45 protein-coding genes, 2 tRNA genes and 3 pseudogenes are annotated in these 57,671 nt (G+C 42.6%); 38 read left to right on the forward strand and 12 right to left on the reverse strand.

All coding sequences use genetic code 11. The features are described from left to right. From DW205_RS11005 to hutH, 28 genes and pseudogenes are all read left to right on the forward strand, one after another. The coding region (locus DW205_RS11005; RefSeq protein ID WP_147326764.1) for a UDP-N-acetylglucosamine 4,6-dehydratase family protein at nucleotides 1–1,044 on the forward strand (1,044 nt) is incomplete at its 5' end. 418 nt (nucleotides 1,045–1,462) lie between these two features. After that, nucleotides 1,463–1,945: pseudogene (locus tag DW205_RS11015) on the forward strand (PD-(D/E)XK nuclease domain-containing protein); the annotation flags it as partial. Nucleotides 1,946–2,137: 192 nt separating this feature from the next. Next, entirely contained in the window at nucleotides 2,138–3,478 is a 1,341-nt protein-coding gene (locus DW205_RS11020) for a UDP binding domain-containing protein (RefSeq protein ID WP_005867682.1), read from the forward strand. 3 nt (nucleotides 3,479–3,481) lie between these two features. Then, entirely contained in the window at nucleotides 3,482–4,549 is a 1,068-nt protein-coding gene (locus DW205_RS11025) for an NAD-dependent epimerase/dehydratase family protein (protein ID WP_005867683.1), read from the forward strand. 146 nt (nucleotides 4,550–4,695) lie between these two features. After that, nucleotides 4,696–5,889, forward strand: a complete 1,194-nt coding sequence (locus DW205_RS11030) for a GDP-L-fucose synthase (RefSeq protein ID WP_005867684.1) — start codon at nucleotides 4,696–4,698, stop codon at nucleotides 5,887–5,889. A gap of 30 nt (nucleotides 5,890–5,919) precedes the next feature. Further along, nucleotides 5,920–7,032, forward strand: coding sequence for a GDP-mannose 4,6-dehydratase (gene gmd, locus DW205_RS11035; protein ID WP_121963090.1), 1,113 nt, complete (start codon nucleotides 5,920–5,922; stop codon nucleotides 7,030–7,032). A gap of 511 nt (nucleotides 7,033–7,543) precedes the next feature. Then, a complete protein-coding gene (locus tag DW205_RS11040; RefSeq protein WP_005867687.1) occupies nucleotides 7,544–9,058 on the forward strand; it encodes a lipid II flippase MurJ in 1,515 nt (504 codons plus the stop codon). 530 nt (nucleotides 9,059–9,588) lie between these two features. Further along, entirely contained in the window at nucleotides 9,589–10,452 is an 864-nt protein-coding gene (locus DW205_RS11045) for a hypothetical protein (protein ID WP_227793931.1), read from the forward strand. Between the two features lie 32 nt (nucleotides 10,453–10,484). After that, nucleotides 10,485–11,066 (forward strand): maltose O-acetyltransferase, encoded by a 582-nt coding sequence (locus DW205_RS11050; protein WP_005867690.1) that lies wholly within the window; start codon nucleotides 10,485–10,487, stop codon nucleotides 11,064–11,066. Nucleotides 11,067–11,079: 13 nt separating this feature from the next. After that, a complete protein-coding gene (locus tag DW205_RS11055; RefSeq protein WP_005867691.1) occupies nucleotides 11,080–12,111 on the forward strand; it encodes a glycosyltransferase in 1,032 nt (343 codons plus the stop codon). Nucleotides 12,112–12,114: 3 nt separating this feature from the next. Beyond that, a complete protein-coding gene (locus DW205_RS11060) occupies nucleotides 12,115–13,020 on the forward strand; it encodes an alpha-1,2-fucosyltransferase (RefSeq protein WP_005867692.1) in 906 nt (301 codons plus the stop codon). Between the two features lie 4 nt (nucleotides 13,021–13,024). Then, nucleotides 13,025–13,912 (forward strand): hypothetical protein, encoded by an 888-nt coding sequence (locus tag DW205_RS11065; RefSeq protein WP_128616951.1) that lies wholly within the window; start codon nucleotides 13,025–13,027, stop codon nucleotides 13,910–13,912. 13 nt (nucleotides 13,913–13,925) lie between these two features. Continuing rightward, a complete protein-coding gene (locus DW205_RS11070) occupies nucleotides 13,926–14,570 on the forward strand; it encodes a hypothetical protein (protein ID WP_008777897.1) in 645 nt (214 codons plus the stop codon). 33 nt (nucleotides 14,571–14,603) lie between these two features. After that, complete coding sequence (locus DW205_RS11075) at nucleotides 14,604–14,828, forward strand: acyl carrier protein (RefSeq protein ID WP_005867792.1); 225 nt, start codon at nucleotides 14,604–14,606, stop codon at nucleotides 14,826–14,828. A 5-nt stretch (nucleotides 14,829–14,833) separates the two neighbouring features. Continuing rightward, on the forward strand, nucleotides 14,834–15,580 hold the full coding sequence (locus DW205_RS11080; RefSeq protein ID WP_005867794.1) for an SDR family NAD(P)-dependent oxidoreductase: 747 nt from the start codon (nucleotides 14,834–14,836) through the stop codon (nucleotides 15,578–15,580). 12 nt (nucleotides 15,581–15,592) lie between these two features. Beyond that, nucleotides 15,593–16,639 carry a 3-oxoacyl-ACP synthase III family protein gene (locus DW205_RS11085; RefSeq protein ID WP_005867795.1) on the forward strand — a complete coding sequence of 349 codons (1,047 nt, stop codon included), beginning with the start codon at nucleotides 15,593–15,595 and terminating at the stop codon, nucleotides 16,637–16,639. 6 nt (nucleotides 16,640–16,645) lie between these two features. Continuing rightward, complete coding sequence (locus tag DW205_RS11090) at nucleotides 16,646–16,867, forward strand: acyl carrier protein (protein WP_005867797.1); 222 nt, start codon at nucleotides 16,646–16,648, stop codon at nucleotides 16,865–16,867. A 5-nt stretch (nucleotides 16,868–16,872) separates the two neighbouring features. Further along, nucleotides 16,873–18,090 carry a fatty acid--CoA ligase family protein gene (locus tag DW205_RS11095; protein WP_005867799.1) on the forward strand — a complete coding sequence of 406 codons (1,218 nt, stop codon included), beginning with the start codon at nucleotides 16,873–16,875 and terminating at the stop codon, nucleotides 18,088–18,090. Continuing rightward, nucleotides 18,087–18,815: an SDR family NAD(P)-dependent oxidoreductase gene (locus DW205_RS11100; RefSeq protein WP_005867801.1), complete on the forward strand. Its 729-nt coding sequence runs from the start codon at nucleotides 18,087–18,089 to the stop codon at nucleotides 18,813–18,815. Before DW205_RS11095 ends, DW205_RS11100 begins: the two co-directional genes overlap by 4 nt. A 230-nt stretch (nucleotides 18,816–19,045) precedes the next feature. Further along, a complete protein-coding gene (locus DW205_RS11105; RefSeq protein ID WP_005867802.1) occupies nucleotides 19,046–19,639 on the forward strand; it encodes a sugar transferase in 594 nt (197 codons plus the stop codon). A 30-nt stretch (nucleotides 19,640–19,669) separates the two neighbouring features. Beyond that, nucleotides 19,670–20,989: a DegT/DnrJ/EryC1/StrS aminotransferase family protein gene (locus DW205_RS11110; protein WP_005867804.1), complete on the forward strand. Its 1,320-nt coding sequence runs from the start codon at nucleotides 19,670–19,672 to the stop codon at nucleotides 20,987–20,989. 95 nt (nucleotides 20,990–21,084) lie between these two features. Further along, nucleotides 21,085–21,762, forward strand: a pseudogene (locus tag DW205_RS11115) (DegT/DnrJ/EryC1/StrS family aminotransferase); the annotation flags it as partial. A gap of 343 nt (nucleotides 21,763–22,105) precedes the next feature. Further along, nucleotides 22,106–23,140 (forward strand): Fic family protein, encoded by a 1,035-nt coding sequence (locus DW205_RS11120; RefSeq protein WP_005867808.1) that lies wholly within the window; start codon nucleotides 22,106–22,108, stop codon nucleotides 23,138–23,140. Between the two features lie 235 nt (nucleotides 23,141–23,375). After that, nucleotides 23,376–25,379, forward strand: a complete 2,004-nt coding sequence (locus tag DW205_RS11125; protein ID WP_005867810.1) for a urocanate hydratase — start codon at nucleotides 23,376–23,378, stop codon at nucleotides 25,377–25,379. Further along, nucleotides 25,376–26,281: a glutamate formimidoyltransferase gene (gene ftcD / locus DW205_RS11130; protein WP_005867812.1), complete on the forward strand. Its 906-nt coding sequence runs from the start codon at nucleotides 25,376–25,378 to the stop codon at nucleotides 26,279–26,281. The genes DW205_RS11125 and ftcD overlap by 4 nt, the downstream gene beginning before the upstream one ends. 3 nt (nucleotides 26,282–26,284) lie before the next feature. Further along, nucleotides 26,285–27,535 carry an imidazolonepropionase gene (gene hutI / locus DW205_RS11135; RefSeq protein ID WP_005867814.1) on the forward strand — a complete coding sequence of 417 codons (1,251 nt, stop codon included), beginning with the start codon at nucleotides 26,285–26,287 and terminating at the stop codon, nucleotides 27,533–27,535. Between the two features lie 35 nt (nucleotides 27,536–27,570). Continuing rightward, nucleotides 27,571–28,194, forward strand: a complete 624-nt coding sequence (locus DW205_RS11140) for a cyclodeaminase/cyclohydrolase family protein (protein ID WP_005867815.1) — start codon at nucleotides 27,571–27,573, stop codon at nucleotides 28,192–28,194. A 3-nt stretch (nucleotides 28,195–28,197) separates the two neighbouring features. Continuing rightward, complete coding sequence (hutH, locus tag DW205_RS11145) at nucleotides 28,198–29,694, forward strand: histidine ammonia-lyase (RefSeq protein ID WP_005867816.1); 1,497 nt, start codon at nucleotides 28,198–28,200, stop codon at nucleotides 29,692–29,694. Between the two features lie 151 nt (nucleotides 29,695–29,845). Here the strand turns inward: hutH and DW205_RS11150 are convergent, their stop codons facing one another. After that, on the reverse strand, nucleotides 29,846–31,015 hold the full coding sequence (locus tag DW205_RS11150; RefSeq protein ID WP_005867817.1) for an ATP-binding protein: 1,170 nt from the start codon (nucleotides 31,013–31,015) through the stop codon (nucleotides 29,846–29,848). A 232-nt stretch (nucleotides 31,016–31,247) separates the two neighbouring features. Here DW205_RS11150 and DW205_RS11155 point away from each other — a divergent pair, with 232 nt between their 5' ends. Continuing rightward, on the forward strand, nucleotides 31,248–32,402 hold the full coding sequence (locus DW205_RS11155) for an acyltransferase (protein WP_005867818.1): 1,155 nt from the start codon (nucleotides 31,248–31,250) through the stop codon (nucleotides 32,400–32,402). A 117-nt stretch (nucleotides 32,403–32,519) separates the two neighbouring features. Here the strand turns inward: DW205_RS11155 and DW205_RS11160 are convergent, their stop codons facing one another. Further along, nucleotides 32,520–33,629, reverse strand: a complete 1,110-nt coding sequence (locus tag DW205_RS11160; RefSeq protein ID WP_005859141.1) for an Mrp/NBP35 family ATP-binding protein — start codon at nucleotides 33,627–33,629, stop codon at nucleotides 32,520–32,522. Between the two features lie 27 nt (nucleotides 33,630–33,656). Next, a complete protein-coding gene (gene trmB, locus DW205_RS11165) occupies nucleotides 33,657–34,415 on the reverse strand; it encodes a tRNA (guanosine(46)-N7)-methyltransferase TrmB (RefSeq protein ID WP_005867819.1) in 759 nt (252 codons plus the stop codon). Nucleotides 34,416–34,560: 145 nt separating this feature from the next. Between trmB and DW205_RS11170 the strand changes: the two genes are divergently transcribed. After that, entirely contained in the window at nucleotides 34,561–36,459 is a 1,899-nt protein-coding gene (locus tag DW205_RS11170; protein WP_005867820.1) for a glycosyltransferase 87 family protein, read from the forward strand. Nucleotides 36,460–36,563: 104 nt separating this feature from the next. Here DW205_RS11170 and DW205_RS11175 read toward each other — a convergent pair. Both DW205_RS11175 and DW205_RS11180 read right to left on the reverse strand, forming a co-directional pair. Continuing rightward, nucleotides 36,564–36,637, reverse strand: a tRNA-Asn gene (locus DW205_RS11175). 43 nt (nucleotides 36,638–36,680) lie between these two features. Then, nucleotides 36,681–36,754, reverse strand: a tRNA-Asn gene (locus DW205_RS11180). A gap of 110 nt (nucleotides 36,755–36,864) precedes the next feature. Here DW205_RS11180 and DW205_RS11185 point away from each other — a divergent pair. Both DW205_RS11185 and DW205_RS11190 read left to right on the forward strand, forming a co-directional pair. Beyond that, nucleotides 36,865–37,842, forward strand: coding sequence for an adenosine kinase (locus tag DW205_RS11185; protein ID WP_005867821.1), 978 nt, complete (start codon nucleotides 36,865–36,867; stop codon nucleotides 37,840–37,842). A 48-nt stretch (nucleotides 37,843–37,890) separates the two neighbouring features. Beyond that, the gene (locus DW205_RS11190; RefSeq protein ID WP_005867822.1) at nucleotides 37,891–39,597 is read left to right on the forward strand and encodes a S41 family peptidase; all 1,707 of its coding nucleotides are present in this window, start codon (nucleotides 37,891–37,893) and stop codon (nucleotides 39,595–39,597) included. Between the two features lie 70 nt (nucleotides 39,598–39,667). On the opposite strand, the gene DW205_RS11195 is transcribed toward DW205_RS11190, so the two are convergent. The 3 genes from DW205_RS11195 to DW205_RS22520 all read right to left on the reverse strand — a co-directional run bounded on the left by DW205_RS11195 (nucleotide 39,668) and on the right by DW205_RS22520 (nucleotide 42,576). Continuing rightward, nucleotides 39,668–40,846, reverse strand: a complete 1,179-nt coding sequence (locus DW205_RS11195) for a metallophosphoesterase (RefSeq protein ID WP_005867824.1) — start codon at nucleotides 40,844–40,846, stop codon at nucleotides 39,668–39,670. A gap of 2 nt (nucleotides 40,847–40,848) precedes the next feature. Then, nucleotides 40,849–41,943 carry a metallophosphoesterase gene (locus DW205_RS11200; protein WP_005867826.1) on the reverse strand — a complete coding sequence of 365 codons (1,095 nt, stop codon included), beginning with the start codon at nucleotides 41,941–41,943 and terminating at the stop codon, nucleotides 40,849–40,851. Nucleotides 41,944–42,327: 384 nt separating this feature from the next. Further along, nucleotides 42,328–42,576 carry a helix-turn-helix domain-containing protein gene (locus DW205_RS22520; RefSeq protein ID WP_227793916.1) on the reverse strand — a complete coding sequence of 83 codons (249 nt, stop codon included), beginning with the start codon at nucleotides 42,574–42,576 and terminating at the stop codon, nucleotides 42,328–42,330. Nucleotides 42,577–42,794: 218 nt separating this feature from the next. On the opposite strand from DW205_RS22520, the pseudogene DW205_RS11210 reads away from it, so the two are divergent. After that, nucleotides 42,795–43,049: pseudogene (locus tag DW205_RS11210) on the forward strand (ATP-binding cassette domain-containing protein); the annotation flags it as partial. Nucleotides 43,050–43,238: 189 nt separating this feature from the next. Here the strand turns inward: DW205_RS11210 and DW205_RS11215 are convergent. Next, complete coding sequence (locus tag DW205_RS11215) at nucleotides 43,239–43,880, reverse strand: SagB/ThcOx family dehydrogenase (RefSeq protein WP_005867829.1); 642 nt, start codon at nucleotides 43,878–43,880, stop codon at nucleotides 43,239–43,241. A 247-nt stretch (nucleotides 43,881–44,127) separates the two neighbouring features. On the opposite strand from DW205_RS11215, the gene DW205_RS11220 reads away from it, so the two are divergent. The 5 genes from DW205_RS11220 to DW205_RS11235 all read left to right on the forward strand — a co-directional run bounded on the left by DW205_RS11220 (nucleotide 44,128) and on the right by DW205_RS11235 (nucleotide 52,072). Further along, on the forward strand, nucleotides 44,128–46,602 hold the full coding sequence (locus DW205_RS11220) for an outer membrane beta-barrel family protein (RefSeq protein ID WP_005867832.1): 2,475 nt from the start codon (nucleotides 44,128–44,130) through the stop codon (nucleotides 46,600–46,602). A gap of 165 nt (nucleotides 46,603–46,767) precedes the next feature. Continuing rightward, complete coding sequence (locus tag DW205_RS11225; protein ID WP_005867833.1) at nucleotides 46,768–48,522, forward strand: DUF6057 family protein; 1,755 nt, start codon at nucleotides 46,768–46,770, stop codon at nucleotides 48,520–48,522. A gap of 3 nt (nucleotides 48,523–48,525) precedes the next feature. Continuing rightward, nucleotides 48,526–49,596 (forward strand): hypothetical protein, encoded by a 1,071-nt coding sequence (locus tag DW205_RS11230; RefSeq protein WP_233523147.1) that lies wholly within the window; start codon nucleotides 48,526–48,528, stop codon nucleotides 49,594–49,596. Further along, entirely contained in the window at nucleotides 49,485–50,033 is a 549-nt protein-coding gene (locus DW205_RS22525) for a hypothetical protein (RefSeq protein WP_233523148.1), read from the forward strand. Before DW205_RS11230 ends, DW205_RS22525 begins: the two co-directional genes overlap by 112 nt. 38 nt (nucleotides 50,034–50,071) lie before the next feature. After that, a complete protein-coding gene (locus tag DW205_RS11235; RefSeq protein WP_005867838.1) occupies nucleotides 50,072–52,072 on the forward strand; it encodes a fructose-bisphosphatase class III in 2,001 nt (666 codons plus the stop codon). A 292-nt stretch (nucleotides 52,073–52,364) separates the two neighbouring features. Here the strand turns inward: DW205_RS11235 and DW205_RS11240 are convergent, their stop codons facing one another. The 3 genes from DW205_RS11240 to DW205_RS11250 form a co-directional block, all read right to left on the reverse strand. Then, complete coding sequence (locus tag DW205_RS11240; RefSeq protein ID WP_005867839.1) at nucleotides 52,365–52,775, reverse strand: hypothetical protein; 411 nt, start codon at nucleotides 52,773–52,775, stop codon at nucleotides 52,365–52,367. A 74-nt stretch (nucleotides 52,776–52,849) separates the two neighbouring features. Continuing rightward, the gene (locus DW205_RS11245; protein ID WP_005867840.1) at nucleotides 52,850–54,406 is read right to left on the reverse strand and encodes a RagB/SusD family nutrient uptake outer membrane protein; all 1,557 of its coding nucleotides are present in this window, start codon (nucleotides 54,404–54,406) and stop codon (nucleotides 52,850–52,852) included. A gap of 18 nt (nucleotides 54,407–54,424) precedes the next feature. Next, nucleotides 54,425–57,400 (reverse strand): TonB-dependent receptor, encoded by a 2,976-nt coding sequence (locus DW205_RS11250; protein WP_121963091.1) that lies wholly within the window; start codon nucleotides 57,398–57,400, stop codon nucleotides 54,425–54,427. Nucleotides 57,401–57,671: the final 271 nt, after the last annotated feature.

The following is a 57,671-nucleotide window of genomic DNA, read 5'->3' on the forward strand; positions in this document are numbered from 1 at the left end:
CTGTTGGAAGGGAAGACCGTGCTTGTCACGGGAGCCGCCGGCAGTATCGGTAGCGAGATCTGTCGCCAGCTGGCTCATTTTCCGATTAAGAAGTTGGTTTGCTTCGACTCCGCTGAGACTCCGATGCATAATCTTCGTTTGGAATTGGAAGAGAAATACAAGGAACTGAACTTTGTTCCGGTGATCGGCGATGTTCGCAGCCCGGACCGTGTGGATTATGTGTTCCGCAACTGGCACCCCCAAGTGGTGTTCCATGCGGCGGCCTACAAGCATGTCCCCTTGATGGAAGAGAACCCCTGCGAGGCGATCCGAACAAACGTGTTCGGTACTCGTGTGATGGCGGATGCCGCTGTAAGCTATGGCGTGGAGAAATTTGTGATGATCAGTACGGATAAGGCGGTGAACCCCACGAACATCATGGGATGTAGCAAACGCTTGGCCGAGATCTACGTACAGAGTCTGAGCCTTGCGATTGAGCGAGGAGAGGTGAAAGGCGAGACGCGTTTCATTACGACCCGCTTTGGCAATGTCTTAGGTAGTAATGGTTCGGTTATCCCCCGTTTCCGGGAACAAATCGCTCAAGGAGGCCCAGTGACGGTCACCCATCCCGATATTATCCGTTACTTCATGACCATCCCGGAGGCTTGTCGTCTGGTATTAGAGGCCGGAACGATGGGTAAGGGCGGTGAGATCTTTATCTTCGACATGGGTGAGCCGGTGAAGATAGCGGATTTGGCGAAGCGCATGATTGAACTGTCCGGGTTGCAGGTAGACAAGGATATCGAGATCAAGTATACTGGTCTTCGCCCCGGCGAGAAATTGTATGAAGAGCTACTGAATAATAAGGAGAACACGAAAGAGACCCCTCACGAGAAGATTCGAGTAGCGGCGGTTCGTGAGTATATCTATAAGGATGTAGTAGAACATATTAATGTATTAACCGAATTGTCTCTCCGTGTCCAAATCCTTTTGATGGTGAAGGAGATGAAAGCCTTCGTCCCTGAGTTCAAGAGCCAGAACTCCCAGTTTGAGGAGTTGGATTGAATTGATTCGCCATCTCATCCTGTCGATTAATTATCCATATAGGATAACGTTTGCCAAACTCGAGTATCTCGGTTTTGGTAATGCACTTACTGAGCCTGCCCAATATGACAAGCATAAGTATGTCTTCAAGTTTATGCTTGAAATTGCCTTTCCCGGTTCTACGGTATTCAGGTACTGAAGTTACGAACTCTCTTAGATGTTTCATGATGCTGCCACTCGGACAGTCGAAATGCTTTTTTAGTATTATTACACCTAAAAACTTCTATATCAATTGAATGAATCGTATTTTTTTCGATAGCAAAAATACAGGCGGAAGACAAAACCGACATCACGTCGCTCTTGAAATCCGCCTATAAAAAATCTTTTATATGATTAAAAAGAAACACCGAAGACGGTGCTTCGGCATCCCCGTTTCAGCGGCCTGTATCAGTTGGATATCCCGAACAAGGAGGTTCGGATCGGCTTGATGCGCAGCTTGTTGCCTAACTATGTGCAACGCCCCGCCGAGTTGAATACGTTGGTGGCGGAGAAGATTTATAATGGCGATATGGACGGCGCTTTAGTTTTGATGCGCACGGTTCTCTCCACGATCCCCTATTGCGAGAATACGCATTACGAGGGACATTACCAACAATTGCTTTATGTGATTTTTACGTTGATAGGCAATTATGTGGACGTAGAGGTCCGTACCCCCAAAGGCCGTGTGGATATGGTGATGCGCACCCCGACCACCCTCTATGTCGTGGAATTAAAGTTGAATAAAACCGCGGATACAGCCCTTGAGCAAATCCATTTGCGCAATTACCCGGAGCGCTTCGCCCTTTGCGGATTACCCATCGTAAAGGTTGGGATCAATTTCGATACGGAGAAGCGAACGTTGGGGGATTGGGTGATTGAATAAAGAAGGTAAACGCAATATTTTTTACTGAACTCGGTTAAGACACTTTTGAAGTGTCTTAATGAGGAGTATGTCCTAAATTGAATACTTACTACCTGTTACTTTTGGTATAAAACAAACAACTTAACTGTGAATCATCTTTTTGAAAATCAGAAAGATGAAAAGTATTTTAGGGCTAACAAAAAAATAATCAATATGAATAAAGAAATCAAGATCGCCGTGGCCGGAACCGGTTACGTGGGATTGAGTATCGCTACCTTGCTGGCACAACATCATCCGGTGACAGCGGTGGACGTGATACCGGAGAAGGTGGATCTTATCAACCGTAAGAAATCACCGATTCAAGATGAGTATATCAAGCGATATCTCGCTGAGAAAGATTTGAACCTGCGAGCTACGCTTGATGGCGAGGCGGCTTATCGTGATGCCGATTTCATTGTCATTGCGGCTCCCACCAATTATGATCCGCTGCGGAATTACTTCGATACACATCATATAGAGGATGTGATCGATTTGGTATTGAACGTCAATCCGGATGCCGTGATGGTCATTAAATCAACCATTCCTGTTGGGTATTGCCGTTCGCTTTATGTGAAGTATGCTCTCAAGTTTATGACAGATCCATCTCTTAAGGGACATTATTTCAATCTTCTATTCTCTCCAGAGTTTCTTCGTGAAAGCAAGGCCTTACTTGATAATTTGGAACCTTCGAGAATTATCGTGGGCTATCCTAAAGTACTCCCCTCTGATCAAGATAGAAACTGGGATGAGGAGAATGCGGCAATTGCAGCTATTGGCAATCCAAATGCGGAAGATTACGCCAAGATCTTTGCGAATCTTCTTCAAGAGGGTGCAATCAAGGAGAACGTTCCGACTCTATTCATGGGTATGAAGGAAGCAGAGGCTGTCAAACTCTTTGCCAACACCTATCTCGCTCTTCGAGTTTCTTATTTCAATGAGCTTGATACCTATGCGGAAGTAAAGGGGCTCGATTCACAGGCAATTATTAATGGCATTGGTCTCGATCCACGTATTGGTACTCACTACAATAACCCGTCATTTGGTTATGGTGGTTATTGTCTCCCAAAGGATACCAAGCAACTTCTTGCCAATTATGAAAACGTGCCACAGGCTATGATGTCTGCGATTGTGGAGTCTAATCGTACCCGAAAGGATTATATTGCCGATGCCGTACTTCGCAAGGCTGGCTATTACAATGAAAATGCTGTATGGGATGCCGCTAAAGAGCATGAATGTGTTATCGGTGTGTACCGCTTGACTATGAAGTCTAACTCTGACAACTTCCGCCAGTCTGCAATCCAGGGTATCATGAAGCGTATCAAGGCCAAAGGCGCAGAGGTCATAATCTATGAGCCAACTCTTGAAAATGGTACTTCATTCTTCGGCTCTCTGGTAATCAACAATCTTGAGGAGTTCAAACAGAAGTCAAAGGCCATCATCGCCAACCGCTATGACTCATGCCTCGATGATGTGATTGAGAAGGTTTATACTCGTGACATATTTAAGCGTGATTAACTCATGGTACAGTATAATGTAAATCTTGAGGGCAAGACCGTTCTCGTTACTGGAGCAGCAGGCTTTATCGGATCTAATCTCGTTAAGCGTTTGTTTAAGGATATAAAGAATATCAAGGTAATCGGTATTGACAGCATCACAGACTACTACGATGTCAACATCAAGTACGAGCGTCTCAAAGAAATAGAGGCTCTTAACCGAGATTGGGAGTTTGTTCATGCAAGCATCTCAGATAAGGTTGCTGTCGAGAAGATATTTACTGACAACAAGATAGCTGTTGTCGTAAATCTCGCAGCTCAGGCAGGAGTTCGTTACTCTATCACCAATCCTGATGCCTACATAGAGAGCAATCTTATCGGTTTCTACAACCTTCTTGAAGCTTGCCGTCATCATGAAGTTGAACATTTGGTATATGCATCATCATCATCAGTCTATGGTTCTAATAAGAAGGTTCCATATTCAACAGATGACAAGGTGGATAATCCAGTCAGCCTGTATGCTGCCACCAAGAAGAGTAACGAACTTATGGCACACGCTTATTCGAAGCTTTACAATATCCCATCAACAGGTCTTCGTTTCTTCACTGTATATGGACCTGCAGGCCGTCCTGATATGGCCTACTTCGGATTCACCAACAAGCTTCGTGATGGCAAGACCATCCAGATCTTTAACTATGGAAACTGCAAGCGTGACTTTACCTATGTCGATGATATCGTCGAGGGTGTAGTTCGCATCATGCAGCACGCTCCCGAGAAGCAGAATGGAGAAGATGGACTTCCAATCCCAGCGTACAAAGTATATAATATCGGTAACAATTCACCTGAAAACCTTCTTGACTTCGTCTCTATCCTACAGGAGGAGCTCATCCGTGCCAAGGTGCTACCGCAGAACTACGATTTTGAGGCTCACAAGGAACTTGTCCCAATGCGGCCTGGTGACGTATCTGTAACATATGCAGATACTACACCTCTTGAACAAGATTTTGGATTTAAGCCATCAACTTCTTTGCGTGATGGTCTTAGAGCATTTGCAGAATGGTATTCAACATATTATATATGCGTTGATAAATGACCATTTGTGCATTCCTTAAAGAGTAATTGATATATTATTTTATTTGAATCTGCATTATAGTATGTGGATCTGTGGGTTCAATGATTATTCCGCACAATAAAAATAATTCAGAGTGAAACACGCTTTTTTATTTTCAAATTAATCATATGTTAGATAAATCAAGCAAAATATATGTTGCAGGCCATAGGGGCCTCGTAGGTTCCGCAATTTGGAACAACCTCTTGCGGAGAGGCTACACCAATCTCGTAGGTCGCACTCACAAGGATCTTGATCTCACAGATCAGTATGCTGTAAAAAAGTTTTTCGATGAGGAGCAGCCTGATGCTGTAGTACTAGCAGCTGCCTTTGTAGGTGGCATCATGGCCAACAGTCTTTATCGTGCTGACTTTCTGATGATGAATATGAAGATCCAGTGCAACGTTATTTCCGAGGCATATGCTCATGATGTGAAGAAACTCCTCTTCCTTGGCTCTACCTGTATCTATCCTAAGAATGCGCTTCAGCCCATGAAGGAGGACTGCCTCCTCACTAGTGAATTGGAATACACCAACGAGGAATACGCCATTGCCAAGATTGCTGGTCTCAAGATGTGCGAGTCGTACAATCTCCAGTACGGTACCAACTATATTGCCGTAATGCCTACCAACCTCTATGGTCCTAATGACAATTTTCATCTGGAGAATTCGCACGTTATGCCAGCCATGATGCGTAAGGTTTATCTCGCAAAGCTCATCAACGATGGTAATTGGGAAGCTATTCGCAAAGACCTCAATATTCGTCCTGTAGGAGCAAATATAAAGGAAAATCGTTATGTCATTGATGGCAACAGTTCAGAAGCTGAGATTCTCAAAGTCCTTTCCTTCTATGGTATAGAGCACAACAAGGTGAACCTCTGGGGCACAGGTAAGCCTCTTCGTGAGTTCCTCTGGAGTGAGGATATGGCAGACGCATCAGTTCACGTTCTTCTCAACGTTAACTTCTCCGACATCATTGGTATCGAGAAATACTCATCAGTCCATTACGGCAACAAAGCGGATGGTGTAGTTGATCGCAACCACTCAACTGGTCGTGGTGGCGCAATCCCAAGCCTTGGCGAGATCCGCAACTGTCACATCAATGTGGGTACAGGGAAGGAAATCACCATTTGCGAGCTTTCAGAACTTGTAGTCAAGGCAGTAGGTTTCACCGGAACAGTTGAGTTTGATACTGCTAAACCTGATGGTACTATGCGTAAGCTCATAGATGTCAGCAAGCTTCATTTTCTTGGATGGACACATAAGGTTGATATTGAAGATGGTGTTCAGAAGCTTTTCGAATGGTACGAGGAGAGCATAAGTTGAAAACAATTCAATAACGCAAAAAATACAATTATGTCAAAGAATATTGCACTTATCACAGGTGTTACTGGACAGGACGGTAGCTACCTCTCTGAATTTCTTTTGGCCAAGGGCTATGAGGTCCATGGTATCATCCGCCGCTCATCAGTAGATTTCCGTGAGCGTATCGCGCACCTCGAAGGAACTCCAAATTTCCACCTGCATTATGCTGACCTCACCGACTCTATGTCGCTTGTGAAGCTTGTGGACGAGGTGCAGCCGACAGAGATTTATAACTTGGCTGCTCAGTCTCACGTTCAAGTGTCTTTCGATGCTCCTGAGTTTACTGCAGAGGTAGATGCAACAGGTGTTCTTCGCATACTGGAGGCTGTCCGTACCAATCACCTTGAGAAGAGCTGTAAGATTTATCAGGCATCAACTTCTGAGCTCTATGGTAAGGTAGAGGAGGTTCCCCAGAACGAGAATACCCCATTTCACCCATATTCACCATATGCTGTCGCTAAACTCTATGGCTTCTGGATTGTGAAGGAGTATCGTGAGGCATATGATATGTTCTGTTGCTCAGGCATCCTCTTCAACCACGAGTCTGAGCGTAGAGGCGAGACATTCGTAACCCGCAAGATAACTCTCGCTGCTGCACACATTACCCAGGGTAAGCAGGATTGCCTCTACCTTGGCAATCTAGACTCCCTTCGCGACTGGGGGTATGCCAAGGATTATGTTGAGTGTATGTGGCTTATCCTCCAGCACGATAAGCCAGAAGATTTCGTTATTGCTACAGGTGTACAGCATACTGTTCGTGAGTTTGCTACTCTCGCTTTCCATCACGCTGGTATAGAACTTAGTTGGGAAGGTGAAGGCATTAATGAGAAAGGTATTGTAATATCTGGCCCTGAATTTCTTGTAGGCAAGGTCGTTGTAGCCGTATCTGAAGATTTCTATCGTCCTACCGATGTGGTGAATCTCTGGGGCGATCCAACCAAGGCTAAGAATGAACTTGGTTGGAATCCTATGACCACCACCTTCGAGCAACTCGTCGAGCTCATGGTTAAGCATGATATGGCTAAAGTCGCTGCTGATCATGCTGCTGAAGGTGTTCGCAAGATGAACCTTGCTGAGTATCTTGAAAAAGGTATCGTAAAGTAATATTCCAATTTGGAAAGTCGTTGTATAGGTAGTACATTTGTATGTGGTTCATACCACCAACGGCTTCAAATAGCTCCTTAAAAGGAGGGTTGTTCTGTCATAGAAGGCAAGGATATGACGTGTTTGCGTGGAAAATGCATGGTTTCGGTGGAGGTAGATACCAGGCACTTGTGGTGTTAGACAGTAAGATATTTTGCCATAATCATCGAGAAGCCATAGAACTTCATGTTCGAAGGCAATAATATCAATCAGAACTTTGCCATTCCTAGATATGATGAAGTTATATCATAAGCGATAGAATTTATTTACAGAAAAAGAAGAATTCCAAAGATTTTTTTCATGCGTAATGAATAAAAGGGAGACTCTTGAAAGTACTCCTCAATATTGGATCTTTATGATATGCATGTTACTGTTTAGTATCGGAGCATTTCTTTCAAAGTAAAATTTCATTGTTTCTGTCGGATTTAGGAATTTGTAATACGATGTTCTGAAGGTTGACATATGTAAATGTATGAAAAAAACATTCGTTATTAGTCTTATTTTTATTGTTTGTGGTATATTAGGCTTTGTTTGCCAATTGTTGTATGCCTATTTCTTTGGCTTAGGGAAAGAGATGGATATTTATTTTTCGTTTCTCTCCATTCCTGCGATTATAACAGGTGCGTCTGGTGCTGTTTTTTCATCTTTGTTTTTCCCTATTTTTGCTCGAATAGATTCAGTTGAGTTAGATTCTTATATTTGGACTATAAAAGAGTGTGTATCAAAAATAGCATTGCTTATAGCTGTTGTTGGCTTTGTAATTACATATTTTAATATGGATTACATTGTTGGTTCCATAGAAAAATCATATTATAATCTTTCTTTATTGTTGGCTTTTTTATTGTGGATTAATGCATACATGTCAATCGTTAATGGTTTTCTTTCTTCTGTCCAAAATTATTTCAAAAATTTTTTAATTGTATCTTTATCTCAGTTGCTGGTATACATTTTTATCATATTATTTGTGCTTATTCTTCATCAGGTTATAGGAGTAAATTCTATTGCTTTTGGTATGCTATTTTCAGCATTTATTTCTTATATAGTAAATCGATATTATGGTAATTTATTCAAGAAATCCCAATCGTATACCAAAATGGACTCTTTTGTAGTTGTCCAAAACATTATACTAATAATTATATCTTTTTTCCCATTCCATTCGTTTGCTTCAATTGCATATTTGTGGGCCGGACAACTAGATTATGAAGGTGGCGTTTCGCTTTTAGGTTATTCTCATAGTTTTTGCGCTTTTCTTTCTGTTGCTGCAAGTATGGGGTTGTCAACCGTTTCTTTCCCTGATCTTGCTAGGTCTCTTTCTTCAAAGAATAAGGAAATAGTTAACCAAGGATTTATTAATTTTTGGAAACAAATAGAAGCCGTCGTTGTTTTTTCAACATTTGTTGCTGTTTTTACATCCGTATTTGCTTGCCCAATAATAAGTGTTCTTTTTTTAAGAGGGGAATTTGATAATGAAGCTGTTATTGGATTATCTTCAGTTCTTCCTATATATCTTGTGAATGGAGTGCTGATTGCAATAATGAATTTGACGAGGAATGTTTTTTATTCATTAAATAAGCAAAAAATATTTGCGGTTTTTAGTGGGTTAGTGACATTTATTTTCTTTTTTTCTTCGATTATATTTTCAATACAAGTAAATTATATCTTTGTTGGATTTGTTGAGACTATATCTATGGGATTGTTTGCTTTGATTTCTCTATTTTATATAAATTCATTAGCAAAAGTGTTTTGGTTTAAAGATATAGTAAAGTTGCTTAGTCAAATTGTTTTATTAATTTTAATTGCAATATTCTTGTATCTCTTTTATAAAAATATTCTCAATTATTATTTGAATAATATAGTTTGTTTGCTGATAAGTGGAGTCTTGTATACAGTTTTAGCAGATTTTCTTTTATGCAAGATTTTAGTTAATGAAATGATTTTGTCTGTCAATGAAAAAATTGCACATGTGATAAAAAGTAAACTTTTTTGAAAGTTTTTCGATGATATTTTATTGGTGTTAGGCTATGGTTATCTAATTGTAATTGTTAGTGATGAATGGCTTGTGTTGATGATAATGTACAATGTTTTTACTTAGTTAATTATATATAGTGGAATTCGATTAATTGCTAAACTTTTAATTCTATGGATGATATTAATATGGATATAATATTGTTGTGTTTTCAAGTTTTTGTATGGGTATCATGTATATTTAAGTTATGGAATAGGAATAGATTTTATGCCATTTTTTGTATGGTTATTTATTTGTATTTATTACCGACAGAAATTACTTATAGATTTTTTCCATATCTATATGATGCATACTGGGGAAAAGATGTTTGGTGTGAATTGTATTGGTTTGTTAACTTTTCATTGATTACGTTATTTATAGTCCTAAATCATACATCCAAAATTCATAAGGTCTATAATGTTGTATATTATAGGAGGAGAAATTCAAAATCAATAGTTTGTTTTTTTGTTCTTGTGTTTAGTTTTTTAAGTTCATATTTATTAGTTACCAATATGGTGAAAATTTCTTACCAATCCTTAGTGGAAAATGGATCGATGGGAAACGAGAATATTTTGATGACTATAATTGATCAAATGTTTAAGTGGTTGCCTGCTTTCGTGATATTCCCAATGGTTGCTATGGAACAGAAAAAATGGTATATGCAAGTTTTTACTGCATATAATATTTTACTTTATACTATCTATAATATTCTATCAGGATCTCGTTCTGATATCCTTGCAGTTATATTGGGACTTGTACTTTTATGGATATATGGACGTAAGATAAGGATTAAACAAGTTTTTGTTTTGTCTTTTATCGCTATTACGTTTCTATATTTAGCGAGTTTTACTTATTCGTTAAGAGGAGGTGTTAATGAGGGGACATTGGAAGATATTTTACTTAAACAAGATTATACAGCGCCAGCGTATAATTTGGTTGGTGTTATTGGCAAAAATATTATTGATCCATTAATGGTTATTAATTCTCAGATTATAAAAACATTTCCATTATTGGGAGGTGATTGGTTATATTTTTTGATTGCAGATTCTCTTTTTCCTAGTTCTCAAGTAAGCGCCTCTCAGGGATGGGCTTTTCATCCTTTTGCTGAAGGTTATATCTTTTGTGGCTTTTTAGGGTTTGTATATAATGGATTGGTGATAGGTCTAGGATTGTCAATATGGAATCGTTTTATTTTAACTAATAATGAAAGATTTAATCGATTTATGTTCGCAATTATGGGATGCATTTTTTTCTCATTGGTGAGATCACAGTCTGTGAATTTCTTTAGGTATATGTATTATATGTTTATTCCATCAGCTTACATATATTCTCGATTATCTAATATAAAGATCAATTATCGGGGGTTCTTGCGATAACCCCCTAATAAGCAGAACTAAACATCACGTTTATGATATTTACAAGAAAAGATCTGCAAGAATATTTAAAGCGAGATAATCTAGGGTTTGGTTCCCAGACTTTTTATAAGCGTATGATAAAAAGATTGGGAGGATATGAAAATTATTATATATATGAATTTTTTCGTGTATTGAGGCATTATGAATTTTACCTAAATTTAGAAAAACGTACTCTATTGGAGAGGGTATTTCTGTTGTATTGGAAATATAGATACAATCACAGCAGAATAAAATCAAATATGTTTGTTGCTCCTAATACTTTTGGGCCAGGTGTCATGATTGTACATCCAGGTTTTCTTCGTTGTGATAGTTGGATTCATATTGGAGAAAATTGCACAGTTCTTCCTAATGTTTTATTTGGAAAACGTAATGCTATGAATTTTGGCTCTAAATGTAGTATCAATGTAGGAAACAATGTTTATATTTCTGTCGGAGCAATAATCTTGGGACCTATAACAATTGGCGACAATGTTGTTATTGGGGCTGGATCTGTTGTAAATAAGGATATCCCTAATAATGTAATAGTAGCAGGTGTTCCTGCAAAGCAAATTGGATTTACTTTGTCAACAAATTAAGGTGGAAAAAAGTATGAATAGATTAACTTTTATAGGAAGTATTCAATTAAATAGCCCAAGTACAGGTGGTGGTGTGCAAACAAAGAATCAGCATTTTTTGAGATATATACTCTCTAAAAATGTTGACTGTAGAGTCTTTGATACTTGGAAAAAAAAATCCGTATTGTCGTTAATTATGTCTCTAATATATATTGTAAGAACTAAAAGAAGTGAGCCAATCATTCTGTCAATATCAACTAGAGGTGCTTATTATATAGCAAAAATACTAAATTTAACTCATCTAAAACGGAGAATTTTCTATTGGGTTGCAGGAGGAGATTTGGCAATAGATCTCAAAAACGTATCTCTTAAAAACCGAAGAGTATATGATGTGTTTACTAAAGTAGTAGTTCAATGTAATTATTTGAAACGTGACCTAGAGGAATTATCAATTACTAACTGTGCAATGGTTCCGAATTTTAAACCAGTAATATTTAAACCAACAATTGATAAAGCTATTTTTGAGAAAATACGTTTTGTGTATTTTTCAAGGGTATTAATACAAAAAGGAATCGAAGAAATAATCCAAGCATTTAAGTCTTTAGATAATAAAAACATTTGTTTAGATATTTACGGAACTTTAGTGCCTCCATATGATGAAGGCTATTTTAAGGATTTTTATTACCTAAATATTAATTATAAAGGCTTTCTTGATGTGAGTGTAGAAGATGGTTATAAACAACTATCCGAGTATGATGTTTTACTATTCCCTACATATTTCAAGGGTGAAGGTTTTCCTGGAACATTGTTAGATGCATTCATAGCTGGTGTGCCAGTTATTGCGTCAGACTTCCATGCTAATGGTGAAGTCCTTGTTGATGGTTATAATGGATTGCTTATTCCCCCTAAGGATGCAGTAGCATTATCTACCGCAATGAATAGACTTATTTCAGATATTGATTTGCGCAAAAAATTAAGGAAAAATGCAATTCTTACAGCAAGGGAATATGATGTAGAAATGATACTAGATGAAGCCTTTGCAAGATTAAAAATTTTTGAAGATTAGTATATGAAAATCGTAAATATCATAGGAGGTCTAGGTAACCAGATGTTTCAGTATGCTTTTGCTGTAGCGTTGAAGGCGAAATATCCCAATGAGGAGGTTTTTATTGATACTCAACATTATAAAAATGCTTTCATTAAGGTTTATCATGGCAATAACTTTTATCATAATGGTTATGAGATAGACAAGGTATTCCCGAATGCGACTTTAGAACCTGCCAGACCGAAGGATTTGATGAAGGTTTCGTTCTATATTCCAAATCAAGTTCTTGCTCGAGCTGTTCGTCGCATATTTCCAAAGCGAAAGACAGAGTTTGTGACAGATCAGCAGCCGTATGTGTTTATACCAGAGGCTTTGTCTGTAATAGATGACTGCTATTTTGATGGTTACTGGATGACTCCACTCTACTTTGATAAATATCGTGATAGGATTCTTAAAGAGTTTACTTTTCGTCCATTCGATACAAAGGAGAATTTGGAATTGGAACCTCTTCTCAAACAAGATAACTCTGTGACTGTACACATTCGTCGTGGTGATTATGTCGGATCTTCCTCTTTTGGAGGTATATGCACACTTGATTATTATCGTAATGCAATACGTGAGGCCTATAACTTGATTACTAGCCCAGAGTTCTTTATTTTCTCAAATGACCAGAAATGGTGTATGGAAAATATGAGGAATGAGTTTGGTGATGCAAAGGTTCATTTTATTGCACACAACCGAGGTGCCGATAGTTATCGCGATATGCAACTCCTGTCCATCGCTAGATGCAACATATTGGCAAACAGTTCATTCTCTTGGTGGGGTGCATACTTGAACCAGCGTAAAAATTGTTTTATTATATGCCCACATAAATGGCATAATACGTTGGAATATTCTGATTTGTATTTGCCTACATGGATTAAAATTTAATATTGTGAAGTATAGAACATTTGAATTTGCAGATCGTATTCATGAATTCTTAGGACCCAGAAAACATGATTTAGAGACTGATATCAGAGAAATATCTCGGCTGCTCGAATCTGAGAATCCAAGCATGATATCAAGAATAGGAAGTGTTGAGTTTCAAGCATTATTTTTAATCCGATATTTTCCTTTGAGTTTTCCATTATTGTCAAGATCAAAGAGAAATATGAGAATGAATGCCGGTTTTTTCCCAGTTTCAATGAGAACACTTAAACAGTTTTATCTTCTTTATAAAGAAGATTGCAAAGATATAGACTTGTTCGTAAGGTGGCGAATCGAAGAACTATTTTTTAGTAATTGGTTTAATCATAAAAAATATGTCCATAAGTCAACTTTGGATTCGTTTTTTTCCCAGCAACATCCTTGGACCTATTCTCTAAAAGGGAAAAAGATTCTTGTAGTGCATCCTTTTTCTGAGACCATCGAGAGTCAGTACAAAAACAAAAAGAAGAAACTATTCAAGAACAGCGAGGTGTTGCCTGAGTTTGCTTCATTGCAGACCATTAAGGCTGTGCAGTCAATTGCAGGCAATCCTGTTGGCTTTGACACTTGGTTCGATGCACTTGACTGGATGAAAAGCGAAATTGACAAGAAGGATTTTGATATTGCTCTGCTAGGATGTGGCGCATACGCCCTTCCGCTGGCTGCTCATATCAAACGTATGGGCAAAAAGGCTGTTCACATGGGAGGTGTGCTTCAGTTTCTATTTGGAATAACTTGCAAGCGATATGAAGAGAATGATGAATTTAAGCCTTATATCAATGAGTATTTCGTTTATCCTGATGCCAAAGATAGACCTAAGAATGCTTTTGCGGTAGAGGGTGGTTGTTATTGGTAAAATATTTTGATATATGGCAAATATTCGATTTAGATTAGCTAAGCCAAGTGATGCAAAGCAAATTGCTTATGTTCACTTGCACATCAGAGATAAATATGACCAAGGTTTTTTTGCGCAGGTAAATTATTCTTTCCTTAAGCAATATTATAAGGTAATGCTTAATGATCCAAACGAAGTTATAGTTTGTGCAGAAGATGAGAACGGACTGATAGTAGGTTTTAGCAGCGGTTCACTAGATGCAAGTAAGCAGATGAAATCAATGCGTGATAACAAATTTTCATTTCTGTGGCCATTATTTACCTCTGCAATATCAAACCCGAAATTAATTAAGGCAGCAATTGATAGATTCAAATCAACTAAAGGTGAATCAAATAATCATTATGTCTCTTCTAAAGGTGCCCGAGGTGAATATTGGGGATGGTTGCCAAATAGAAAAGATCCTGAAGTCGCAATTTCTATGAATGACATGTTCATGTCGATTATGAAAACATTGGGAGTGAAAGATTTATTTATTGAAGTAGATACAATTAATAAGCAGATCTTTAAATTTCATAAGATTAATGGAGCTAAGGTTGTTTCTACATTTACACTCCCTGACGGCAGAGAAAGAACAGAGATGGTATATGATTTAACAAAGATAAAATTCAGATTTATATAATAAAATTACGATTAACATTTAAAAATTGCATCAATGAAAGATTTTATTGTGAATTTTGCAGATCAGTTTGACGATCTTGATGCTTCAACAATTAGTGCTGAAACAAACTTCCGAGAATTAGATGGATGGTCATCCATGGTTGCTCTTAGCGTGATGGCAATGGTGGATGATGAGTATGAGGTACAGCTTAGGGCTGACGAAATGCGCAAGACCAACACTATCCAGGAACTCTTTGAACTAATATCTTCAAAGAAGTGAACTGTATGTATAATCCTTTTTCACTTGAGGGTAAAACTATTTTGGTGACAGGAGCCTCCTCTGGTATAGGAAAAGCTACAGCCATTGAGTGTTCTAAGATGGGTGCCAAGGTTGTATTGACTGGTCGTAATGAGGCCAAATTACAGCAGACCTATGATTTATTGATGGGAAATGGTCATTTAATGATTGTGGCTGATTTATCATGTGATGTTGATATTTCAACAATTGTTGAGAAATGCCCATCAATTGATGGACTTGTCAATAATGCGGGACTTTCCATCATACTACCGACTCATTTTATCACTCGTGATAAAATGGAGCAGATAATGTCTGTCAATACTTTGGCTCCAATTCTTTTGATGCAGCAATTATTGAAAAAGAAAAAACTAGAAAAGAATGGATCTGTTGTATTTACTTCGTCTATTTCTGGACCTGTTATTGCAGGAGTTGGCAACGTTATGTATTCTACATCTAAGGCTGCCGTGTGTGGTTTTGTTAAGAATGCTGCATTGGATCTTGCAAGTAAAAATATTAGAGTAAATGCGGTATGTCCAGGTATAATAAATACACATATTTGGGATACAGGAACTATTTCAGAGGAGCAACTTTCTGAAGAAATGAAGAAATACCCTTTAAAGCGATTTGGCAAACCAGAAGAGGTAGCACATGCCATTATCTATTTTCTAAGTGACGCTTCTTCGTTCACTACAGGCACAAATCTTGTGATAGATGGTGGTTTTACCCTTCAATAATCATGAATAATTATGAAAGTAATTCTTAACAATGTTCAGGTTAAGGCCGTGGCTTCATGGTTGCCAAAGAATATTCTAGAAATGGTTTCTCTTGGTGCAGAGTATGGTGATACGGAGGTAGCCAACATTATGAAGGCAACAGGTGTAGAACGTGCTCGCATTGCTGACAAAGACATGTGTTCTTCTGACATGTGCCAGAAGGCAGCTGAAGCGTTAATGGAAAAGGATGGAATCAATAAGGATGAGATTGACGGACTTGTGTTCGTTAGCCAGACGTGCGATTGGATTCTGCCTTCAACGTCTATTGCACTTCAAGACCGTTTAGGTTTGTCAAAGGACACTGTTTGTATTGACATTCATTATGGTTGCTCTGGCTTTATTTATGGTTTATTTCAGGCTGCTTCTTGGATAACTACCGGTGCTTGCAAGAATGTACTCGTATTGGCTGGTGATACGACATCACGCATGATGAATCCTAATGATAAATCACTTCGTATGGTGTTCGGTGATTGCGGTACCGCGAGCCTTGTAACCGTAGGAAATACTTCTATGGGCTTCCATATTCAAAGTGATGGAAGTGGAGCTGATCGTTTGATAGTTCCTGCTGGAGGTTTCCGTTTGCCAGTTTCTGAGGAAACAAGCGTTCTAAAGTGGGATGAGGACAAGAATGGCCGTACTATGAATGACCTTTTCATGGATGGTATGGCCATTTTTAATTTTGCAATAACCGAGGTACATAAAAATGTGAACTCACTAATTGAGTACATGGATTGGGTAAAGGAAGATGTAGGATTCTATGCCCTTCATCAGGCAAATGAATTTATGGTAAACTATGTTCGTAAAAAACTAAAAGTTGCTGCTGAAGTGGCCCCTGCCAATTGCAAGGACTATGGCAATACTGGACCTGCTACCATACCATTTCTGCTGAGTGATGTTTGCAGTCAGAAACAATATGACCTCAAAAAGACCATTATGTGTGGTTTTGGTGTGGGGCTGTCTTGGGGTAGTGTCGCTGCTGACCTTTCTGAAACAAAATTCTATGAACCAATTAATAAATAAAACATTATGCAGACTAAAGTATTAGAAGTTATTAATGATATTCGTGCTTCTAAGAATATGGAAGCTGTTGTAACCCTCAACGAGGGTGATAAGCTCCGTGACGATCTAGGCCTTACTTCATTCGATCTCGCAGAACTTACCGTTCGCATCGAGGATGAGTTCGATATTGACATCTTCGAGGATGGTCTCGTTAATACTGTTGGTGAGATTTATGCAAAACTTAGCTAAATGCAATGGCAGTATTTCTTGTAGATAACGATAAGACTTATACATACGAGGACTTGTTCTGCTCGCTTAATCATGCGATAGAATATTGTCCTTTGCTCAAGACAAGGGATGTATACGTCTATTTCGTTAACCTAATCCGTGCTCTGACTGCAAATAGACCTCTGGTTCTATTGGATTCGGACTTGAATCCTTCGGAGATTGATGGTGTGGACGAGAATGAGGTGAACCAGACAAAAGTTATCGAGCAGAAATCATTTGCTTCGATGGACGATGTGGTGGCTTCGCTTCAGCAGTCTTCATCAGAGATCACCATCTTCACCTCAGGAACTACTGGTCAGCCTAAGAAGGTGGTGCATACCGTTGACACCTTGACTCGTAGCGTTCGTCTTGGCGATAAGTACAAGGGCCAGGTGTGGGCGTATGCCTACAACCCTACTCACATGGCAGGTCTACAGGTGTTCTTTCAAGCATTCGAGAACCAGAATACCCTCATCAACGTGTTCAACAAGCAGAGGGCTGATGTTTACGAGCTGATTGGCAAGTATCAGATTACTCATGTGTCAGCTACTCCTACATTCTATCGTTTGCTCCTCCCTTTCGAGCATGCATACGAGAGCGTGATTCGTGTCACTTTGGGTGGCGAGAAGTCTGAACAGCATCTGTATGACTCCATTATGAAGATCTTTCCAACGGCAAAGATTAATAACGTGTATGCCTCAACCGAGGCAGGATCGTTGTTCGCAGCCAAGGGCGATTGCTTCCAGATACCAGAGAAGATTCGCGATAAGTTTACAGTTGTTGATGACGAGCTGCTTATCCATAAGTCACTTCTTGGACGTTCCGACAGTTTCAAGTTCGAGGGTAATTACTATCACTCTGGTGATCTCATCGAGTGGGTAGACAAGGAGCAAGGACTGTTCCGCTTCAAGAGTCGCAAGAACGAGCTCATCAATGTGGGAGGCTACAAGGTCAATCCAGGAGAAGTGGAGAATGTCCTTCGAGCAATCGATGGCGTGAAGCAAGTGCTTGTCTATGGTAGGGCAAATTCAGTCCTCGGTAGCGTGCTTTGTGCTGACATCCAGTTGGAAGATAGTTCTGAACTCACCAATGTTGATATTAAGAAGGCGCTTACCTCACAGCTGCAGGATTTCAAGATTCCACGCAGAATTAAGTTTGTAGAACAATTCGAATTAACAAGAACCGGTAAACTCAAACGATCATGAGTAAAAATATTATTGTTACAGGTTGCTCTCGTGGCGTAGGTCTCGAAATTTGTCGTGTCCTACTCGAACAAGGCAACAACGTATATGGTATTGCTCGTAGCTATACCGATGAATTCAAGGCTCTGGAAGCAGAGTGCCCTGATCACGTCTTCTTCAAGAGTGTTGACCTTGCTGATTGTGAAAACGTACGCCATAATGTCTTCAAAGACTTTTGTAGCAACAAGGTACAGATTGACGGTTATGTAAATAATGCAGCTGTTGCATACGATGACATTGTGACCAACCTCAATTTGGAGCGACTTCAGGCTATGTACAACGTGAATGTCTTCACTCCAATGATGATGACCAAGAATGTTATTCGCAACATGATTCTTCACAAGGTGAAGGGATCTATTGTACATATCTCTTCTATCTCTGTTCACACAGGCTACAAGGGATTGGCAATGTATGCCTCTTCTAAGGGTGCACTCGAAGCATTCTCAAAGGATACTGCTCGCGAGTGGGGATCCCTCGGCATCCGCTCAAATGTCGTAGTTCCTGGCTTCATGGCAACCGCTATGAGCTCTACTCTTACAGAGGAACAAAGAGGCAAGATTTATGCCCGTACGTCACTCAAGGCAGCTACTAGTATCCGTTCAGTTGCAGAAACTGTTGCTTTCCTTGTAAGCGAGAAGGCAGAGAGTATCACTGGTCAGAATATTCACGTTGATAACGGTACGATATAAGTGATACAAGTTGACAAAATAGTCAATAGTGTATTCAACTCCAATACTTACATTCATTGAGTACATTCATAGTTAGGAGTAAGTGGACGCTTGATAATGAAGCTATAGTCACAATGACAGGTTCTCTTCCAACTGTTGTATATTAGAACTGGATAGCGTTTACTTTGTACAATGATGACCTTAATATTAACCGAAAAGCATCTCTTTTTTTTGAATAATCAAACGTATATATGAAACGGCTATTTGATGTTTTTGCCAGTGGCTGCGGTTTACTGGTATTAAGTCCCATATTCCTCATTATGGCAATCTGGATTAAGTTGGATTCCGAGGGATCTGTGTTCTATCGTCAGGTTCGTGTAGGACGAAATAATAATGATTTCCGTATTTTTAAGTTTCGTTCGATGCGTGTAGGTTCAGATAAGGGCTCTTTGGTAACTATTGGAGGTCGAGACCCTCGAATTACTCGTTCTGGATATTTTATACGAAAATATAAGTTGGACGAGTTCCCTCAATTGATTAATGTGTTTCTTGGTGAGATGAGTCTTGTCGGTCCTCGTCCAGAGGTTCGTCACTATGTAAACTACTGGACAGAGGAACAGATGCATGTTTTGGATGTTCGTCCTGGTATCACCGACCCTGCCTCAATTAAATTCCGCAATGAGAATGAGTTGATGGAAAAAGCAAAAGATCCTGAGGACTATTATATCAACGTGATTATGCAGGAGAAGATAAAGCTGTATTTGGAATATGTGCAGAATGCGTCATTCTGGTATGATATCAAACTTATTTTCCAAACATTTAAAGAGATTATTACTGAGAGATAAATACGAGATTAATTTTTAAAAACAAGTATAATGAGTACTGATTTGAAAAGAAGGAAAATTCCCTTTTCACCCCCAGATATGACGGAGGCTGAAGCCCACGAGGTTCGTGACGCAATCCTTAGTGGTTGGATAACTACTGGCCCTCGTACAAAGAAGTTGGAGAAGATAATTTCGGAATATGTTCATACGGAGAAAACTGTATGTTTGAACTCGGCTACGGCTGCCATGGAGATGGTGCTCCATGTGATGGGCGTTGGTCCTGGTGACGAGGTGATTATGCCTGCATATACCTATACAGCATCTGCTTCGGTGGTTGATCATGTGGGTGCTACCATAAAGATGGTGGATATCCGTCCGGCGGCTTATGCAGAGAATGATGGTAACGATCATCAGGATTTTGAGATGGACTACGAGAAGCTGGCTGCAGCAATCACTGAGCGTACGAAGGTAATTGTACCTGTTGACTTGGCTGGTATATGCGCTAATGTAGAGAAGATTTTTGAAGTGGTGAACCGCCTAGAGATCAAGGCGCTCTATCGTCCTGCTAATGACATTCAGGCTAAGATGGGACGTATCGTGGTTTCTAACGACTGTGCCCACTCATTTGGTGCCTCTCGCCATGGTAAGATGGCTGGTGAGATTGCGGACTTCTCTTCATTCTCTTTCCATGCTGTTAAGAACTTCACTACTGCAGAGGGTGGCGCAATGACATGGAACCTGCCTTTCGGAAACGAGAAGGTGGAACGCCAGCAAGTGTATTGCGGAAGTCCTGTACCTTTCATAGAGGGTGAGACTTGGAATGAATTCATCTATCGTCTATCACAGCTCTTCTCGCTCCATGGTCAGAATAAGGATGCGTTGGCTAAGACAAAGTTGGGTGCCTGGGAGTATGATATCATTGGCCCTTGGTACAAGTGCAACATGACTGACATTATGGCTGCTCTGGGGCTTATCCAGTTCGAGCGTTATCCTGAGATGTTGGCTAAGCGTAAGAAGTACATTGAGCGTTATGACGAAGCTCTGGCTCCATATGGCATTGTAGGCTTGAAGCATTATGGTGCAGATTGGGCTGGTAGTGGTCATCTTTACATCACTCGTCTTCCTGGTAAAACACGTGAGCAATGCAACAGCATCATTGAGCAGATGGCAGAGCGTGGTATCGCAACCAACGTACACTATAAGCCACTCCCGATGATGACCGCATATAAAGCAAAGGGCCTTGATATCAAGGATTATCCTAATGCATACAAATTCTTTGAGAACGAGATTACACTTCCTCTGAACACAAAGATGACTGAGGAAGACGTTGAGTACATTATCGAGAACCTTCTATGTTGCCTTCCTAAATAATTGAAACAGTTTAACGTAGATTTAATTATGTAAGCAGTCAAAAATGGCTATTAATTGAAAGATATATCTTCGCTGCGAACAAAATTTATAGAATTGGGAATAAGATGATTACGACCAGTGGTGATGGTGCGTTGATTTGTCCGGATGAGGAGGCTAAGCGGGAGATCATGTTCTACGCTACGCAGGCTCGGGAGGCTTATCCGTATTACCAGCATGAGCGGATCGGGTATAATTACCGGATGTCGAATATTTGTGCGGGTATCGGGCGTGGTCAGATGACGGTGGCTGATGCTCATGTAGCTCATCATAAGCATACGTGTGATTTATACCGGGAACTGTTGAAGGATGTGAAAGGGATCACCTTGCATGAGAATCCTTCCGGTCGTTTTGATAGTAACTATTGGTTGAATACGATTGTCTTGGATCCTTTATTGAGGGTGAAAGGGCAGGAGAATGCTTATCAAGCAACGGTACAAGGTGCTGTTGGTGGTGCGGGCGGTGTGACTCATGCGGCGGTTAACGCACATACGGATTGCGAGCCTAATGCCAATGTCGAGGCGATGCGTGTGGGACTTGACGCGATGGGTATAGAATCCCGTCCTTTGTGGAAACCGATGCATAAGCAACCTGTTTATAAGGATTGCCCGGCTTATGTGAATGGGGTGAGCGAATCTTTGTTTAAGGTTGGGTTGTGCCTGCCTTCCGGCCCGTATGTGACGGATCGGGATATTGAGTATATCGTTGGAGGTATAAGGGGCTTGATTGAGCGTTGATTTTAACAGCTTTCATGAGCTAAATTCGTTTCAATGCGTAGGCCTAAGTAAAGGCTAATCATAAAGATTTTATTTTTGTTACGAGGAGGGTGTGTCATTTTGATGCACCTTTTTTTGTGTTCTTTAGCTGAACTTTTCCTTCGCCCCAAAGTCTTACTCTATTCGAGAGCGGAGTTTATGACCATGTGTGAGAGAGCTAGGATCGTGTTCCTACGCATTGGGTATTGGGAAAATATTGCAAATCGGCTCAAATATTGCGGTAAAGATACGACTATCGGCTCAATTTGAGCCGATAGTTGAAGGAAAATTAGTACTTTTGAGCCGATTTAGTGAAAGGAATGTTATGACTATCGAAACAGAAATCCTACAGGTATTGCACTATCATCCGCTATCAAATAGAGGAGCGATAGCTTCCATGCTGGTAAATGCACCAAGCGACAGCACCATGAAAAGACTCTTGGCTGATGCTGTCAGCAAAGGTCTTATAGAAGTGTATGGAAAAGGACCTGCTACCAAATACTCGCTTACTCCACAAGCTCAGGTAACGATGCCTTTGGATATTGATACCTATTTCAAGAATGAAATGGATGATCGTACTGTGCAGGAAAATTTCAATTTCGAACTCATAAAACAGATTCTGCCAAAGGTTTCACTTTTCACAGAAGAGGAATGTAAACGTTTGGATAAAGCTCAGTCCACTTTCAGAACCCACCTTGAAGAACTTTCTGAAACAGATTACAAAAAGGAGATGGAAAGACTGGGAGTTGACCTGTCGTGGAAATCTTCACAAATCGAGGGCAATACTTATTCCCTGCTAGAAACGGAGCGCCTGCTGAAAGAAAGACAGGAAGCTACTGGTAAGACAAGGGAAGAAGCTATCATGCTGCTCAATCACAAAGATGCGCTTGATTTTGTTCTCAATGTGCCCGACTATCTTAAGGAAATATCCGTCCACCGCATAGAGGACATCCATTCTTTACTGACCAAGGACTTAGGTGTGGAAAGAAACATACGATGCCGACGTGTGGGTATCACAGGTACGAACTATCGTCCCCTTGATAACGAGTTCCAGATTCGTGAGGCATTGGAAGATTCCTGTAAACTTATCAATGGCAAAGACAATATCTTTGAGAAGTCATTACTTGCACTGGTTCTCCTTTCTTATATTCAGGCATTTTCGGATGGAAACAAACGTACTGCCCGTATCACAAGCAATGCCATACTGATAGCCAATGGTTATTGCCCAATCTCATTCAGAACGGTTGATTCCATAGACTACAAAAAAGCCATGCTGATATTCTATGAACAGAATAACATTGCCGCTTTCAAGAAGATATTCATAGAACAATTTGAATTTGCTGTCAAAACTTATTTTTGATTTCTTTTGTGAAAACTAACGGACTATTGTATTTACGAAACAACTTCTACTACTGAACAATTATAATTATGCCCCCGTCTTTCTTTCCCTTAGGGTGGATGAGAGAGACGGGGGCTTTTTTATGCTTCTAAACATGGAATGATAATTGGTTGGGATTTGGATAATCGCTAACTTGTCGGCGCTGAATCCGTGAAATTCCTTGCAGATTGTAAGCACCTACTAAATCATTCACGTTATGGAAATACATCTTGATAACTATTTGCCGGAATATCCTTCCTTCGTTTCCGGTATTCGCCGTGCTCCCGATCGCGGCTATTCGCTTACGCCCGCTCAAACAGAAACGGCATTGATGAACGCGCTTCGTTACATCCCTGTTGAATTACATGAGAAGCTAGCTCCTGAGTTCATGGAGGAATTATTGACCCGGGGACGGATCTATGGTTATCGCTACCGTCCGCAGGGAGACCTGAAAGCGAAGCCTATCTCTGAATATAAAGGTAAATGTATCGAGGGAAAGGCCTTTCAAGTAATGATCGATAATAACCTCTGCTTTGATATCGCTTTGTACCCTTACGAGTTGGTTACGTATGGCGAGACTGGGCAGGTCTGCCAGAATTGGATGCAATATCGTTTGATTAAGAAGTATTTGGAGGAGCTGACCGAGGAGCAGACCTTGGTGATTGAATCTGGGCATCCTCTGGGATTGTTTCATTCTAAGCCGGATGCCCCACGGGTGATTATCACGAACTCCATGATGGTGGGAATGTTCGATAACCAAAAGGATTGGCATATCGCCGCCCAGATGGGAGTCGCTAATTATGGACAGATGACGGCCGGAGGTTGGATGTATATCGGCCCGCAAGGTATCGTACACGGTACGTTTAATACATTGTTGAATGCTGGACGTAAGAAATTAGGGATTCCACAAGATAAGGATTTGCGAGGCTATCTGTTTGTATCTTCCGGTTTAGGAGGAATGAGTGGCGCTCAACCTAAAGCCGCCGTGATTGCCGGTGCTGCCAGTATAATCGCCGAGGTAGACGCTTCCCGTATCGAGACACGCCGATGCCAAGGATGGGTCCAGTATGTGACGGATGATATGGGGAAAGCTTTCTCCTTAGCCGACGAGGCGATTCGTAAGAAAGAACCGATCTCTATCGCTTTTCATGGCAATATCGTGGATTTATTGGAATATGCCGATAAACAGGGGCTTTCCATCGACCTTTTGAGTGATCAGACCTCGTGTCATGCGGTCTATGAAGGTGGTTATTGCCCGGTAGGCGTGACGTTTGAGGAACGTACGGAATTATTGGCTCATCACCGGGAAGACTTTTGTGCTTTGGTCGATAAAACGTTGAAGCGACATTTCGAGGTGATCAAGCGTCTGGTTGCCCGGGGTACCTATTTCTTTGACTATGGGAACTCCTTCATGAAAGCGATCTATGATGCCGGTATACATGAGATTTCCCGTAACGGTGTGGACGAGAAAGATGGTTTTATATGGCCTTCTTATGTGGAAGATATCATGGGGCCGGAATTATTTGATTATGGGTATGGCCCTTTCCGCTGGGTATGTTTAAGCGGTAAGCCGGAAGATTTGATTCGCACGGATCATGCGGCTATGGCGTGTATCGATCCGACTCGAAGAGGGCAGGATATGGATAATTATAATTGGATACGTGACGCGGAGAAGAACCGTTTGGTGGTGGGTACGCAAGCCCGGATCTTATATCAAGACGCTGAGGGGCGCTTGAAGATCGCCCTTGAGTTTAACCGAATGGTACGTGATGGGGAGGTAGGCCCGATTATGTTGGGACGAGACCATCATGACGTGAGCGGTACGGATTCTCCATTCCGTGAGACCTCTAATATACGGGACGGAAGCAATGTGATGGCTGATATGGCGGTGCAGTGCTTCGCTGGAAATGCCGCCCGGGGTATGAGCTTGGTCGCTCTTCATAATGGTGGAGGAGTTGGTATCGGTAAGGCGATAAACGGAGGTTTCGGTATGGTTCTCGATGGTAGTGAGCGGGTGGACGAGATACTTCGCTCTGCTATGATATGGGACGTGATGGGGGGTGTCGCTCGTCGCTCATGGGCCCGTAACCCGAATGCGATGCGTACGAGCGCTACTTTCAATGAGAACCGTGGCGAACAGTATCATATTACCCTTCCGTATATCCCGGAGAGGGCGTTTATTCATGAAATCGTACAAACATCATTAAATAAAAAGGTATGAGTACTTGGAATAAGATTATGGAATGTGTCCCTAACTTCAGTGAAGGACGGGATCTGGAGAAGATAGATAAGATCGTAGCGCCTTTCCGGGCTAAGACGGGTGTTAAACTGTTGGACTATAGTAATGACGAGGATCATAATCGCTTGGTTGTTACCGTGGTAGGGGAGCCAGTCGCTTTAAAACAAGCCGTATTGGAGGCCATTGGAGTTGCCGTTGAGTTGATCGATTTAAACAAGCATAGCGGTCAACATCCTCGAATGGGGGCCGTAGATGTTGTTCCTTTTATACCGATTCGCGGATGTACGATGGAAGAGGCGATCGCCTTGTCTAAGGAAGTAGGGGAGGAAGTGGGCGCTCATTATGCCGTGCCGGTCTTCTTATATGAGAAATCGGCTTCCGTCCCTTACCGGGAGAATCTGGCTGCGATCCGTAAAGGAGAGTTTGAAGGGATGGCAGAGAAAATCCATCAACCGGAGTGGAAACCTGATTTTGGTCCGGCCGAAAGACATCCGACAGCCGGTACGGTCGCCATAGGAGCCCGCATGCCTTTGGTCGCCTATAATGTGAACTTAGGAACGAATCAATTGCAGATCGCTACGGATATAGCGAAGAAAATCCGTTTCATCGGCGGAGGTTTACGCTATTGTAAAGCGATGGGGGTTGAGTTGAAGGAACGTGGTATCGTACAGGTCTCTATTAATATGACCGATTATACCCGTACGGCCTTGTACCGGGCCTTCGAGTTAGTTCGTATCGAAGCTCGCAGATATGGTGTTCCGGTGGTGGGGAGCGAGATTATCGGCTTGGTTCCTATGGAGGCGTTGATCGATACGGCCTCTTACTATTTGGGATTAGAGGACTTCTCTATGAATCAAGTATTGGAAGCCCGTATTATGGAATAGCGTATGGAGAATAGCAAGATATTAATCAGGAATGCTGCCCAGATCGTCACTTGTCATGGGGATAAGGCACGACGGGGAGCGGAGATGTCTGATTTAGGCGTTATCGAGGATGGAGCCGTAGCGATGTCTGATGGGGTTATTACGCATGTAGGACCTACGGAGGAGGTACTTCGAAACATCCATGCGGAGGATTATTTGGAGATTCGGGCGGAGAACCAAGCGGTGTTACCCGGATTTGTAGATAGCCATACGCATTTTATCTTTGGCGGTTACCGGGAGGAGGAGTTCTCTTGGCGATTGCGGGGAGATAGTTATATGTCGATCATGGAGCGTGGTGGAGGTATCGTGAATACGATGAAAGCTACCCGTGAAAGTGATTTCGATACACTATGGGACAGAGGGGAAGAACGTTTGGATGAGTTATTCTCCATGGGTGTTACCACGGTGGAGGGGAAAAGTGGTTATGGTTTGGATTTGCAAACAGAATTAGTTCAGCTTCGTGTCATGTCGGACCTGAATGAGTCTCATCCGATGGATGTCGTATCGACCTTTTTGGGAGCTCATGCTGTTCCTCCTGAATTTGCCGGTCGTACGGACGATTATGTGGATTATATGATCGAGGAAGTTCTTCCTGCCATACGAGCCGAACATACGGTTACGTTTTGTGATGTGTTTTGTGAGAAAGGCGTTTTCTCGTTAGAACAGAGTGAGCGCTTGCTTCGTGCCGCCCGTCATCATCGTTTTAAATTGAAGATGCATGCGGATGAGATCGTTCCTTTCGGAGGGGCGGAACTGGCGGCCTCCTTGAAGTGTGTAAGTGCTGATCATTTATTACATATATCGGATACAGGCATCAAACGTCTGGCAAGAGCGGGTGTCGTAGCTACCTTACTTCCGCTGACTGCCTTTTCCTTGAATGAGCCGTATGCGCCTGCCCGGAAAATGATAGATGCCGGTTGCGCGGTGGCTTTAGCTTCCGATCTAAATCCGGGAAGTTGTTTTTCGGCCTCGATCCCGATGATGATAGCCTTGGCCTGTATCTATATGAAGATGAGCCCTGAAGAAGCGGTAACGGCATTGACCATTAATGGAGCCGCAGCTGTGGGACGTGCCTCCGAGATTGGAAGTATCAGCGTGGGAAAACGTGCGGACGTGATCTTGCTGAAATACCCGTCTTATAAGTTTCTACCTTATCATGTGGGAATGAATCTCGTGGATACCGTAATTAAGGACGGGGAACTTTATATGATGTAAGATAAGAATTGTTGAATCATTTAAATCAAAATACTATGTTAGCAGACTTGACAATTAAAGATTTTTTGGCGGAAACGGCGGGTAGTGCTCCCGTTCCCGGTGGTGGAAGTATATCTGCCTTGAATGGCGCTATAGCGGCAGCTTTGACAGAGATGGTGGCCCATCTGACTGTTGGCAAAAAGAAATATGCGGAAGTGGAAGGACAAATGAAAACGATCGCTATCGAGGCGGCTTTGATCCGTGAGCGTCTTACTGAATATATTGATAAGGACAGCGAGGCTTATGATCGTGTATTCTCAGCTTTTAAGTTGCCGAAAGAAACGCCTGACGAACAGGTGATCCGTACGAATGCGATACAGAGCGCTACTAAAGAGGCGGCTATTGTTCCGATGAGGGTGGCGGAGGAGATCGGTTCCGTAATGGAGACGATTATCTATGTGGCTCACAAAGGTAATCAGAATGCCGTCACGGATGCTTGCGTGGCGATGATGGCTGCCCGTACTTGTGTATTGGGGGCTTTATTGAATGTCCGAATTAACTTAACGTCCATCCAAGACGAGGTGTTCGTCGGAAAGATGCGGAAGAAAGCGGATGAACTGGAGGCGAACGCTATCCGTGTAGAGCAAAAGTTATTGGATTGGGTGAAGACTAAATTATAGCATATGAGCAATGTCTATTATGTGGGTTCCGAGCCTCTCTCTTTTGAGGGAGTCGAACGGATACTTACTCAAAATATGAAGTTGGAGCTTTCACTCGAGGTGAAGGAGCGCATCCAGCGTTGCCGGGATTACTTGGATCATAAAATCGAGCAGCAGGAGGGGCCTTTGTATGGGATTACTACCGGTTTCGGTTCCTTATGTAATAAGAATATCTCTCCGGACGAATTGAGCACCTTGCAAGAGAACTTGGTGAAAAGTCATGCCTGTAGCGTAGGGGATGAGGTAAGTCCGGTGATCGTCCGTTTGATGATGTTATTGAAAGCGCATGCCCTTTCGTTGGGGCATAGTGGCGTACAGGTGATCACCGTACAACGTATTCTGGATTTTTTCAATAATGACGTGCTTCCGATCGTGTATGATCGTGGCTCTTTAGGTGCTTCCGGTGATTTGGCGCCTCTGGCGAATTTGTTCCTGCCTCTGATCGGCGTGGGTGACGTTTATTATAAGGGCCGCAAACGGGAAGCGATCAGCGTATTGGACGAGTTCGCTTGGAAGCCTGTGAAGCTGAAAAGCAAGGAGGGGTTAGCTTTATTGAACGGTACGCAATTTATGAGCGCCAATGGCGTATTCGCCTTGATGCGTGCGTTTAGCCTGTCCAAGAAAGCGGATCTGATCGCCGCTTTATCTTTGGAGGCTTTCGATGGGCGTATCGATCCTTTCATGGATTGTATCCAGCAGATGCGTCCGCATCCCGGACAAATCGAGACCGGGGCCGCTTTTCGACGGCTATTGGAGGGAAGTGAGTTTATCGCCCGGAAAAAGGAACATGTTCAGGACCCGTATTCATTCCGTTGTATCCCTCAAGTGCATGGGGCTACGAAGGACGCTATCAATTATGTGGCGAATGTCCTGCTTACCGAAGTAAATTCCGTGACGGATAATCCGACGATCTTCCCGGAGGAGGATAAGATTATTTCCGGCGGTAATTTCCACGGTCAGCCCTTGGCGATTTCTTATGATTTCTTGGCGATTGCCTTGGCTGAGTTAGGAAATATATCGGAACGTCGTGTCGCTCAATTGATCATGGGTTTGCGGGGATTGCCTGAGTTCTTGGTCGCTAATCCCGGCTTGAACTCCGGTTTCATGATCCCTCAATATGCGGCCGCCAGTATGGTAAGCCAGAATAAGATGTATTGCTATGCGGCGAGCAGCGATTCTATCGTGTCTAGTAATGGACAAGAGGATCATGTGAGTATGGGGGCGAATGCGGCGACGAAATTGTTTAAGATCATGGACAACTTGGATCATATCTTGGCGATCGAGCTGATGAATGCGGCACAAGGAATCGAGTTCCGTCGTCCGGCTAGGACCTCCCCTGTGTTGGAGAAGTTCTTGAAGGATTACCGGAAAGAGGTGCCATTTATCGATGAGGATATTATTATGTACACGGAAATACATCGTACGGTGGCGTTTATTCGTAGGAAAGACTTTGTATATTAATTTTAGGAACACGGAGCACACGGAGCACACGGAATACACGGATTTGTTTTGCGATATGTAATATTGATCTGTGCGATGCCGTGTATCCTGTGTGCTCCGTGTTCTTTTTGTATATTCGCCAACTATTACGAATGAAACTAAATGAGCGGATTTAATAATTGAGCCCGAACTGCCACAAAGGGATTACATTCATGTATCCTTGTTCGATATTGTCCTTTACAACGAAGCCGTTCTCTATTCCTTGCAGTTGCTTTTGCTTTTTATTTTTCCCTCCAACTTCGAAAGTATAGTCGGCTATTTGAAAATCCGATATAGGGGAGGTGATGACTTCTTGCTCCACACGTGTTTGATTCAAGAAGAATGTTTCTCTGATGTTCCCGATGTTGGATATTTCCTTCCCCAAATTGTACATAAGAGTAGGATTATCCAGATAAACTTTATCTACTTTGCCTAGCCCTCTGATGCCACCGACTCCATCGCGTAGTTGGGAGATTAATCCGGATTCCTCGAGATAAAGAAAGTAATCGGATAAATTGTTGCGACTCACTCCTAGCATAATCGCTATGCTACTCATATTCGGTTTGAATGGTACGCTTTGGGCAATGATGGTGAGCAATTGCTTTAGTTTTCGTGCTGTTGATATGCTCATTTCTGAATACTGCGGTATATCAACTTCCAACGTCGTGTTTATTACTTGTTGTAAGCGTATATGAAATTGGTCTTCTTTCGAGAACGGATAATACCCTTTCTCTAGATAGGATTGGAAATAGGCATAAGGACGGAATTTCTCGGGGAGTTCTATGCGGTGCTCTACGATATCGGCTAGTGTATGGGTCTGGATCTCTATGTTGTGAAACATATTAAGATATTCGCGAAATGAAAGCCCTTGCATAGAATAGACGATAGCCCGTCGGCTCAGGTCTGCCGATCCCTTGTTGATATCAAGGATGGAGGAACCTGTGAAGAATATCTTTAGATCTGCGTGATAGTCATACATCAGTTTTAGCTCGCGGGCCCAGTCCTTGTATTTATGGATTTCGTCTATAAGAAGATGGGTCCCTCCTCGCTTGACGAAGTCATCAGCTAAATCCACTAAGTGGTGGCTGGAAAAGTACAAATCATCAGCGTTGACGAACAAGGTCGTATTTCTGTTCAGTTTTTCTTTGGCATATTGCAACATCAAAGTAGTTTTCCCAACGCCACGCGGACCTACTAAGCCCAATAGCCGGTTGTTCCAATTAATGCGGTCGAACATATATCGATGGAATGAGGTAGGTGTAGTACGTAACATCGCATCGAAACTTGTTTGTAACTTATCCATATATTATAATGTTTTCGCAAATATACTAATTTGCACTGTGAATAGTGCATTTTTCGTAAAGAATTGCACTACTTGCGGTGCAATTTATGTTATCTTTTCTTGATTCTTGGTTGCGATCACCCGTTCTGTCGGGTGAAGAGCGAGAGCCGGAGCTATATAGCCGTGGATACGATGTATGACTATTCCTTTTTTTGTATATTCGCCAACTATTACGAATGAAACAGTTATTTATATGGAACAAAAGCAAATCTCTACCGTGAAAACTCATGTCGTATGGTTGGACGTTGTTCGCCTGATCGCGATGTTTACTGTTGTTTGCTGTCATTGTACAGACCCGTTTAATTTCTATCCCGGAGATTCTCCGATTATTGGGAATATTAAGTTTTGGGGAGCTGCCTATGGGGCTTTTCTTCGTCCTTGTGTACCTCTGTTCGTTATGATTACGGGAGCCTTGTTGCTACCGGTCCGGGAAGAGACTTCTATTTTCTATAAGAAAAGGATATTGCGTGTATTCTGGCCTTTCTTGATTTGGTCTGTTATTTATAATTTATTTCCTTGGTTTACGGGGCTGCTTGGTTTGAGGCCGGAACTTATTCTTGATTTTTTCCCTTATTCGGGAGAAGAGGTGACTCGTCAATCGTTGAGTGTGTCTTTAGGCTATATCGCCCAGATACCGTTCAATTTCTCATTGTTGGATGTACATATGTGGTATATCTATTTACTGATAGGTTTATATCTTTATTTGCCGATCTTCTCCGCTTGGGTCGAGAAAGTTTCGGATAAGGCGAAATTATGGTTTCTGGCAGGTTGGGGAGTGACTTTGTTTATTCCTTACTATCGGGAATTCGTATCTCCTTACATTTGGGGTGGATGCTCATGGAATGAATTCAGTATGCTTTATTATTTCGCCGGGTTTAACGGTTACTTGCTATTGGGGCATTATCTGAGGAATCATGATTGGTCGTTAGGAAAGATCGTTGGGATAGGCATTCCTATGTTTGTCGTAGGCTATGCCATTACTTTCTTCGGTTTCCGCTATACGACCGCTTTGCCTGCTTACACGGAGGAACAGTTAGAGTTATTCTTTTATTATTGTTCTCCCAATGTGGTGATGATGACGATTCCTATCTTCTTACTGGCGAAGAAGGTAAATGTTAAGTCGGATACGATTAAGCGAATGTTGGCGAACTTAACCATATGCGGTTTCGGTATCTATATGGTACATTATTTCTTTACGGGACCCAGTGTGCTGTTGGCGAGAGCCTTGAATATCCCATTGGGTTTACAGATTCCTGCCGCTTCTGTGGTAGCATTCGCTGTATCTTGGTTGATCGTATTGGGTATCAGGAAGATTTGCGGTAAGAAAGCCAAGTATATTGTGGGCTGAATTTATACGTACGTTCGCATAGGCTGATACGTATATAGGCGTAGGCCCATGCGAGCGTACGTGTAGGACGATACGTATATACGTGCGAGACCACACGTATATACGTATAAATCATCTTTATTTCTTGGTTACAATCACTCGCTCTGTCGGAGCCAGATGCTCGTTGCGATAGTCTATTTGCTTGACTACATTCTCGGCCAATTCTTGGAATGCCTTTCCTGTGATCGAGTCCGGGTTCAACGCTACCGGCTTACCTTGATCTCCTCCTTCGCAGATACTTTGTACGATAGGAATCTGTCCCAGTAACGGCACGTTCAGTTCCTCAGCTAGGCGTTTACAACCTTCCTTTCCGAATATATAATATTTGTTTTCCGGTAATTCCGCAGGGGTAAACCAAGCCATATTCTCGATCAATCCTAAAACAGGGACATTAACCTTATCTCCAGTGAACATGCTGATACCCTTACGAGCGTCCGCTAAAGCAACCTCTTGCGGCGTACTTACCACCACGGCTCCGGTTATCGCTAGTGTTTGTACCATTGTCAAATGGATATCACTCGTTCCGGGAGGTAAATCGATTAAGAAATAATCAAGCTCACCCCAGTTGGCGTCGCCGATCAATTGCTTCAATGCGTTGCTAGCCATTGCTCCACGCCATAGGACTGCGTCGTTTTTATTTACGAAGAAGCCGATGGATAACATCTTGACACCATAATTTTCGGCCGGCTTGATCAGTTCCCTGCCCTCTACCTCTTCCATATAAGGGCGAGCCTCTTCTAGGTTGAACATCTTGGGTTGGGACGGCCCGAATATATCGGCATCCAGCAATCCTACCTTATATCCTTGTAAAGCCAATGCGACAGCTAGATTAGCGGCAACGGTACTTTTACCAACTCCTCCTTTACCGGAAGATACGGCGATAATATTTTTTACTTGCGGTAATAATTTATCCGGTTCCGGGCGAGCTAACTGACGGGCTTTTACCGTGATGTTTCCCTTGATATTCACCTCCGGGCTTACATAGGTTAAAATAGCTGTCTCCGCGGCTTTTACTACGGAGCGGATAAACGGATCATTCGGCTTCTCGAATAATAACGAGAAGGTGACATTCATACCATCGATACGAATGTTGTCTTCTACGAGGCCCATGGAAACGATGTCCTTTCCGGTACCCGGGTAACGAACGTTCTTCAACGCCTCAATAATCAGATTCGGATAGATTGTCATATCTGTTGATTTTTTTAAGTCATTCTTTTATTTACCAGAAGCCAAAGCGCTTCGTTTACTGCGATTAAAGCTACGATAAGGATCTAACTCTATTTCTACGTCAGGTTCCACCAATCGTTCCCTTTCCTCACAAACAAACTTGATGTATTTGATGTTTAATCCACGATCCAGCCATTGTTGCTCGTAATAGGTTTTGATGGATAAGATCTCATCCGCCAGATTGGAATGATATAGGTCGTCTGTACTGAACAATACGGGATAATGGTTCGCTTTTACCATCTCGCACGTATAGGTATACATAAAGTTACTATCCGTTTTTAAATGGATAATACCATCTCCGGAAAGGATTTCCCGATACATTTTCATGAAACGGGTTCCGGTCAGACGCTTATTGACCTTTTTCATTTGAGGGTCCGGAAATGTGATCCAGATCTCGGCTACTTCGCCCGGAGCGAAGAAATAGGAAATCAATTCGATACTGGTACGTAGGAAAGCCACGTTATTCATCCCGGCTTCCAGCGATTCTTTCGCTCCGGTCCACATACGTGCTCCCTTGATATCGACACCAATAAAATTCTTATTTGGGAAAAGCTTTCCCAAACCTACGGTATATTCCCCTTTTCCACATCCCAATTCCAAAACAATAGGATGGTCGTTCTTGAAAAAACGTTCATGCCACTGTCCTTTCATATCAAACCCTTTTTCTTGTAGGGCGGCGAAAGGGTATTGGAATACGTGCGGATAGCCCGCCATATCGTCAAACTTAGCTAATTTATTCTTTCCCATGTCGCGAAGATAATACTTAAAAAAATGCTTTTTACGTTTTTTCTACTGTTTTAGATAGGGGTTTTTATGCGTTGGCGAGTCTTTTGAACATATAGGCTGTCAGAAGTTTTATTTGAAAGTGGAGTTGTAACGAATAAAAAAGGATATGTTGAGAGTATTTTTTAGACGCCCGATATTTAAGAATCCGAGGTTTGTCGGATTTGTTTGGTTTGCGACGGCCCTTGTCGCTTGCTTATTGAAATTACCTGTGGGAAGGACTTATAATAACTTTATGATTTATAGGGCTTCCTTTTTCCATGCGTTAGAGTTGAAAGACCTTTATATATATTATCCGAATGAATACCACGACCGGTTTTTATACGGGATTCCTTTTACGGCTATAATAGCGCCTTTCTCCCTCTTCTCTCCTTATATCGGGATGTTGCTATGGTGTCTCGCGAATAGCTTGCTGCTTTATATGGCTATCCGTAAACTCGGATTGGCGGATTGGAAACAGGCGTTTGTCATTTGGGTATGCTTGAATGAGTTATTTACGTGTGTTCTTATGCAGCAATTTAACATAGCCATAGCCGGCATGATTTTATTCTCGTTTATTTTTATTGAGCGGAAACAGGAGTTTTGGGCGGCGCTAATGATTGTCTTGGGTACGATGACTAAGATTTATGGCATTGTCGGTCTTGCTTTCCTGCTATTCTCAAAACGCCGGATCGCCTTTTTGAAAGGACTTATTTTCTGGGGCATAGTCTTGTATGTTCTTCCGATGTTATATACGTCTCCTCAATATGTGGCAAGTCAATACGTGAAATGGTATGAGGTACTTCTCGATAAGAATGTAGAGAATTTATTTACTCCTTATACAAATATCTCTTTGTTGGGGATGGTTCGTAAGATTTCGGGAGTCAATACGTATAGTGATCTCTGGTTGGTTATCCCCGGGCTACTTTTATTTATTGCTCCTTATTTTAGGATAAATCAATATGATAACCGGCGGTTCCGCATGCATTTTCTTTGCTCTACTCTTTTGTTCATGGTTCTTTTTAGCTCCGGAACAGAGAATAGCGGATATTTGGGAGCCATGATAGCCGTCTGCCTTTGGTATATAGGTACGCCTACCCGTAAGACGACTCCTGTCTTGAATACGGTACTATTCGTTTTCTGTTTTATTCTGACATCCCTTTCCCCTACAGATATATTTCCCTGTTATATCCGGAAAACGTATGTTATTCCTTATGCGTTGAAAGCACTACCTTGTGTGTTGATCTGGTTTAAGATCGTATGGGAGCAATTGACATTGGATTTTTCAGAGCCGCTTCATCGGCCGAAGACTCTCCCGGGTAAAGAGGAGGCGATCGACCTTATCTTGCCTTGTTATAACCCACAAGAAGGCTGGGAACGTTTGATGATCGAGAAACATGCGGAATTGGTAAAGATGCTTAAAGGTCGCTCACTTCGTTTTATCGTCGTGAATGACGCTTCGAAGAGAGGATTTACGAAGGATGCGGTGGGACGTCTTCTGGAGGCTCTCCCTGATACGATGATCGTAAGTTATGATACGAATAAGGGAAAAGGAGCCGCTGTTAGGGCTGGCTTGTCTCATTCCACCTCATCCATTACTTTATATACGGATTATGATTTTCCGTATGAGGCGGATTCTATCTGCCGGATGGTAGAATGGTTGGAATCGGGATATGATGTCGTTATCGCCGTGCGGAATCATACTTATTATACCCATTTAAGTACTCGAAGAAAGATTATGAGTTATGCTTCCCGTATATTGAATTTTACGCTTCTAGGATTAACGCATACGGATGCTCAAGGAGGTTTGAAAGGTTTTAACCAGCGGGGAAAATCGTTTTTGGCCTCAACTCAGGTGAATCGCTTTTTATTTGATACGGAGTTTATTTATAAGGCTTCGCAGGAGTCGGATGTACTTATTAAAGACATGCCCGCTGATTTGCGGGATAACGTTCATCTTCCCAATATGCGTCGTGGAGTCCTTGCGGAAGAATTAAAGAACTTATTTTTAATCGCTTGGAGAGGGTAGGAGGATTACAGGGTTGTTAATAACCCTGTTGAAAACCCTGTGAATAACGGAAAAAGAACAAAAGAAAAAAGAGATACCTATTAATAGGTATCTCTCTCTTTTTGCTCTTCCTCTTGGACTTGAACCAAGGACCCTCTGATTAACAGTCAGATGCTCTAACCAACTGAGCTAAGGAAGAATCAGTTTTTAACTTTTTAATCTCTATATGAAAACTCTTTTCGCTCTTCTTCTTGGACTTGAACCAAGGACCCTCTGATTAACAGTCAGATGCTCTAACCAACTGAGCTAAGGAAGAATTTTTCGCTCTTTCAAAGGTTATTCCGTAACCCCTTTCTGAAATTGCACTGCAAAAGTACGGGGTATTTTCGAAATATGCAATATCTTTGCGAAAAAAATTACGAAAAAATGAATACAATAGGTTTAGGAAACGCTTTGGTTGACGTTTTATTGAGGCTTGAAAATGATGATGTCCTATCGGAAATCGGGATACAGAAAGGAGCTATGGATATGATTAACAGGGAACAAATGATCGCTATCCGTACAACTTTAGCCGGCTTGCCACGTACGCAAACCCCGGGAGGATCTGTCTGCAACACGATGCGTTCGATGTCTTCTTTAGGGGCGAATTCCGGTTTTATCGGTAAGATCGGGGATGATTCGATCGGCGGATTTTATGAGGATGCGTTGGAAAAAGCGGGTGTCAGTTCCTATTTTATCAAGACGGACGGACTTACAGGTAGCTGTACGGTGATGATTTCTCCGGATGGGGAACGTACGATGGGGACTTTCCTTGGCCCGGCCCCGACAATAACCCCGGATGAGATCACCGAGGAGATGCTAAGTAAATATCAATGTATTTATATAGAAGGTTACTTGCTCGTAAACGAACCGTTGGTTCGTTCTACGATGGAGAAGGCTAAAAAGTTGGGCTTGAAAGTAGCGCTGGATTTGTCGAACTTCAATATCGTGAATGCTTTTAAAGGAATGCTGGAGGATATCATTCCTAAATATGTGGATATTTTGTTCTCTAATGAGAGTGAGGCTGAGGCTTTTACCGGGCAGAAGGCTGCTGAGGCCGTACATACCTTGTCTGAGTTGGTAGAGGTCTCATTGGTCACTTTGGGAAAGGAAGGTGCCTTGATCGGTAGTCATGGTCAATTTTATTCTGTCCCGGCTGAGGGGGGCAAGCCTGTTGATACGACTGGCGCCGGTGATAACTTCGCCGCCGGATTCTTGTACGGTCAATCCATAGGAGCGTCTTTGGTACAATCCGCACGCATCGGATCGATGTTGGCGGGCTATGTGATCGACGTGGTTGGCCCGGAGATTCCGTATGATAAATGGGAACAAATAAAGTTAAAAGTAAAAGGGATATTGGCTTAGGCGGCGTATTATTCCTTACATTTATGCCGTTAATTAACTAAATATTGTATGTACAGATTGGTTCAACGAAGAGGAATTATAGGTTTATTTTGCTTGCTGTTCGTCGCAAGTAGCGTAGTGCCGGGATGGGCGCAAAAAGATAACCGCTTTGAGGTGAGTAAGAACCTAGACATTTTCAATTCTTTATTGAAAGAAGTAGAGATGTTCTACGTGGATTCAGTGGATGTGGATAAAACCGTTCAGCGGGGAATCGAGGCAATGTTGGCTGGTTTAGATCCTTATACGGAATACTATCCTGAGCAAAAAACGGAGGAATTGAGTCTGATGACGACCGGCGAATACGGAGGTATCGGTTCCTTGATCCGTCAGCGTAACAATGAGGGAGGCGTGATGATTGCCGAGCCTACCGAGGGAATGCCGGCCGATTTAGCGGGTCTGAAGCCGGGCGATCTGATCTTGGCGATTGATACGATCGATGTTTCCAAGGCGACAAACTCCCGGGTCAGCGAGTTATTGAAAGGTGTTCCCAATACGAAGATGGTTTTGACGATCCAACGTCCGGGCGAGAAGAAACCCCGGAAGTTCGAGATTACCCGTAAGCAGATCACGACACCTCAAGTTACTTACTACGGGGTTAAGAATGACAGTATCGGTTATATTTATCTAAAGGCATTTACTATCAAAAGTGCTCAAGAGGTGAAAGAGGCATTCTTGGATTTAAAGAAAAATCATAATATTAAGTCTTTGGTACTGGATTTGCGCGGTAACGGCGGCGGCGTGCTGGAAGGTGCCGTACAAATCGTAGGTATGTTCGTACCGAAAGGCAGCGAGGTGCTTTCAACGAAAGGAAAGATCAAGCAATGGGATCGTACGTACCGAACCTCTACGGAGCCTTTGGATACGGTAATGCCGTTGGCTATATTGATCAATGGAGGTACGGCTTCCGCCGCTGAGATCGTATCGGGATCTTTGCAGGATATGGATCGTGCCGTGTTGGTGGGACAACGTTCGTTTGGTAAGGGGTTGGTGCAAGCTCCTCGTGACCTGCCTTATAATGGGAAAGTGAAAATCACGATGAGTAAATACTATATCCCGAGTGGTCGTTGCATCCAGCAAATCGATTATTCGCACCGGAAAGAGGATGGTAGCGTGGCTGCTATTCCGGATAGCTTGACTTCCGTATTCTATACGTCCAAGAAGCGTCCGGTTCGTGATGGGGGTGGCGTACGTCCGGAGTTTGAGGTGAAGGAGCCGAAAGTGCCTACCATGATGTATTATTTGGCGGCGGATACGGTCTTGTTCGACTTCGTTACGGATTGGGTACAAAAGCATAAGACGATCGCTCCCATCGAGGAATTTACGGTTTCCGATGAGGATTTCGAAGCTTTGAAGCAATACGCCAAGTCCAAGAATTTCACCTATGACCGCCAAAGCGAGAAAGTATTGAAGAACTTGAAAGAAGTGGCTGAGTTTGAGGGGTATCTGGAGGAGGATTCTACTGCGTTCAAGGAATTAGAGGCTAAGCTGACTCCGAATCTGGAAAAAGATTTCGATCGTTTCAAGGATGAGGTGAAACGAGTAATGGCCGCCGAGATCGTAAAACGTTATTATTACCAACGAGGAGAGTTGCAAGAAAGCTTGAAAGATGATCTTGTATTGGAGAAAGCGTTGGAGGTATTGGGCGATCCGGATTTATACAGGCGTACATTGAGCGTGCCGGTTGAGTTGGAAGCGGCCACCAAGGGTACCGAATAGGCGGGTTTCTGCCGATGCCCATTCAAAGGGCCTTACAATGCCCATTCAAGCGAGCTTACGATGCCCATTGTCAGCTCCCTTGAATGGGCATCGTGCTTTTCCCTCTTTCGCCAGTCTGTTTGGGGGCTTTGAAGCGGATATGCAATACGACCAATTCCGAGACGGTTCCCACCCGATAAGGAGGTCCTGCTATACCAATGCCGGAAGATACATAGAATTGCGTAGGTCCTTTCTTATAATATCCGTACGGGCATTCATACACAAGTTTCATCAGTAGGGGATAAGGCCATAACTGCCCGTTATGCGTATGTCCGTGCAGTCCCAAATCCACCCCATTCATATTCATCTCGGCGAACGACCAAGGTTGATGATCCAAAACGATAATCGGTTTGCCGGTATCCACCCCTTCCATTAACGAATGAAGCGATTTTCGTTTCTTATGGATGAAATCATCCCTCCCTATCAAATAAAAAGTTGAGTCCGGTTGGACCACCGAGTCTATTAGTAGCGTACCTCCGGTCTTTTGCAACCAACGATATTTCGCGTTCCGGTTTGCCCGGTATTCATGATTCCCGTAAATGATATATACTCCCAACGGAGCTTTTAATTGTTTTAAATCATCCTCGATGTGGGCGTTTTCCGCAAACCGGGATTCATAATCCATGATATCCCCCGCTAATACCACCATATCCGGATGCTGTGCGTTGCTGAGCGCCACATATTTTTGTACCAAGTCCTTCCCGATAACCTCTCCGATATGTAAGTCGCTCATCATGACAATAGTCAGGCTATCCCGATCCCCCGCGGCTTTGGGCAACGTGATATATACGTTCTTAACAATCGGATTCATTACCGTATGGTATGCGTGAATCATTAAACCGGTAACACCGAATACGATAAGAAAAAACAGGGTTACCTTGGTTTGCTGCCAATGCCCTTTCATCCATTTGGGGAACCATGGCTTGATACGTTGGGAGAGCCTGATCAACTCAAGTACCAAGAGAGATAAAGTGATATAAATGGACGCTATATACCAAGTGTTACAGATGTATTGGATCGTGATTATCACGTTATCAGGTAGTTCATTCCTAAAAATAAATCCGAAAAAATAAAGCGATAGTTCGAGTACGAAAAACAAGATAAAAGGAATCCGGCAACTTTTCTTAGGAGGAAGCGCTTGATATCCTCTCCAGAAAATATACGGATTTAGTAATAGCTGCGCTACGATCGATTGAATAAATACTTTCATCTTTACTCTTTGAATGTAATATTGAACACCACCATCTCGCTGTCCGTTCCGATACGGAAAGGCGGTCCCCACAAAGATAAGCCGGATGAGACATAAATCGTACTATTTCCGATTTTTTTAATCCCGTAACTTAATTCGAACAGATGATCCACGATCCAGTTCATCGGCCATACTTGTCCTCGATGTGTATGTCCGCTAAACTGTAAGTCTACGCCAGCCTCTTCCGTTTTCTCTAAATCGTAGGGTTGATGGTCTAGTAAGATAACAGGTTTGCTTTTATCAAGGTTCGCGGTAAGCTGACCTAAAGTTTTCCGTCCTTTGTTATGCCGGTCGTCCCGTCCTACGAGTTGGATCTGATTGGGCAAGATAGCCACGGAATCCCTTAAAAGTACGATGGGCGTCTGCGCTATGAATTTCTCGCTCTCCTCTATGCCACTGATATACTCATGGTTACCCGGTACCATATAAACGCCTAATGGAGCGTATATCTTGGACAGTTCCTCTTCCATATGCTCGTATCGCAGAGGTGCGACACTGTTGTCTATCAAGTCTCCACCGATAAGAACGATGTCCGGGCGTTGGGCGTTTATCATATCCACATATCCGGCAAGCATCGTCTTGTTGGTAGCGTATCCTAAGTGTATGTCGCTAATGGCTACGACCTTCAGCGACTGTCCATCGGTATCGGCCGGTTTGTTGATAACCATGTTGATAACTCGTGTATCAGGATGTTGGTAATTATAGTTTCCATATCCTAATAAGCTGAGTGTTAAGAATAAGGATAAATAGAATGAGTATTTGAAACGTAGGTGGAAAAGTCGTAAGATATCAAATACCAACAGGGCCAATACCATGTATAAAGTGAACACGAGCCATCCTGTTCCTACTTGAGAAACTGTTTGAGCGAAAGAAGCCGGCATATCTAGGTTCCTGAATAGAAAACTACTGAAGAATGACAAAGCTCCTCCCCAAAAAACAATGGATAACAATACTTTAACTCCGGTAGACTGGCTTTTCAAAGCCTGTTTTCCCTTTAGATAAATATAAATATTCCCTGCAAGATACAGGATTGGAAGTATGATAAAGAACGATAACATTTCTATTAATTTTCCGCGAAGATAATGAAAACTCTTTATGCGGCAAATGGTATGATTTGCGAAAGACTTTTTCTGCTCGATTTTCACCGCATTATGTCCTCTAATTGTAGTGACATAGCGTGCTGCGTCTCTACGTGGATGTAAATACAGGGCAAGTAAGGATGCGTTGTATTCCAAGACAAATTCCAGACAATAAGCAAGCTAATGACATAGGTGTGTAATGTATTGAGAATTAGTGTGTTTAAAACATGGCTATCTTTCTTTCAAAACACGTATGTGTTTCCGGGAAAAGTCGTACGTGTTTTTCAAAAAAGTCGTACGTGTTTTTCCCGAATCATGCGCTAGGGAACAAGAGCGTATAAAGAAATCTACAATAAGCCTCCCTTAATTGCGATGAGGGGAATAGGTCTTTTTTTGTAATATATAGCCAATTCCTTTTACGGCATCTATTGAAAGCGTGGTATCCCTTTCCAATAACTTACGTAAACGTGAGATACTATTATTCAAGCTATCATGAGCTTCTTGACCTTCCCAAATTTCTTGGAAAAGCTTTTCTCTGCTTACCGGTTGATTCAATGGTTCGGATAACTGATAGAGTAACTTGAAATCTTTGGGGCTTAATACCTTTAACAACTCTTGTTTATAGAATAATTGATGTGTGGAAAGTTCCAGCTGATAATCTCCAATAGATATGATATATGTCTTGAATACCGCTTAACGTGTTGGCGTAACAAACCTTGTATCCTTTGCTGGGAAACTCATTTATAGGCTCTACCGCTAAAAATGTTTTTTGGATATTTCTGCTGTCTCAAATCGAAGAGTCTATTTATAACAAGACTTTTTTTACGGTGAAAACAACCTTGATCAAGTTATTATTGGGTTACTATAATCCGGTAGAAGGCGATATCCGGGTGGGTGGAGATGATTTGTGATCTTTCAGCCTTTTATGGTGGCGTGACCAATGTGGCGCAGTGATGCAAGACGGTTATCTGTTCTCAGAGTCGATCGCACGCAATATCGCCGTGGATGACGGTGAGATTGATAAATCTCGCTTGTTATTGGCAGCCCGTATCGCTAATATAGAGGGATTTATCGAGCGTTTACCCTCTTTCCTGATTCGCTGGGGGAATACGATTTTGGTGGTGATCTTTGCGTTGCTGGCTTTGATCTTCGCTTGGAGCGTGTGTTTTTAATGTGACTACTGGCATGCCCCATAAGGAGTAGTGGCGTAAGCCTACGGCAGTAGTGGTGTTGGCTTATGGGACTACTGCCGTGAGGCGATGGGGGTACCCCTGTTATTTAGCGTAACCCACGGGATGATTAATCATTGGGATTTGGGAGTCGGATAGCTTCAACACTTTTTTCAAAGCATCTGCCTCCATGCTACCTCGGGGAACTGTTACCAAGCCGCATCCGGAACAGAACAAGGCGATATTCTGAGAGACCAGCCCGGCATCTAACGCTCCAAAACGCTCTCGTAATTGCGGTGTACCTACATTGCCGAATTTGGAAACATCAGAAACCATCAATAGACAAGCGGGAGCTGAGTTCACGGAGGTTTGCTTTCCTCCGATCAGTGGACGGTGGTCACCTTCCGCTACCGGGTTCAGTTGATGGGCTTTCGGATCATACAGATAAGCACCCTCTTCCATCAATACGTAAACATCCACGTCTTGTTTGTTCAAGGCAGAGGCGGCGGTACGTTTCCCGTCCTTGCGATTGATCCCAATGGCGGCCCACATCAAATCGGAAAGATCTTGTTGGCTGAGTTTCTTGTTGGCGAACTCACGCTCGGAGTGACGATTTGCCAGGGCTTCCATCACCGAAGCGCCTCGGGTCTTGTCGGGAGCGTTCAACTTAATGGCTTTTAAACTTTGGGCTTGCAGACTCGTCAAACCCAACATCAAAGTGGCTAATACACAAAAGATAGTTCTCATGACATTGTATTTTAAAGAATTACGAATGCAAAAATAACAATATATTCGTTTTCTCAAAGATTCCTAGAATTATTGTGCAACCTGTTTTACTTGATGTCCGTCTATATATGAAAAAATACTCTTTTTTCAGACTTCTTTAGAAGAAAAAGGAAATATGAACATTATTAATGACTTTATTTGTACGATGAAATCGTAAATAGTGTAATTTGCAGTAAAATGTATTATTTTTATAGTGATAGATGAACGTATGAAAGAGAAATTATTTACCTTATTTTGGGTACTGTTCCTTGCGCTTCCTCTGTATGCGCAGGCTGATAAAACCGGTTCCTATTCAATTAAGGGACAGGTGTTAGATTCGCTGAGTAACGAGTCCGTACCCTATGCGACGTTGAGAATTGCTTTTGCGAAGACCCCCGAGAAACCGGTCAAGCTTTTAGCGTGTGATGTGGATGGTAAGTTTCAGGCACCATTGAGTAGCGCCGGCAAATATATCATCTCTATGCAATCTATAGGAAAAGCTCCTGCCGAGAAAATATTTACGATCTCGGATAAACAGAGGAACTTGGATTTGGGTAAGTTATATATGCAGGAGGATAACCAGCGGCTGGGGGAAGTGACGGTTACGGCGCAGAAACCTTTGGTGAAGGCTGAGATTGATAAACTTACCTATAGCTTGGAAGATGACCCCGAGGCACAGACCAACAATACGTTGGATATGTTGCGCAAAGTGCCGATGGTAACCGTGGATGGAGATGACCAAATCCAATTGAAAGGTTCCACGAACTTCAAGATCTACATGAATGGTAAACCTTCTAACCTGTTGAGTAATAATCCTGCTGAGGTATTAAAGAGTATGCCGGCCAATTCCGTGAAAAACATAGAGGTGATCACAGACCCGGGCGCTAAGTATGACGCCGAGGGTATCGGTGGTATTATTAATATCATTACAACGAAAAATGCTCTACAAGGATATACTGGTACGGTTCGTGTGAACGGTAGTTCGTTGGGGCGTGTAGGCGGTGGTGGTTATGTATCTCTAAAAGCCGGAAAATTAGGACTTACCGCCAACTATAACTATAATCGGGAGCGGGACCCATGGAATGACGCTAACTCCGTACGGGAAGATTTGCAAAATGACGGGGAACACTTCTTGACACAAAATGGACGTAGAAAGAGCCGTGGACCGTTCCAATTCGGTTATTTGGAGGGAAGTTATGAGATCGACTCTTTGAATCTATTGACCGTTGGCGCGAACTTATTCCGTGGCGAGATGAAAAGTTTCTCGGAGTATAACGTGAATATGCAGGATATCAATCATAATCCGGTCTACAGTTATAACCGTAACTCGGAAACGACAGAGACATTTGGTTCTACGGACGTGAACGTGGATTACCAGCACTCTACCCATAAGAAAGATGAGTTGCTGACGGTCTCTTACCGTTTCAGCCATTCTCCGAATGATAGTAAGGATTATACGGAATTAGAGAATGTCGTGAATTACAATCCTTGGCTCGGCTATCCGCAAAATAATATCAATAAGGCTTCTACGAATGAGCACACCGGACAGGTGGATTATACGACTCCTACATGGAAGGACCAGACCTTGGAGGTTGGCGCGAAATACATATTCCGCCAGAGCCGGAGTAATACAGATCGTACCGCTTTCAACGATTCGCTGAATATATGGGAAGATGTTACTTCCAAGGATAGCCATTTCCGTCATACCCAACATATCTATTCCGCTTATCTGGGCTATTCGATGAAGTTTGATAAGTTTGGCGTGAAAGCGGGTGTCCGTGCGGAAGGAACTTCTTTGGATGTGAAATACGAGATGGCTCCCGATATGAATTTTGACACCCATTATTTCGACGTGGTGCCAAACGCTACGATCTCTTATCAACTGAGCATGGCGCAACAGCTTCGCTTGGGATATAATATGCGTATCCAGCGTCCGGGTATCTGGTATTTGAATCCTTATGTAAACAATGCGGATCCGCAGAATATATCCTTCGGTAACCCGAATCTGGACTCTGAGAAAAGTAATAATATTAACTTGAACTATAGTATGTTCGCCCAGAAATTCAGCATTAACGCGAGCGCTACTTATACGTTCGTGAATAATTCGATCGAGCAATATACCTTTATCGATCCGAAGAACCCGGGTATTTTCCAGACTACTTATGGTAATATAGGAAAGAAACAATCTACGGGCTTGTTCGTATACGCAAATTGGAACCCGGTTCCTTTGTTCCGTATTTATATGAATGGAGGTGTGGATTATACGGATTTGAAGAGCGATATGAATGATATGGCGAACAGTGGTTTCAGCGGACGTATATTCGCCGGTACGCAGTTTAATTTCCCGATGGATTTTCGCTTGAACTTGCATGGAGGATATTTCTCTCCTTGGATTCAGTTGCAGGGTAAACGTTCTCCATTCTATTTTACGGGAATCTCCGTAAATAAGGATTTCTTGAAGAAAAAGCTCTCGGTTCAGTTGTCTTTCCAGAACCCGTTCTGGAAACGAATGAAGATGGAAAACACTTCTTCAGACGATACGTTCTTCCGCCGTGAGACCAATTACCGAACGATGCGCATGTTACAAGTTAGCGTATCCTATCGTTTCGGTACCTTGAAAGATGCTATCAAGAAAGTAAAACGCGGTATCAATAACGATGATGTGAAGAGCGGCGGCTCTGGCGGCGGCGAGCAGCAGATGTAAGTACAGGATTGAACACGGAACACACGGAACACACAGCGATACACTGAGGTCTATAGTATCAGTCCGTGTGTTTCGTGTATTCCGTGTTCAATATAATAATTAAACTTTTTCTTTTGCCGTCTTCTATATACTTTCTATCTTTACGATCCGAAAAACAGTTGGAGAATGAAGAATAGACTATTTGTTAACAATAATACCATTATACTATTCCTTTTTATTATAGGTAGTTTCCTATTCATAGAGTTGAATTTTCGGTATTGGTATCGTTTTCTGGAGCAGTATATGATGTTTCAGACTACCGGTAGTTATTTCCAAGACCGATTGGCCGAACCGGGTGGATTGAATGAATATGTGACTGAGTTCTTATCGCTTGCGTTTATCCATCCTTATGGGGCTTCGGTAGTGATCGCTTTATTATTAGGACTGATCTCCGGCTGTTTTTTCCTTTACTTAAAAGCTTGTGGGGTGCGTGCCTCTATGTTGGCGGCTATTCTTCCCTCTTTTTTAATTTGGATCTATCCGCAGGAGTCAATCGCCTTGTTGACGATGCTCGCTTTCGTGCAGGTTCTTGCGTATTTGTATACTTCAATCAAGATTGATTGGCTTCGTTATCTCTTTGGCTTCTTGTTTTTGGGGGGCTCTTATTTTTTTGCGGCACCCGCTAATTTATTGTTGGCCTTATTGATCGCGGTTTATGAGTGTTGTGCTAAAGAGGATAAGGCTCGTTTTGGAGTAGCCATTATCGCTATCGCTTGGGGAGGTTTGCTACCGTTGATCGCCATGCGTACGGTTTATATTCTTCCGATGCGGGAAGCTTTTTTCAGCAAACATCTATGCCATCCCGAATATCCGATACCTAATTCTTTAGGATATATCATGCTTGCGTATCCTTTGATCGCTTTCATTCTTTATTATGTAAGGAGCCGGGTTTTCATCCGTAAGGAATCTTGGAAACGAATCGTTTCTTACGTTTTTCTTTTGATAGCGATGGTCGCCGGGATTCTCTATAAGAAAGATCCGATGGAGCAGGCCTATCGGTATGATTACTATGCACGGCTGGGAGAATGGCAGAAGATTGTCTCGCACGCTCGTGCGCATTCTGTGCGGGATATGGATGCCTTGATTTATCTGAATTTGGCTTTGTCGAAAACCGGACGTTTTACTTCCGATTTGATGCGTTTCCCCCAGATCGGTGAGGGTGGTTTTATTCCGCACGATCCGAAAAGCCGGATGGGATTGATCGAGGCGAGTGAGGTGGCTTGGCAAGTCGGGCAAGTGAACGCCGCCCAACGTTTCGCCTTTGTGGGGGTATTAAGTTCACAACGTTGCGTGCAACCTCGTTTGATGAAGCGTTTGGTGGAGACTTATCTGGTAACCGGCGAATATCGTGCGGCGGAGAAATATATCAAGATACTGGAATCGAACCCGCATTACCGGGATTGGGCAACCGCTCAACGTCCATTATTGGACTCCGTGGCTTGTGCGTCGGAAGATTGGATAGCGGCAAAACGGGCGATGCTTCCGATTACCGATAATCCTTTGGACCTGACCTTGATCTTTCCGAACGCATTGGCTTTTTTGATCGACGATCATGCCGATAACCGTCCGGCTTTCGAATATGGGATGGGATATCTTTTGGTTTATAAGGATTTGATGACTTTTATGCATTATATGGAATTGATGAAAGAACGGGGTGAGGCATTCCCGGTGCTTTATCAAGAAGCTATTTGCTTGTTCTTCGCGGCCGTACAGAAAGATCCGGAGGCGTTCCGGAGCTTCCCGATCAGTCAGGAGGTGCAGAATCGCTTCCTGCAATTCATGAAAGTGGCACGCTCTATGCCGCCGGCAGCCTTGAAGCAACAGTTTGGTGATACCTATTATTATTACGCTCAATTTATCCTGACTCCTAAACGACAATAATACATGGATAATACAAAGAAAAGAAAGATCGTCCGAAATTTTGTGATCGGATATCTAATAATACAAGTTCTCACTATAGTCGTATATTTAGGCTTTTGGTCCTTGCATCCGGAAGGCATTACGAATGTCACGAACGAACGTATGTCCCCGCCTCCTATTTTTCCGGATTATAAAGGGACGACTATACCTTATAATATAGCTCCGTTGAATTTCCGGATAAATGTACCAGCGGATGAATGCTATGCGAAAATAGAAGGTAGTGAGTCGGAAGTGTTTGAATATCATGGGACAAATACGATCCGTTTTAAGATGAAGGATTGGATTCGCTTGACACGTGCGAACCGTGGAAAAGCCTTTTTTGTTACGATCGCCACGAAGATAGGTGATGAGTGGACTAAATGGGCACCATTCTCTGTCTATATCAGTGATCAAGCGATCGACTCTCATTTAGTATACCGTTTGATAGAGCCGGGATACGAGAAATGGCATATTGTGGGTATTTATCAGCGGAATTTGGAGTCGTTTGACGAACAGCCGATTATCCGTAACGATATGACCGGCTATAATTGTATGAACTGCCATTCGTTCTGTATGGGAGATCCGGGGCAGATGATGTTCCATATGCGTGCGGCGAATGGGGGAACTTATATTGTCCAAGACAAGAAAATCAGTAAATTGAATACGAAAACGAATGGGACGATCAGTAATATGACGTATCCTTTCTGGCATCCTTCCGGGCGCTATATCACCACATCGGTAAATGATATCAAACAGTTTTTCCATTCCGTGAAAGAGAAAAAGATGGAAGTGTTCGACTTGGAGTCCGATGTGGTGGTGTATGACGTGAAAAACAAAGAAATCCTTTCGAAAGCCTCATTGATCACAAAAGATGCATTCGAGACTTTCCCCGCGTTCTCTCCGGATGGTAAATGGCTTTATTTCTGTACGGCCCGGCCCAGAAGATGCCGGAGAATTATGATAAGGTACGTTATAATCTCTGCCGTGTCGCGTTCGATCCGGATCGTGGCGAGATCAGCTTCCCGATCGATACGTTGGTACATGCGGATAGCTTGAGCTATACATTTCCCCGTATCTCTCCCGATGGGCGTTTCCTGATGTACACGGAAACCGCTTATGGGCAGTTCCCTATTTGGCACCCGGATGCGGAGATCCGGATGATGGATTTGGAGAATCGGACAGCGATGGATATGTCTGCGTTGAATAGCCCGGATACGGATAGCTATCATTCTTGGAGTAGTAATAGTGATTGGGTCGTATTTAGTAGCCGCCGGGATAACGGTTTATATACTTTACCTTATATTTGTTATATAGGGAAAGACGGTAAGCCTTCGAAACCGTTCTTATTGCCTCAAGAAGATCCGGATAAGTATGACTATCAGTTGTATTCCTACAATATTCCGGAATTGACGAAAGGCGCCGTAGAGGTCAGCCCCTATGAGATCCAGCAAGTAGCCGAGAAAAATAAACCGGAGCAGGTTCGGTTTAAATGACCGGATCTATTTATATTCGCGTATAAATAAGAGATAAGATGACAAAAGATATTATAGCCGAATCTGTACAAAATGATTTACGGTATTTGCAATTGTTGGCACGGAGTTTCCCGACGATCGCGGATGCCAGTACGGAGATCATTAATCTGGAAGCGATCTTGAACCTACCGAAGGGTACGGAGCACTTCTTGAGTGATTTACATGGCGAGGATCAAGCCTTTAGCCATGTGCTGAGAAACGCTTCCGGTGCCGTAAAGCGCAAGGTGAACGAGATTTTCAGTAATACGCTCCGGGAATCCGAGAAGAAGGAGCTTTGTTCCTTGATTTATTATCCAGAGGATAAGCTGGAACTGATCAAGAGTCAAGAGCAAGATCTGGAAGATTGGTACCAAGTGACCTTGAATCAATTGGTACGTGTTTGCCGGAACGTGTCCTCCAAATACACCCGTTCGAAAGTACGTAAGGCTTTACCCAAGGAGTTCTCCTATATTATTCAGGAGTTATTGCACGAGTCTTCCGTAGAGCCGAATAAATCCGCTTATGTGGATCAGATTATTTGTACGATCATCTCCACGGGACGTGCGGACGATTTCATTATCGCTATGTGTAACTTGATCCAACGGTTGACAATCGACCTGTTACATATCATCGGCGATATTTACGATCGGGGTCCGGGCGCTCATCTGATCATGGATATCCTTTGCGATTACCATAATTTCGATGTTCAATGGGGTAATCATGATATCTTATGGATGGGAGCCGCTTCCGGTAATTTGGTAAGTATCGCCAACGTGATTCGTATGTGTTTACGCTTTGGTAATATGGCTACCTTAGAAGATGGATATGGCATCAATCTTTTGCCGTTGGCCACTTTCGCGATGGAGGCGTACGGGGATGATCCTTGTGCGTTATTCATGCCGAAAACAAAGTTCGCCGATAATGCAATGGATGAGAAGACCACCCGTTTGATCGCCCAGATGCACAAGGCGATCACCATCATCCAGTTCAAGCTGGAGGGTGAGATCATCCGCCGTCGTCCGGAGTTTGAGATGGATGACCGGATGTTGTTGCACCATATCGATCTGAAGCGGGGAGTGGTTCATATCGATGGAAAGGATTATATGCTTAAAGATACTAACTGGCCTACTTTAGACCCGAAAGATCCGTATCGTCTTTCTATTGAGGAGGAGGATTTGATCCGAAAGATCTTGCATTCTTTTGAGAGCAGCGAGAAGATGAAAAAGCATATGCGTTGTTTCTTCCGGCATGGGGGAATGTATCAGGTTTGTAATTCCAATTTACTGTTTCATGCCTCTATCCCGATGAATCCGGATGGGACGTTTAAGTCAGTACGTATCTTGGGGCAGGATTATAAGGGCCGTGCTTTGTTGGACCGTGTAGACCAACTGATCCGTACGGCTTATTTCAAGACCGGGGAGCAGGAAGAAGTGGAATATGCGCATGATTATATCTGGTATCTTTGGGGCGGCAAGGACTCTCCGTTATTCGATAAAAGCAAGATGGCTACTTTCGAGCGTGCCTTTATCGAAGAGGCCGAGACTCATAAGGAGGAAAAAGGCGCTTATTATACGTTACGAGAGCAAGAGGAAATTTGTGATAGGATATTGGATGAGTTTGGGGTGACCGGTATGCATCGGCATATCATCAACGGACATGTCCCTGTCCGTTCCAATCAAGGTGAGAATCCCATCAAGGCGAATGGCAAGATGTTAGTAATCGATGGCGGTTTCTCCCGTCCGTATCATTTGGAAACCGGTATTGCGGGCTATACATTAGTATATCACTCCCGTGGTTTCCAGCTTGTGCAACACGAACCCTTCGAATCCCGGGCGAAAGCGATCGAGGAAGGCTTGGATATCAAATCCACCACGATCGTGGTAGAATTAAGCTCCCATCGCCAGATGGTGAAAGATACGGATAAGGGTGCGGATCTTCAAAGCCAGATCAAGGACTTGGAGAAACTGCTTTATGCGTATCGGAATGGGTTGATAAAGGAGAAGGAGAGGATGGAGCGGTAGTTCCTGACAGATAGGGTATCGGACATACTGTAACGCTCCCCTAATGCCCATAAGCATTTGGGCACACGTTCATTCTTTCAAACGCCTAGTAGGTAAGAGCGCAATATTCAAGATCGGGGGACAAGAAGAGGCAAAGAATCTACTACATTGATCCTCATATAAAAAAGGTCTATGGTATTGACAAATATCCAATAGAATAATAGAAGATACAAAACAAGCAACGCCCCGTCACAGACTTACGAATAAGTTGGTGACGGGGCATTACTTTCTAAGAATGTCTTCACTTTCAACATCAATAGAATCCGAAAACCTTTGTCACCTGTTGACCGGTAGACGCAAGAGGACCTGATAGAGTAACCGTACAGCCACGTGATCCTCCTGTCTTGAAGAATATTTCACATAAATGGCTATCAGAGATATAAGATGATATACCATTACCGGAGACAGACCAATTATAGGAAGATAATACGGGATTACTTACGACAATTGTAAGCCTTGTGGGTGTATTGTATCCGGGAATCTGGTTTGCGGTCATCAACTCAATCTGCCCGGAGAAAGTATCACCTGTAAAATATCCTTCTAGCATCAGAGGGTCAGAAGCTCTATACGCTTCTTGGGAGGCTTCCACATAATTAGCGGGCTTTTCCGCATAGTTCGCAACGGCGACGAGTAACATCGCAAGTAAAATCAAATACTTCTTCATGTTCGTATTATTTTAAGATTATACAAAAAGGGCTAGACGAAACCTAAAAAGTCTCATCTAGCCCATAGAATATTTTAGAATGCGGGATAACCCGGGTTCTGTTTTAAGTTCTGGTTCGTTTGCCATGCGTCTTGAGAGATCGGGAAGATATTCATGTAGTCTTTCCCTTTCGTTTCAGATTTCAGCCAACGAGCGTTTTGGAAAGTTCCAAAGCGAATATTGTCTTGACGTGCGTGGCATTCCCATGCCAACTCGAACTTACGTTCTAAGGCGATCTTTTCTAGATCTACGGATGCGTAATTGTGGTTAGAGTTACCGTAAGCACGTTCGCGGACCGCATTGACCAAACGTGTAGCCTCCGCATTGTTGCCTCCTGTGCGTATCAAACACTCTGCTTTCATCAAATATACATCAGCCAGACGGAAAATATGGAAATCATTCTCCATCGCATTAGTTAAGGACTTATCGAAAGTCCATTTGTTACAACGAGCGCCGTCTTCTTGGTTCACGTCACCCCAAATCGTACCATCACGTTCCGTTCCGGGGATAACTGTAACTTCCGGAGTGTGTATCAAAGGACGGTCGTGTGCCGTGATCAACACTTTCCCAGTAGCAGGGTCGATACTTGGACCTACTAAGAAAGAGCCTTCATAGCGAGGATCTTCCTTGTCGAATAGCAATACATAATCCGGCTGTGCGCAAATACCGTTCCATGCGCTGAAAGTAGCTCCAAGAGGTATATTATCTTTATAGTGCAAAGTACGGTAATGTAATTGATTTTGCCATTCCGTATCGTTCGCACTAAAGCAGCAAGCCAAGATAGCTTCTCTTGATTGTTGGTTATTTACTTGGAAATTTGTTTTCCAGTTAGCCTCTAATATATAAGGAAGCCCCATCACGACATCACAAGCGTCAGCGGCCTCTTTATATCGAGGAGAGTCTACGCCCCAAGCCTCTGCGTTTAGGTACAACTTTGCCAATAAGGTATAAGCGGCACCTTTCGTGAATTTTCCATAACTAGCGTCAGAAACATCTTCACGAAGCAAGTCCTTGATCTCGTTTACCTCTTTAACCAACCAATCATAAACTTCCTTCCTTGTTTTGCAAGTGGGCAGTTCTGTGTCATTGTAATCTATACTCAATGGAACATTTCCCCAATTATCCATCAGGTAATAAATCCAGAACGCACGTACACCGCGGATTTCCGCTAACGCTCTAGCTTTTGCGGATTCTTCCAATGCGGAAGTACTAATAGTCTCGTAAATTAAGTTACAAGCAGAGATCGCTTCCGTAGATCTTGACCATGCGTTTTTCACGGCTGAGGTATTCGCAGTCCATGCGTGCATGTGTAACTCACGATACTGACCACCATCATACCAGTCACCACCTTTACGGGTAGGTACGACCGCCATATCTCCTGAGCATTCCGATAAAGCAATACATGCGTCAGAGAAATATCTTTTAAATGTATTGTATGCAGGGCCAATGATCGAATTGATTTCACCATCGGTTTTACCGAAGTTTTCTGCTGGAATCTTATCATACACCGTTTCATCCAAATCCGTACAGGAGGGCATGGAAAACATTAGTGCAGCACCAGTAAATAATGATATAATTGATTTTTTATTCATAATTAATAACGATTTAATTTAGAAAGTTAAATTAACACCCAATGTGAAGGTACGTGCCTTCGGGAAGAATTGACGAGGCTCAATACCCGGAGACAAACCAGCATCCGTATCGGAAGATTCACCACGGAACAATTCAACCTCTGGGTCTAAACCTTTGTATCCAGTAATTACGAATAAGTTCTGAGCGGCGAAATAAAGACGAGCTTTATCCAACCAATTAATCTTCTTCGTATCGAAGGTGTAACCTAAGGCCAAGTTATCCAAACGGATGAACGAACCATTCTCCAAATAATAAGAACATACGCGAGAAGATTCTTTCATCGTATAAGTCAATTCATCATCTAATGCGTTTGTACCGATCAAGTACGTATTATTCGCATAAGCCGCACGCGGGTTGTTCAATACCTTGTTGCCGATCGTTCCACGGAAGAAGAAGCTGAAATCCCAGTTCTTCCAAGTGAAATTATTTTGCCATCCAAATGTCAAGTCTGGTTGTGCGTCTCCTACGTATGTGCGGTCATCGTCCGAGATCTCACCATCACCGTTCAAATCCGTAATGATATATTTTCCGTCCTTGATACCCGTACATTCCAGCATGAAGAATTGTCCTACGGGACGGCCTTCCTCTACTACGTGAGAAGTTACGCCGGAAGCACCACGGATCCATGGATCGCCTGTATAAATACGGTCTGTCGTATAAAGATCGCTTGACAACTTCGTGATTTCATTCTTATTGTGGGACAAGTTCAATGACATATTCCAGTTGAATGTCTTGTTACGGATCACATCTAAGTTTAACAAAACCTCGATACCTGTATTTTTCATATCACCTACATTGGCTTGCATACGGTCGTAAACATACGGAGGAGTCGGAACCTTGTAAGTATAAAGCATGTCTGATGTACGTTTGTCATACCATTCGATTGTACCACCTAAACGGCCATTGAACAAAGAGAAATCTAAACCGATGTTTAACATAGCCGTAGACTCCCATTTCAAATCCGGGTTGGCATTCTGGGAAATCTTATAAGATGTAGCCCAATTACCATTGTCATAATAGATACCGGACATGCCATAAAGCTCCATGCTCTTATACGGCTGTAAACCATCTTGGTTACCGGTAACACCGTAGCCCGCACGTAACTTCAAGTCATTGATCCAGTTTACGTCTTGCATGAATGCCTCTTGTGAGATACCCCAAGCTGCGGAAACAGAGGGGAACGTACCCCATTTATGATTCGCACCGAACTTAGAGGAACCATCTCGACGGACGGTAGCCGTAATCATATAACGCTCGTCATAGCTATAGTGAGCGCGGGCGAACATAGAGATCAATTTGTAGTAGTTCTTACCAGACTCAACGTCGCCTGTCTTTAATCCGGCTCCGGATTGCAAAGCGTTATATGACAAATCGTTGATCAAAAAGTTGCGGTTTTGAGCGAAGAAATAAGAATATGTGTTATCCTCCCAAGAGTAACCGAGAATCGCATTCAATTTATGTTTTTCGTCCGCACCAAAAGACTTATTGTAGTCCAAAGTCCACTCCATCAAGTTACGATCCCATGCCCGATTACGTTTTTGCGCAAAGCCATTATTACCCTGTCCGACCGTCGTACGAGAGTCGTCATAGCGGCTATACTCATTAGAGAAACGGCTCTTATATAAATTTGCCTTGATGTTCAATCCGTTGATAATCTCAAATTGGATATCACCGGCACCATAAAAATAAACGTTGCTGTTTTTTCGCTCGTTCAGATTTTGGTTTTGAACAGGATTACCTTGGTCATACTCCGCATTAACTTTCGTGAAGTAAGAACCATCAGCGTTATAAACTGGGTAAACAGGCAACATGCTGTATGCCAACACGAAGTTGTCACCATTCGGAACATGTGAGTCTGTCAAGGTAGCAGATCCAGCCAAACCAATACGCAAACGGTCATTGATCGCACGCTGCTGGAACTGGAAGCGGAAGCTATGGCGTTGCATATCGTTATCGCGCATGATACCATTTCGATCCAAATAGGTATAGGACGCACGATAGTTGTTCTTAGAACCACCACCAGACAAAGAGATTGAATGGTTCTGAGAAACTCCGGTACGAGTCAGTTCATCAAACCAATCTGTGTCGGCACCATATTGGTCGTATACGCTATAGTCTAGACCTTTGCTATTTGCGTAACCTCTCCATTCGTCCGCATTCATTAAATCGGGCTTATTGGCCATCAGATCAAAGGCAACATAACCATCATAGCTGATTTGTGTCTTGGAGCCAGAACCTCTCTTGGTCGTAATCAATACTACACCACCAGCGGCACGAGAGCCGTAGATAGCGGCGGAGGAGGCATCTTTCAAGACGGAGATAGACTCGATATCGGAAGGAGCTACCGTCGACATATCACCACCGGGAATACCATCGATAACGATTAACGGACCTTGGTCGTTCTGCAACGTGGATGTACCACGCAAACGCATCGTAGATCCACGCGTCACATCACCGGAGCCGGAAGTGATCGTCAAACCAGCTACCTTGCCTTGCAACAAGTCGGAAGCGTCACGTGTGATACCTTTGTTAAAACTTTCTTCGGATACGTTCGCCACGGATCCTGTGATCTCCCTACGGGTCTGCGTACCGTAACCGATCGCCACGACCTCTCCTAAGTTTACTACGGATGGAGATAACTTAATCTCTACCGTGCTACGTCCTTTAACACTCTCTTCGATCGTGTTATAACCAATAAAGGATGCTTGAAGAACAGCCTTTTTTAAATCATTTACGGTAAGGCTGTAGTTACCGTCCATGTCAGTGATAGTACCATTGGTAGTTCCCTTTTCTACGATGTTCGCACCGATGATGGGTTCACCAAGTTCATCTAGAACTTTTCCTTTAACAGCGCCAGATTGGGCAAAAGCCGCTGTCATGCAAAAAGACATCAACACTGAAAGTATCACTACCTTACAGCGTCTGAAAGAATCAAATGTTTTCTTTCGTTGCATAATTACTTAATTTTTAGGTTAACAATCATTGAATTCACAAACACAATTGAGAATTTTCGAGGCAAATATAATAACTTTTTTAAAATTAAACCATGATAATGTAAAAAAACATTACATAAAACCATCCATACTTTGTTTTGATGATTGATTTATTTCACTCTATTGTGTAATACTCATATGGTACCTGATATACCTAGATGCTACCATGCTTGATTTTTTATTACGGAAAAATATTGAATATGTTTGATATTAACAAAGTATACGTAGCATG

Source organism: Parabacteroides sp. AM17-47 (assembly GCF_003434625.1).
Classification (GTDB): domain Bacteria; phylum Bacteroidota; class Bacteroidia; order Bacteroidales; family Tannerellaceae; genus Parabacteroides; species Parabacteroides distasonis.

Coding starts and splice junctions, on each gene's coding strand:
- DW205_RS11190 (WP_005867822.1), top strand. CDS start 37,891: ATGTACAGATTGGTTCAACGAAGAGGAATTATAGGTTTATTTTGCTTG.
- DW205_RS11160 (WP_005859141.1), bottom strand. CDS start 33,629: ATGACAATCTATCCGAATCTGATTATTGAGGCGTTGAAGAACGTTCGT.
- DW205_RS11075 (WP_005867792.1), top strand. CDS start 14,604: ATGAAAGATTTTATTGTGAATTTTGCAGATCAGTTTGACGATCTTGAT.
- DW205_RS11055 (WP_005867691.1), top strand. CDS start 11,080: ATGAATAGATTAACTTTTATAGGAAGTATTCAATTAAATAGCCCAAGT.
- DW205_RS11195 (WP_005867824.1), bottom strand. CDS start 40,846: ATGAAAGTATTTATTCAATCGATCGTAGCGCAGCTATTACTAAATCCG.
- DW205_RS11225 (WP_005867833.1), top strand. CDS start 46,768: ATGAAGAATAGACTATTTGTTAACAATAATACCATTATACTATTCCTT.
- DW205_RS11125 (WP_005867810.1), top strand. CDS start 23,376: ATGGAAATACATCTTGATAACTATTTGCCGGAATATCCTTCCTTCGTT.
- DW205_RS11020 (WP_005867682.1), top strand. CDS start 2,138: ATGAATAAAGAAATCAAGATCGCCGTGGCCGGAACCGGTTACGTGGGA.
- DW205_RS11120 (WP_005867808.1), top strand. CDS start 22,106: ATGACTATCGAAACAGAAATCCTACAGGTATTGCACTATCATCCGCTA.
- DW205_RS11040 (WP_005867687.1), top strand. CDS start 7,544: ATGAAAAAAACATTCGTTATTAGTCTTATTTTTATTGTTTGTGGTATA.
- trmB (WP_005867819.1), bottom strand. CDS start 34,415: ATGGGAAAGAATAAATTAGCTAAGTTTGACGATATGGCGGGCTATCCG.
- DW205_RS11110 (WP_005867804.1), top strand. CDS start 19,670: ATGAGTACTGATTTGAAAAGAAGGAAAATTCCCTTTTCACCCCCAGAT.
- DW205_RS11155 (WP_005867818.1), top strand. CDS start 31,248: ATGGAACAAAAGCAAATCTCTACCGTGAAAACTCATGTCGTATGGTTG.
- hutI (WP_005867814.1), top strand. CDS start 26,285: ATGGAGAATAGCAAGATATTAATCAGGAATGCTGCCCAGATCGTCACT.
- DW205_RS11045 (WP_227793931.1), top strand. CDS start 9,589: ATGGTGAAAATTTCTTACCAATCCTTAGTGGAAAATGGATCGATGGGA.
- DW205_RS11095 (WP_005867799.1), top strand. CDS start 16,873: ATGGCAGTATTTCTTGTAGATAACGATAAGACTTATACATACGAGGAC.
- DW205_RS11090 (WP_005867797.1), top strand. CDS start 16,646: ATGCAGACTAAAGTATTAGAAGTTATTAATGATATTCGTGCTTCTAAG.
- DW205_RS11220 (WP_005867832.1), top strand. CDS start 44,128: ATGAAAGAGAAATTATTTACCTTATTTTGGGTACTGTTCCTTGCGCTT.
- DW205_RS11200 (WP_005867826.1), bottom strand. CDS start 41,943: ATGTTATCGTTCTTTATCATACTTCCAATCCTGTATCTTGCAGGGAAT.
- DW205_RS11215 (WP_005867829.1), bottom strand. CDS start 43,880: ATGAGAACTATCTTTTGTGTATTAGCCACTTTGATGTTGGGTTTGACG.
- DW205_RS11070 (WP_008777897.1), top strand. CDS start 13,926: ATGGCAAATATTCGATTTAGATTAGCTAAGCCAAGTGATGCAAAGCAA.
- DW205_RS11230 (WP_233523147.1), top strand. CDS start 48,526: ATGGATAATACAAAGAAAAGAAAGATCGTCCGAAATTTTGTGATCGGA.
- DW205_RS11245 (WP_005867840.1), bottom strand. CDS start 54,406: ATGAATAAAAAATCAATTATATCATTATTTACTGGTGCTGCACTAATG.
- DW205_RS11235 (WP_005867838.1), top strand. CDS start 50,072: ATGACAAAAGATATTATAGCCGAATCTGTACAAAATGATTTACGGTAT.
- DW205_RS11250 (WP_121963091.1), bottom strand. CDS start 57,400: ATGCAACGAAAGAAAACATTTGATTCTTTCAGACGCTGTAAGGTAGTG.
- DW205_RS11100 (WP_005867801.1), top strand. CDS start 18,087: ATGAGTAAAAATATTATTGTTACAGGTTGCTCTCGTGGCGTAGGTCTC.
- DW205_RS11240 (WP_005867839.1), bottom strand. CDS start 52,775: ATGAAGAAGTATTTGATTTTACTTGCGATGTTACTCGTCGCCGTTGCG.
- DW205_RS22525 (WP_233523148.1), top strand. CDS start 49,485: ATGCCGGAGAATTATGATAAGGTACGTTATAATCTCTGCCGTGTCGCG.
- DW205_RS11185 (WP_005867821.1), top strand. CDS start 36,865: ATGAATACAATAGGTTTAGGAAACGCTTTGGTTGACGTTTTATTGAGG.
- ftcD (WP_005867812.1), top strand. CDS start 25,376: ATGAGTACTTGGAATAAGATTATGGAATGTGTCCCTAACTTCAGTGAA.
- DW205_RS11025 (WP_005867683.1), top strand. CDS start 3,482: ATGGTACAGTATAATGTAAATCTTGAGGGCAAGACCGTTCTCGTTACT.
- DW205_RS11140 (WP_005867815.1), top strand. CDS start 27,571: ATGTTAGCAGACTTGACAATTAAAGATTTTTTGGCGGAAACGGCGGGT.
- DW205_RS11170 (WP_005867820.1), top strand. CDS start 34,561: ATGTTGAGAGTATTTTTTAGACGCCCGATATTTAAGAATCCGAGGTTT.
- DW205_RS11150 (WP_005867817.1), bottom strand. CDS start 31,015: ATGGATAAGTTACAAACAAGTTTCGATGCGATGTTACGTACTACACCT.
- gmd (WP_121963090.1), top strand. CDS start 5,920: ATGTCAAAGAATATTGCACTTATCACAGGTGTTACTGGACAGGACGGT.
- DW205_RS11105 (WP_005867802.1), top strand. CDS start 19,046: ATGAAACGGCTATTTGATGTTTTTGCCAGTGGCTGCGGTTTACTGGTA.
- DW205_RS11050 (WP_005867690.1), top strand. CDS start 10,485: ATGATATTTACAAGAAAAGATCTGCAAGAATATTTAAAGCGAGATAAT.
- DW205_RS11080 (WP_005867794.1), top strand. CDS start 14,834: ATGTATAATCCTTTTTCACTTGAGGGTAAAACTATTTTGGTGACAGGA.
- DW205_RS11060 (WP_005867692.1), top strand. CDS start 12,115: ATGAAAATCGTAAATATCATAGGAGGTCTAGGTAACCAGATGTTTCAG.
- hutH (WP_005867816.1), top strand. CDS start 28,198: ATGAGCAATGTCTATTATGTGGGTTCCGAGCCTCTCTCTTTTGAGGGA.
- DW205_RS11030 (WP_005867684.1), top strand. CDS start 4,696: ATGTTAGATAAATCAAGCAAAATATATGTTGCAGGCCATAGGGGCCTC.
- DW205_RS11085 (WP_005867795.1), top strand. CDS start 15,593: ATGAAAGTAATTCTTAACAATGTTCAGGTTAAGGCCGTGGCTTCATGG.